Here is a 49,070-nt window from a genome sequence, read left to right as displayed (position 1 = left end):
CCGCAGTATCGACCGGAGGCAGGGGCGCGGCGGGGCCCGTGCGGAAAAGCTCCTGCGGGACACCGTAATAGTTGGGTTCGGAGATCGCCCGGGCCAGACGCGGTTCGCCGCCTGGAAACGGCGGGGTTACCTGCATGGTCGCCGGTATACGAAGCATTCGCCTGAGCACGCTTTCCATGGTCGGCGCATCGTTGTCGAAGCCGCCGTGGGTCCGCGACGTGGAAGCGCTGTCCAGCGGCGCCGAGGGTTCCGTTGGCGAGAGGAAGATATATTTGCCGAATGCTTTCTCTACTTTTGCATCGCCGCGCTGGAAGTCCTCCATGCCAAGGATCGGTGTATCGACTTTTTCCTCGAAGGCGCGGGATACCAGGTAGAGCAGCGACTTGTGGTAGACTCCGGCGCAGTTGTCCGCGCGTTCGGCCTCGCGTGAGAGGCCGAACATCAGGGCTTCCTCAATTCTGCTGCCGATCAGCGGCGCCAACTGTGCGTCGAACAGAGCGTTGGTCACTGCCGGGGCCAGGAAATGAAGCTGTTTCACCGGAAGTTTCTTCGCGCAGAGCAGTGGGAGAAGATGGGCGTGGAAGATCGAGCCGGCGCTGTGGCCGATGGCGAATATCTCACCCGGCTGGGTCCACTTCGCGGCCAGCTTCTCGACGAACAGGTGGGCGCCGCCGTTCGCATCGCTGGCGCGCTCGGCGCTGTCCTTCATCGCGCGCCAGAGCAGGCTGCCGACTTTGGCACCCAGCCGTTCGACCACAAGGTCGGCGGTATGATCCCAGATATCGCGCGACATCGCCCGGCCGCGCTGCTGGTCGCTGTCGAGGATCTGCCAGAAGGTTTCCAGTCCGCCCGTCTCCCACACGAAGAACAGCGGATAGACGCCGTGGGCCGGCCACCAGCGATGATAGGCCCAGGCCATCGCCAGGCCGTAGCGTTCGTTCGTCAGCCCGCCGTGGGCATAGAGCATCAGCCTGTAGCCTCCGACCTTGCACTTTTCGGCAATGCTGGCGACGATGCGGTCGAGGTCGGCCGGGGAGGTGGTCGCGATGCCGTCGTCAGACAGGCGCCCCTTGCGCAAGTTAATGATATGCGGCGCCAGCGCGCGCAGTTGCTCGGGCGAGCCGCTGAACGGCCCCGGATCGAGGTAGGGCGGCCATGACGGTGCCGGCGGCGGCGGCGGGGCCTGCCGCGGCACGGTACGACGGGTGTCGGCGGGTCGGTAGCGACTGGGACTGCCTTCCACCGCCTTCAGAAAGGGGGGCAGCGGGGCGGCGGCATCCTTGTTCCAGGCACCGAGGAAGCTGTCGAGGTCGCCGAGGACCTTGTGCTGCGCGGGGTTCAGTTCCTCTCCCGCGCCGGCATCCAGCAACGCCAGCAATTCGACGGGTTCCTTGCCGGTGATCGCGCGCCGGCTGGCGATCAGTGTACCGTCGCCGGTAAGCAGATAGTGGCTGAGCGAGTGGCCCGCATTCGAAGCCGCATCCGCATCCGGAGCTGCTTCCGATGCGTCGTTCTGCCCGCGATAGAGGTCGATGAATTCGGCGGCGGGGATGTTGCCCTGCACCTTCTTCACGGTGATCCACTTCGCGCCATCGGTGGCTTTCATCGACATGGCATTCTCCTATGCAGTGGCCGGCTGCTGCCGGTTGAGGCGTGACAAGAGCAGGGGCATGGTGGCGGCCGCGCCGGGGATCAGGGTGAGGATCGACGCGGAAGTGTCGTGGTTGAGGTAAGTAATCAGCAGCGACCCCGCCGCGACCAGCAGCAGCAGCGGCAGGCGAAGAAGGCTCCATGTGCCGCCCGCCTCCGCTTCTCGGCGGAACTGGTCGAACCAGTCCGGGTGCTCCAGCGTGCGGACCCAGTGGCCGAAGCTTTCGTTCATGAGCTGGAAGTTCGGGTCGGTCCGCACCAGGCGCCGGGCGAGCAGTCCATTGATGACGGAAAAGTTGCTGGTGTTGATGAACTTATCGTGGGCCAGATGGTACATCACCAGATGTTCCTGCTTGGAACATCGCACCCACTGGCCCTGGTAATAGTCGCCCAGGAAATTCGCCATGTATTCATGGATCTGCTCGACATAAACGCACGACAGACTGGTGGCGGTCTGGTTCGCGGTGAAGCTGAACGATTTGATCTGGTCCTGAATGCGGTCGGAAGGGATGCGGATCATCTCGTCCGCGATCACCTGGGCGACGCCGGGATTGGCGCCCGCCCACTTTCTGACGTTGGCCGCCACATCGCCCGAGCCGATCTGCGCGAGCAGGCGGTCGAGGTTGCTGTCGCCTTCGCTCCGGCTTTGCACCGGGGCGGCCATGTTCTCGTTCCAGGTATAGGTGATGAATTCGGAGAACAGCTCCGCCCAGCGGTAGGACTCGCTCTCGTTCATCACGCCTGCCAACCCTGCCGCCTCGGCCTCGCGCTTTTCGCGTTCTCGGGTCTGGCGCAGGCGTACCAGTGGCAGGGTCTGGGCGAAGAAGAAGATGTTCGCCTCCGGCCGGGCGGTGAGCTGTTCCAGCAGACTCAGCGTCTTCAGCCTTAGCTGGCGGTTGGCGACGATGCTTTCGAACCCGGTGACGACCCAGGATTTGACGGTGAGGAGTGCCATCGTCTTGTCGCCCAGTCGGTCGCGTTCGATGGCCAGGTCGAACAACTCGAAGCCGCGGCCTCGCGAAAGCTCTGTCTGCAGGTCGGTGAACTGGCGATAGGGGTAATCGATGAAGACCGCCTTGACCGGTTCGGTGGCGCTGTTGCTTGTCCACATCTCGCGGATCTGGCTGGGCGAATGCGGCGGGTGCAAGGCGCGGAAGGCGAAATGCTGCAACCCGAACAGACTGTTGGCAAGCAGGAGCAGCAGCCGGTAGACGGCGTAGACCGCCGCAACTGCCGCAGCCAGAACGAAAAGGATGTCGCCGATAAGGATCGCCAGCCTTCCCGGCAGGTTGGGCGGGAATTCCTCGCCGGTTTCCTGCGCAGCTGCCCGGACATTGCTCAGCGAGGCTGCGGCAGCGGCTTCCGGTTCCCTGACCGAACCCAGGCTGTCCTGCTGGCGCGGGCTCCACAGATAGAGGATCGGTGCGGCCAAAGGCGATAGTGCGCCAAGATCGTGCCGGTAGCGTTCCAGCAGCGTCGCTTCGACGAACAGGTGCGGGGCGAAGCGCGCAGGGGCCGGGCCACATGGCGCGGCGGCGGTGCCGTTTTCACGCGGGGCGCATGGATAGAGGCTGCGTTGGAGCGCGCTTATCGCCTTGTTGCCCGCCTCTCTGGCATCGTCCAGACGCAGCATGTTCTGCGGGGCGCGGTCGGCCCGCACCACTCCCGCACCGGCGCAGTAGGCGGCTATCGGGGGGATCACCGCCAGAAGGTACAGCGTGATCGCCTGCAGGCGCAGGACGCGGCGCAGCCGGTGCGTGACGGATGCCAACCGGTTGCCCTTGCGGTGCCGGGGCCCGGCCGAGTGCCGGTTCACCGCGGCTTCGAGCAGCGCCTGAACATAGTAGCGCCGGCGCCAGCCGTCGGTCGCGAGCAAGGCGATGGCGACCAGAAGTAGCCCGTGGAGCACGATCCGCCACGGCGGCTGCCCGGCCGTGAGCATGCAGGCGGCGGCGACCAGTGCGATGCAGGCGAACCCGGCCAGAGCTGCGCCGGCCAGACGCCGCATCCCGCGATGCCAACCCCCATTGGCCTGCGGCTTGGCGAACAGCATGGTCAGCACAAAGCTGCCAAGCAACCCGTGCAGCAGCATGGCATCGCCCGATGCCGTGAACAGCCCCGCCAGCATGAGCAGGCCAAGCAGGATATGCGGCAGCATTGTCCGGTCCAGCCATTGCTTGCGGGCGGCATCCAGCGCAGGATCGGGGTCGGGCCAGAGCCGTCGGACGAGCGCGGCGCGGTCCACCATCGCCGCCAGCGTCATAGCGATGGCCAGCAGTATCCCCACCGCGAGCATCATCGTCCCGGCCAGATAAGCGGGTGCCAAGGCGAGGTTCTCCAGTCTCGTCTTGTCGTACCACACCGCGACCAGCCAGCGCGGCGAACAGGCCGCGCCGAAGGTCATCCGTACTTTTCGGCCCCCATACAGGGCGCTGAAGGCAAGGGTCGGGGCCGGTGACGGCGCGCCCATCGCGGCGGCATCGCAGCGTGCGCCCAGTGCCTGCGCGGCGCGTTTCAACTCGGTCACCGTGTCTAGTTGCTGGTCGAAACTCTCGCTATGTTCGCGGGTGGGGTCGGAGTGGTGCAGGACTTCGAGGCTGACGGGGTCGATCACCGCAAACCCGAAATCGGCGGGCATCGGCACGTCCATCGTAGAGGCCAGCGGCTTGCCTGCCATGAGGAAGCCACCGCGCGAAAGAGGGTCCGCCAGCAGTGCGACCATGCGCGAGTTGCCGTTGTTGGCGGCGGGAACCTGGTCGATGACGTAGGTCCAGCCCGAATCGCAGTGGGGCTTCCTGATGATGGCTGGAAGGCCCGAAGGCGGCTTCGCCGTTGGTGTAAGAACCGGCAGGTCCGCCGCAGCCTTCGGATCGCAGGGCAGGGTATCGCCGCTGCGCAGACGGACGAAATAGCGCCGCTTGCTGATGTCGGCCTGCGGCGGATGGTTGCTGGCCCCTGCCGCGTTGAGAACCTGCCCGTCCTCTGCTTGTCGCAGTTGCACGATCAGCAGCGGCAGCGGTCCCGGTTCGCGCAGGGCAGCCTGGTCCTTTCCGGCGGGCGGCGGCTTGCCGGCTTTCGCGGCATCGAGCAACGGCGAGGGCGGGGGGTAGGGGGCATCGCGTCCGGCTCCCAGTTCTCCGGCGTGGCTTTGCAAGGCCTTCAGGCTGTCATCGATTTCCCGGTCCAGGTCGCGGGCCGTCGCTACCGAAAGTGTGCGCGCCATCACGTCGCTGTCTCGCCGCAGGTCGGTCCAGGCCAGCACCACCATGCAGGCGGTCACCAGCGTCGCGACGATCAGAGGGACGGCAGCCATGACGCCGATGACGTCGACCCAGCTCAGCGAGCCATTGGGGTCGATCGAGGCCAGCTTGATAAGCGGCACCAGCAAAAGCAGCAGGACGACGGCAAAGCCGAACACCGCCTTGGTGAACGGGCTGAGACTGCCCAGCGCCGCATTCACGCTGGGCGGTTCACCTAATGCGTCGATGCGGCACTGGCGGGGCAGGCAAACGACGTCGGGCTGGCCTTCGCGGGTGATGGTGACCGGGCGACCGAGGTCCAGTGGCCATGCGTAGAGCAACCTTTCGATACCCGCGAATACGATCGGAATGGCGCCATCCCGCTTGGCCGCATCGGCCAGCTTTACCCCGCCTTCGTCCTTTGCACTTGCGCTTCCGGATGCGACCAAGGCCGCCGCCAAAGGCTTGTCCGGCCAGTCGCCATCCCCGCGCAGGACCATCAGGACAGTGCCGTCCGGCCCTTCGATGGCCAGATCGCGCGGGCCGTCGTCCCGGGACTTGTCTCCCAGTAGCGTGCCAAACGACGCGCGGGCGCAGAGCGGAGTGCCCTTGCTTACCGCCATGATCCGCAGCTTGCGATCACGTGCCTGGGTGCCCTCTGCGCCGAGGCGAAGCGGGGATGCTGTCGTCATCGCGCTCGCACACCAGTCGGCGGCGGGATCGGTGGGCTTGGCAACTTCGATCTGGAACCGCTCGGTTCGGCTTTCGCCGATGTCCTGCCTGCCTTCGGGCGAAACCCTTTCAGTGACCACGTCGCCAAGATCGTGAAGCTGATGCGCGATCCGCTGCACCGCGCCAAAATCCGCCTGCTGGCGCCGGAGCGTGAGGTCGGAGCGGGCCTGCACGAACAGCAGTCCGAAAAGCAGGACGACGACGAGGCAGGTCGAGATGAGCAAAGCCACCGTTCGGGTCGCAGGTGCGGAGGAGATCTTCTCCAGCATCGTGTCAGCCCCTGATGTGCATCACAGGAACTCTCGCAAGTAGCGGGCCCAGCCGGTTGTTCGGTCGAAGTAGAGTGCGGAATAGGTGGCGGACGTGTTGAACCATTCGCCCCGCGACGAGGGAAACCAGAAGGCCAGCCCCTGAGACCGGGTGACACTTGGCCCTAGCGCGCAGTGGGCGATGCGTGCGGCGGTGGTGGCCTGTTCCAGCACCCCTGCTGCGCCGCGAAGGACTGGATCTTGCCCGATAACCGTCAGGTTCTGGGCAAAGTCGATGAGGTCGTAGCTGTCCTTGATGTCGAAGGACTGGCTGCGGCGACGCGCGGTATCGAGGGAGATGAAACCGGCTTCCCCCAGCGGCTGCGCGGCGGCAATCAGTGCCTTGAAGGCGGCGACGATAGCGCCCGAGGCGGTGAAGGCGCCCAGCGTGCAGGGAAACAGTTCGGGCCGCGAAAGGTAGGATTGCTCGAAGGCAGCGACAGCGCTTTGCGCCAGTCGTTGCCCGTCCACCGGGCCGCTTGCCAATCCGCCCAGCCAGCGATGATAATCCCAGCCATCCCCCGGCTCCAGGTCTTCCGAAGCGGTGACGACCCGGGCTACCGTGTCGAATTCCGCCAGCACCTCGACCATGCCGTTGAGGCAGGTGTCGGAGAAGATCATTTCCACTTTGCTTCGACCGGCGGCGGCGAGGCTGCCTGACAGCACCTTGCCGGCTTCCAGGGTAGTTAGCAGGCCGCCGTTCGTATCGTCGTGCAGCATCGCGCGGATCTGCTGATCGGCAGGACGGCTCCCCCAGAACAGGCGGCGGCGGGGACGCTGGCGTAGGGCGCGGCGGCGGGGCGTTACCGCGCGTCCGCGTGCCACGATGTCGGCGCCGGGATCGGCCTCGTCGAAGACGCCGGAGCCGTGGTCCCAGAAACCGATCGCCACCGGGACATCGGCAGGGACGCTGGCGAGCGCGCGGGTCAGAAACTTGGTTAGGATGACGGGATCGCCGGTGTCGATCTCGTCCCAGTCCTCAAGCGTGCGCAGCCGCCCATGCGAAAGTTCGAGGACTTTGGCCGCGCTGCCGAAATGGTCGGTCAGAGCGATGACCAGACCGTCGCCGGGCAAGCCGTCCAGCATCTCGTTGAGATCGGTGTCGACGTAACTCGACAGGTTGTTGTCCCCGCCGAACAGTTCGATGATGGCGAAACGGGGGGATTTCATCTGGATCGCAAAGGGTTGCACTGACATGTCTACCTGCCGGTTGGAGGATAGTTCATTCGGTGCGACCCGGGTATTCTTGGGAACGGTACGCGGTTACGGCCCGGCGCCCGCCCATTGCTGTGCTTCCTTGCGGCCCCGCCCGTAATCGATGATGCAGCGCATGTAGCGCGGGAAGAACTGGACCGGGTTGAGCAACCGCCGGTCCTCGCGCCGCCAGTCGGCGCAGGTCATCGTGCCCTTGCCCAGGGCGGCGTCGTCCAGGGTGAATTCGTGGGTCTGGGCATCGGGGAGGATGCGCACGAGGTTGAAGCAGCCTTCACAGTCGCCCGCTTTCGTCTCGATGCGCTGGGCGGAAAAGCGATAGACCTGGTTGGCGAGGATTTCCTCCGAGCGCAGGGCAAGTGCGATGAAGGTCCAGGGATCGTGCGCCCCTTCGAGGCCGCCGGTGGGTTGGGCGGCGCTGCACAGGCTGTCATCGGTTTTCGGGCAGGTATCGGGTTTTGACACCTCCAGCGTGCCATTGATGATCGCATACGTGACAGGCACCGAGACGGCGCCTCCGGTCAGAGCCGAGCGTTTGCGGCGGTCGTCGATCACAGCGCCGATTTCGGCACCGAACAGGCCGAAGCGCGCGCCGCCATCTACGTACATGCGGTTGTCGAGGAACACGGGGGCCGCTGCGATCGGGGCCGAGGATGAGGCTATGATCGCGGAAATGTAGCAGTCCTTCAGGAAAGCCGCGTCCTTCGATTCCGGCTGCTGCGGCGTGGGCGGCAGAGGCTGCGCGGCGATGTAGCGGTTCGCCATATCGACCATGTCGAAGGCGACGGCATCGCCCGTGTCCACATCGACAGCGCCAACCCATAGCGTGCGCCCCTGCCGCCGCCCGTCGGCCACTGCGGCCATCGTGCGGTAGGTCAGGTATTTGCCAAGGTGCTCCCGAAGCGGCTCAAGATCGGCGACGGCGCCGTGCTTGGCCAGCGCGATGCCCGCGTTGAGGCCGAGGCCGCCTGATGCGGATGGCTTGAGATAGGGGCGCAGCAGGGCGCTTTCGTCGACGATGCTGTATCCGGCCACCGCATCTTCGGTCTGTCCGGTAAAGGCAAAAGTGGCAAGAATGGAGCCGGTGCTGATCCCGGTCACCATCGTAAACTGCGGAAAACCCTTGCCGCTGCGCTCACGCGCCTGACGCCATGCGTCGAGGAAACCGGCCCCGAAGGCACCGTGAAGGCTCCCGCCGGAGAGGAACAGGAATGCTGGAGCTTCCCCGGCAGGGCCGCGCCCGCCGCCTGGCAGGCGGTTGAGCGATGCGTCCAGCTGCGCCCCGAAGCTGCCCGCCGGCAGAGTGCTGGCCAAAGTCTCGGCGGGGCCACGTGCGCCGGGTGCGCGCGGATTGGCGGGAGTGGAAGCAAATGCGGCATCCTCTTGTGCAGAGGGCAGGTCCACCGTCAGCGTATGCCGCACGAAACCGCACATATGCGCCTGCGGAGTGAAGATGGCATCCTGTGCACATCCCGGGAGTGCCGCAAGCAGCATTGCCATGGCGACGTGGACGCCGCCGCGCACGGATATTGTCGCATCTTTCAACCGGCCCACGGTTCGCATGAGTCTGGTCGCGAAAAGAAAGAGATAGTTGTTATTTCTTGGGTAATTGCCCGATATGGATTCCATGACAAATATCGCCACAGGATCTCTCCCCCTTGTTTAATGACAAGGTAAACAAAGCATCAAATAAGTTTTTGACTTTAGCTTCGATAAACAAAGACATCTGTCGATATTGAATGTCAATAATTTTCGATCTTGCTTGACGTTTGATAAGAAATTTCGTTCTATTGGCACTGCCTCCGTCGGTCGTGATTGCGAAGGCCGTGGCAGCGTCGCCAAAACCATAACAGATTGTTTCCGCAGGGATCTGACCGGGCTGGCCGGTCGAGGGAGGATGTCATGGCGCTTGGGAAAGGAATTTCCGCGGGGCTCGCGCTCCTCGCCATGGGTGGCTGCCACGGTGCGAGGGGGGAAAAGGACGAAGCCGTTCAGGCCGGCCTGTCCGACGATCACTTCGTCCAGGCGGGCGAGGACTATTTCAGGGACATGGACAACGGTGTGCGGCTGACACCTGCCGAGGTGCGCGGCCGCAACATGTGGCTCGTCTGGAGCGGGGGCAACGACCGGTTCTGGGATGGTATGTCGAAGCCGACATTGGGCGGATTCGACCTGCTCAAGATCGTCGCGCCCGATCCGCGCACGCCCAACCGCAGGGGTAACCGCTGGTATCAGCTCGGCCTGGTGAACGAACCCTGCTTCAAGCCTCCCGCGAAGGCCGATAATTACGGCCTGTGGCGCGATGAGCGCGATCCAGCCTGCCCGCCCGATCCTTTCGCCGATGCCGCGCGCTATCCGGGTGTGGCAATCGGCGCGCGGGGTAAGACCGTTCCGGTGGGTTCGTATTACGGTGAGCCGAGTGGCATCCTTGGCCTGCGGCTGTTTCCCAATCCCGATTTCGACGAGAAGGCGAAGGCCCGCTGGAGCGCCGCGCGTTATTATGCAGATCCGCGCTATTATAACGACCCGAAGCTGGTCAGGCCTTACCGGGTGGGCATGAGCTGCGGCTTCTGCCACGTCGGTCCAAGCCCGGTGCATCCACCCAAGGACCCCGAGAACCCGACGTTCGCTGATCTCAATTCCACCGTCGGCGCGCAGTACATGTGGGTGGACCGGCTGTTCTTCTGGAACCCGAACGAGCGCAACTACATGTACCAGCTGGTAAAGACCTTTCGCCCGGGCGCCATGGATACTTCGCTGGTGTCGACCGACAACATCAACAACCCCCGGACGATGAACGCGGTCTACAGCCTGGGTGACAGGCTGACAGCAGCCCGCCAGCTCGGCCACGAGGCGCTGAAGGGGGGCGAGCGGGACAATATGCAGTTCAACATGTTCACGAACAGCACTGCGTTGACCCGCTACTTCGAGGCGCCGGATCAGGTCTGGACGCCGCACGTCCTCAAGGACGGCTCGGATGCGGTGGGCGCGCTGGGTGCGCTGAACCGGGTATACCTTAACATCGGCCTCTACAGCGAGGAATGGCTGACCCATTTCAACCCGGTGGTGGGCGGCAAACCGATCACGCCGATCCGCATTGCGGTGGCGCGCAAGAACTCCGCCTATTGGCGCGCGACGGAAAAGGGTACGATCGACACCGCGCTGTTCTTCCTCAAGGCCGCGCGGCCGGATCGACTGGCCGATGCGCCGGGCGGCACGGCTTATCTCGGCACGCCTGAGGCGGTCGCGCGCGGGCGAGACGTTTTCGCGGTGACCTGCGCGCGCTGCCATTCCAGCAAGCAGCCGCAGGCCCCTGCGGACGTCAGCCTCGCGGGCAGTGCCGGGCCGGGATATATGACGCGTTTCAAGGTTTGGTGGAAATGGACGCAGAGCCCCGATTTCCAGCAGAAGATGAAGACGCTGGCGGCGCGCCCGGACTTCGCGAGCGGTAATTACTTCAGCACCGACGTGCGTATCCCCGTCACGCTGCTGCGCACGAACTTGTGCAGTCCGCTGGCGACCAATGCCCTGGCGGGTAACATCTGGGACAATTTCTCGTCGAGTTCGTACAAGGCGCTGCCCTCCGTCGGCCGCTCCAGCTACCGTGACCCCTTTACCGGGGCGGCGCTCAGTTATGCGATGCCGGCAGGCGGGCGGGGTTATACGCGGGTGCCGTCGCTGATCTCGTTGTGGTCCACGGCGCCGTTCCTGCTCAACAATTCGGTGGGTCCGTTCAACGGCGATCCTTCGGTGAGTGGGCGAATGGCGGTATTCGACGGCTCGATCGAGGCGATGCTCTGGCCAGAGAAGCGGCCGCGCGATGAAGTTTTGCCCAATGCCGGCGGTGTGATCGACCGGACGACCGCGCGCAGTTACCTGTTCGTGCCGTCCAGCTTCCTGCCCAAGCTGCCGGGCAAGCTGGACGCCGAGGCGCAAAAGGCGCTGGCGCAGCTGACCAACAGCAACGGCGACATCGAAGTGGGGCCGATCCCCGCGGGGATGCCGGTGAACCTGCTCGCTTCGCTGCAGCCGCTCGCCGAAAGCCGTTCTCCGGCCGAGGTCACCCGGCACTACGGGCGGGTCCTGATCCTGCTGGCAAAGCTGAAGGCCGCGATCCTCTCGGTGCCGAAAGGGGCGGACGATGCGGCTCTGCGCGTTCACTTTTCAGATTTGCGCGGGGATTTGATGGCGCTGAACAAGTGCCCCGACTTCGTCGTCAACCGGGGGCATTATTTCGGCACGGCGACCTTCAACGACCAGCAGGGTCTGACTGCCGATGAGCGCGCTTTTGGCCCTGAGCCGGTGCTGGGAGACGAAGACAAGCGGGCTTTGATCTCCTATCTGAAATCGCTTTAGGCCGCGCCCGGTGGAGGCCACTTACGACTATGTAGTGGTTGGCTCTGGCGCGGGCGGGGGCACGGTCGCGGCCCGGCTGGCGGAAGCGGGTATGCGGGTACTGGTGCTGGAAGCGGGACCCGATCCGGGGGGCGAGGCGAACTACGAGGTTCCCGCCTTCCACCCGCTGGCAAGCGAGGATCCGCAGTTCTCCTGGGCTCAGAAGGTCCGGCATTTCGATGCCCCGCAAGAGGCGGGCCTCGACGACAAGGCCGATGCCGATGGCAATATCCTCTATCCGCGCGCGGGTGCATTGGGCGGGTGTACCGCTCACAACGCGATGATCTTCCTGCCGCCGCCCGATGAGGACTGGGACTGGCTGGCCCGTCAAACCGGAGACGAGGGCTGGTCTGCCGCCGCGATGCGCGGGCATCGCCGCAATGTGGAACAGTGCCGCCATCGCCCCTTGTGGCGCCTTCTCGCCCTGCTGGGTATCGACCCGACCGGGCATGGTTGGCGGGGTTGGCTGCCGGTCGAAAAGGCATTGCCGCTGCGGGCCATTGTCGACGCAGGCATGATCCGCGCGATATTCCTTGCCGCTCTGGTCGAACTGGGCAGGGGGAAGGGGCTGAGGGCCAGACTGCGCGCGTTCTGGCAGAACTGGGGTGATCCCAACGACGTCCGCCGGGGCGGCAGCGAACAACTTTGCTACCTGCCGCTCTCGACCGACCGCCATGCCCGGACCGGCGCGCGCGAACGCCTGAACAGCGTTGCCGCGCGTCATCCCGAGCGCCTTGATATCCAGACCGACGCGCTGGCGACGCGGATCATTCTTGACGACGCGGGCAGGGCATTGGGGGTGGATTGGACCAAGGGGCGTCATCTGTACCGCGCCTGTCCCGAACCTTCCGAAGAAGACGGCAGGCCGATGACGGCATTCGCCTCGCATGAAGTCATCATTGCGGCGGGGGCATTCGCCACGCCGCAACTGCTGATGCTCTCGGGCGTCGGCGACCCAGACCGGATGGCCGCGCATGCTATCGCCCCCCGGATCAGCCTGCCCGAGGTTGGCCGTAACTTGCAGGATCGGTACGAGATATCCATCGTCAATCGCATGGCGAGTCCCTGGAAGTCGATGCGGGGCGCGGACTTTTCACGCGGCGACAAGCCCTACCGGCGCTGGCGGTACTGGCGCCTTGGCATGTACGTTTCCAACGGCGCCGCGATCACGGCCCTGCGCCGGTCGTCGCGGGCGCAGGGCCGTGATCCCGACCTCGTGCTGATGGGGCTGATCGGGCGCTTCCGGGGCTATTACGCCCGCTATGCGCAGGACACCTGGCCCGGGCATGACGGCTTTTCATGGGCAGTGCTCAAGGGACAGACGGGCAACCGGGCGGGATCGGTCGATCTGGCTTCCGCCGACCCTCGCGATCCACCCCTGGTCAGGTTTCGCAACTTCGCCGAGCACGGAGACGCCGACCTCGATGCGCTGGTCGAAGGGCTGGAGATGGCGCGCGAATTGACCCGGCCGCTGGTGGACTGCGGCGCCATCGCCGAGGAGGAAGTGCCCGGCCGGCATATCGAAGGGCAGGCCCTGCGGGAATGGGTGCGCGCCCGCGCATGGGGTCATCATGCCTGCGGCACGGCGGCCATCGGCCCGGTACTGGACGCACGCGGAAGGGTCCACGGCACCAGCCGCCTGCGCGTGGTTGATGCCTCGATCTTTCCGCGCATACCGGGGCTGTTCCTGGTCGCTGCGATCTACCTTGCCGCGGAAAAGCTCGCTGCGGACATCCTGGCGGATGCCGCGGCGGGGAAAGGCTGAACTATGCTCACGCCGCTTCACCGCCTGCTCGAAGCCGGCCTTCATGCCGAGCGGCGGATCGACCCGTTCGTTCGCCCGGCGCTCGACGCGGTGCTGCGCTGGCCGCTGACGCGCTTTTTCAACTGGACCATCAACCTCACCCGCAGCCGCGACGTGCCGCCGCTCGCGATGGAGTGCCTCTGGCCGGACGAGGAGCAGAGCCTGGACACGATGGTGGCGGAAATGCAGCGCCAGCTCGATATAGACTTCACGCCCGGCAACTACGAACGTGCGGGCAATACCAAGACGCACGGCCTCGTCCATGGCGAACTGACCGTGCTGCCGAATCTGCCCGAGCATCTACGCCGCGGCATCTTCGCCGCCGAGCGGAGTTATCCTGCATGGGTCCGATTTTCCAACCCGGGTCCGCATGTCGAGCCGGACATCGACGACGTTGGTTTTGGCAGCATCGGGCTGAAGCTGATGGATGTGCCCGGGCCCAAACTGATGGACGACGAGCTGCACACCCAGGACTTCACCGCCGTCACCACCGTGACGTTCGTCACGCCGAACTCACGGGAGAATGCCTTTCTTCAGTACTGGAGCAGGCGCCATCTTCCCATCTGGTACTTCCTCAACCCGAAGCGGACGCATATCCGCGATTTTCTGATGCAGGCGCTGTGGAACCGCACGCTCGCCAATCCACTGGCGAACGAATACTTCAGCTGCGTTCCCTATCTTCTGGGGCCGGGCCAGGCGATGCAATACAGTTTTCACCCGCTGACGCCGGTATCGACGCATATCCCCCGGCTGCCGCTGCGCCCGCCCGACAATTACATTCGCGACAATCTGGCGGAAGGGTTGCGTGCCGGCGAGGCCCGTTTCGAGATGCGCGTCATCCTGCAGAACGATCCGTTTCTGATGCCGATCGAGCAGAACGGCGTACTATGGGACCCACGCCGTTCACCGCGTATTCCGGTTGCGACGCTCACCATTCCGAAGCAGGAATTTCAGTCGCCCGAGCAATTCGCTTTCGCGCGCCGCTTGACCATCAACCCGTGGCACTGCCTCGCCGATCATCGCCCTCTGGGAAATCAGAACCGGGCCCGCAAGCGCATGTATTACGAGATGTCGCGTTATCGTCAGGCCAAGAACGGCGAAACCCACATCGAGCCGACCGGGGCAGAGAGGTTCTAGCAGCTTTGCTCCTCAACCGGAAAGTATGGCGGCGAGCCCTTTCAACCCCGGCAGGAAGAAATACGCGCCGCCCTTGACCGTGACGAACCGGGGCACGCCGCCCAGCAGGCGCGGGCAGCCGTGCCTGTCCACATGGCTGAAAGCATCGGTTGCCAGGCTACCGTCGGCCGGTCCACGATGACCGAGCAGAGGGTCGGATTCTCCGCTTAGTCCAGCGAAACTGGGGCTGGCGATCCATGCCCCCTGCACGAATTCGAATTGCCGCGCGAGGTTCGCATTGAGGCAGATGAAATGGATGCCGCTGGGCAGAAGGGGGGCACCTTCAGCGGCCGTGATAGCCTCGGCGGGCGAGATTGCGGGTCCATAGGGTCGTCCCCGCCGCACGATACGGTGAAAGCGCGCGGCGGCGACTGCATCGTGGATCGCCGTGCCCTTGAGCCCGAGCGATGAAAGCAAGTCGCGTACAAAGCCCCGCCGGCCCTGAGGATCGTCGCTGCTGCGCGGGTTCGCGCGGCGGATGTGCGCACCGATGGGGCAGGCGATGCCGTCAGGATCGGCGGCGAAGGTGAAGCTGTTGTCGCGGTCCTGGGTTCCCTCGACCGGCGTCACGGGCAGGTCGTCAAGCGGAGCGCCGTCCATGGTACGGCCGACCATGCGCGCCGCCAAATCTCCCGCGCCGCCGGGGCCGGCTACCTGAGCCAGCCATTGCCAGAACCCCCGAACGTCCTGTTCCAGCTGGCGATAGACGAGGTAGCTGCCGTTGCGGCCGACCCCGGCTTTGGTGGGATGGTCGGCGACGAAGCCATATTCGTTGGGATAGCCCAGCAATACCTCTCCCATGGCCAGGCGATTGCGGTAGACCCGGTCACGCACCCCTCCGGGCCGCAGCGTACCCTCCCAGTCCAGCACCGGCTGCGATACCCCATCGGCGAAACCGAAAGGCTCGTGGCCAACATGGGCGTTGCTGCGATTGAGGGCGAGCAGGGTGCAGCCGGCCGAGGGCAGGGCGTTGACGATCTGTGCTTCCCGGGTCGCTATCGCCTCTTCGGTGGATAACAGGATCAGCAGAACGTGAGGCTCTTTTGCACCTGCGCCCCAGTTCCAATATTGCGGCGCGTTTTCTCCTGCGTCCCCCAGGCGGTGCGAGCGGCGTTCGTCTCCGGCCATACCGTCCAGAAATTCCGGGGCGAAACCGGGGATGTCGTCCGGTGCGAAGCCCAGCGCGCGCAGACCCGCTGCGGTAAACGCAATCTGGTCGACGCACGATACCCGGTGTGACTTGGCTTCTGCCAGCGAGGTCACGGTCAGGCTCCGCAGCCATGCGCGCGCAGCGGCGGGATCAATCACGCGCAGCAGCAGGTAACGCGCCGCCCGCAGTGATCCGAAGCCACGATCAACGATGGCCTGGATGTCGCCTGTTTCGGTGGCGGCGGCGCTCATATCTCGGCGATCCAGCGGCGCAGCGCGGCCCCGGACGGCGGGCTCTCGAAACCGTGCCTGATGCGGGTATTGCGCGCCATGTCGTATGTGCTGAGGCCGGGCATCGCCTTGTACCAGACCTGCGTGGGTATCTGGTGGTGGAACAGGTAGCGCTTGAAATCCTGCTCGTGGCGTGCCCCGCCCAGTATCAGCCAGCGGGTGCGGGGATAGCCAAGGCCGTTGGAGAACGAGAGATTCAGTCCGAACGCGACTTTGTTGATGAAATCGTCGTTATAGGCCTCGCGGCTGCCGTCGTAGTTGCTGGCGAAAAACACCCGTCGTCCTTCGTCGAGGAAGGTCCACGAGGCGAAGTGGATCGTGTTCACGCGCGCCAGGCGCCCCTTGCCAAAGATATGCCGCGCGCCCCAGCCGATGACCCATAGGATGGCGATGGTCAGCCAGCGCCGGAACAGTCCCGGCTTGAGCGATCCGATGGCGCTGTACTGGTTGGTGATGTCGTGATCCTCCAGCGCCGACAGAGTGCGATTGCGCTCCCTCGACGGAGGGGGCGCGATCACCGGATCGCGGGTTTCGCGCCAGCGCAGAAGGATTGCCAGAAAGGGAACCAACGGCAGCAGCACGGGGGCGAGGATGAGTGCGATAGCGGGTAGCAGCAGGAAATGGGCGGTCTCGCCTATGCGCCACGTTAATGGCGGCGCGGGGACAGGGCTGAGTGTCATGGCTGCCCCCGCCTCATGAAGGATGGGTAGCAACTGTTCCGGCGATGCGCGGGGGTGGGCGAGCCGTGCAGTGCGTAGCACTTCGTGGAGCGCCGCTTCCTCGCGCACCTGTGCCGTGCTTCTGCCCCGCCAGTTGACGTAAGTGGCGGCGGAGCGAACCCGATGCGCGCGCAGCCATTGCAGCAGATCGGTCTCATCGCCGAAATCGTTGCAATGGCCAAAAATGCGCCGCAGTCCGGGCGCCGTGATTGCTATGAGATCGGCGATCAGGGCATCCGGTGTACCGTCGAAGTCGGCGATGAAGGCAAGCCTTGTCGGCTCTTGGACGGGAAGGGTCGGGGCGATCAGCCGGTCGGGCAGCGACGGGTCCTCCAACACGACGAAACGCGCGACGTGCAGCGAGGGGATCCGGCCGAACGGCACCAGCGAATTGGCGGGGTCAGCCTGCCCCGGCGCGGCGTTCATCGTTGCAAGCAGCGCGGAAAGTCCGGGTATGGCGCCGTGTCGCAGTACCCCCGCTATGAACAGCTGGGCCTGCCCCGTCACTTGCCCCGTGGCTTGTGGCATCACTGTTGATTGCCGAACTCCAGGGCGAAATCGATCAGCCGCCTCTCGCCCCAGTACACTTTGCCGAGGTAGATGCCGGGTTCGATCATGCGAATTTCGTCCCGTACCCGCGACGCCAGGAGTGAGGTGTCCGAATAGTCGAGGACGATGCATTCCTTGGTGTCGAGCCAGCTTTCCCCTTTGTAGACCTTGGCGACGATGGCCTTCAGTCCCAGTGGCAGGATATGATTGCGCAGGAAGCCGTGCCTGGCGTCGAATACTTTACCCTGCCAGGCGAAGAAGTTGATGATCGCTGCGATCTCGTCGGAAAAGCTGGTTCCCGGGGCGATGATGGCGGTGCCTTTGGCTTCTCCGTCGGGGATCGGTCCTGCCTCATGGGAAGAGAACAGCGCGTCCAGATCTGCCTGCGACATCTTGAGCCACTGCGAAACGACGGTGCCCGTCATAGTGCCCTCCCGGTCTGTGCGCCGCCTGGGTCGAATCGCCGGACAGTTGCCGGTGAAATTTATTGTGCGGCTATATTGGTAGGGTTGTCACACCATCAGGGAAGCAAGACAACACTATTGATGCATGTTCCTGTTTTGCGCCAGCCGCGCTATTCCGTCGTTGCCGGAAGCATGAGGACAACGAGCAGGCCGGGGCCGTCCTGCCTGTTCTCAAGCCGTATCGTTCCGCCGGACAGGGTCATGGCCTTGGTGGCGATCGACAGGCCGAGGCCGCTGCCGGATGCCTTTGAGGGGCCGCGTTCGAAACGGCGCAGCAGGCGCTCGCGGTCGGTCAGCTCGACGCCGCTCCCCCGGTCGCCGATGGAGATGGCGAGATGGGCGGAACTGCGTACGATCGCGATGTCGATCCGTCCGCCGGAGAGGGCATGGCGCGTGGCATTGTCGATCACCGCCGACAGGGCGATCTGCAGTGCGGCGGGGTCGCATCGCCAGCGTACGACATGATCGGGCGTGACGGTGAATTCCATCGCGTCCGCAGGAAGCTGCCCGGCGGCCTGCGCTACCACGTCACCCACCAGCGCATGGATGTCGGCGGAGCGGTTGGAAACCGGCGTGGCATTTAGCCGGGCCAGTGTGAGCATGCCGTCGATCAGCCCGTTGGCGCGATCGACCATGCCGATCAGCCTGCCTACATCGTCCGAGAGCAGCGCGGGGCTGGTCTTGCGCAGCAATTGCGCCTGCGTGCGGATCGCTGCGAGCGGAGTACGCAGTTCGTGCGCGACATCGTCGGTGAAGGCCTGTTCCAGCTCGTATGCCTGCCCCAGACGCGCGAACAGCTTGTTCAGCGCGACGATCAGCGGCCCCAGATCGCGGGACCATTCGCCCGGCTCGAGATGGGTGAGATCGGCCAGCGAGCGGGCATTGAGCGTGGATGCCAGCCGTTCGACCTCCGACAGGCTGGTACGCAGCGTCAGCCAAAGCACCACCATCCCGACAGCGAGTAGAAGGAGCATCGGCAGCGCCAGCTTGCGCAGGACGGGCAGGACGGTGAATTCGCGCATGGCGTCACGCTCGGCCACCACGATCAGCAGACGGGGATCGCGGCCCAGCAGGCCGTAACTGCGCCAGCGGTCGCTTACGGCGGTAAAATCGTGCAGTCCAGGCTGGCGGGGCACGAGGCTTACCGGCGCGCCCCAGCCGGACTGGGCGACAGGCTTGCCTTCCCAGAACACCGCGAACATGCACCAGTCATACGATGCGTTGAACGCCTTCTTCTCCTCGGAGGTGAGGAGGGGATCGTCGGCGCTCCGAAGGGCCACGCCGCGCGATTTCAGCACGGTGGGGGTCAGTTCGTCCTGCATCATCATGTAAAGCAGGCGCGAGGCATTCACGAGCTGCGCATCGGAGGCGCGCCCGATCTCCCGGCTGGCGACCGTGTACAGAATGGCGCCCATAGCCAGCCCGGTCAGCGACAGCAGGATCAGCAACCGCCGATAGAGCCGCGTCGAGAGTGAGGAGCGCCTCATGACTCCTGGCACCCTACCATATAGCCCAGGCCCCGCGCGGTGCGGATGAAGTCGCGCCCGAACTTGCGCCGGAGGGCCGAGATGGCGACTTCGACGGTGTTGGATTCCACCCATTGGTCCTGATCGTAGAGTTCGCCTTCGAGGTCCGCCTTGGAAACGAAGCGGCGGCTGCGCCGCATCAGCAGAGCCAGCACGCGGAATTCCTTGGCGGTCAGCGCAACGGGTTCACCGTCCAGAGCCGCGATGTGGCCGGCGAAGTCCAGCGTGACGGCGCCCACGCTCACGCTGTCGTCCTGCCGGCGATCCTTCCGGCGCAGCTGCGAGCGGATGCGCGCGGCCAGTTCCTCAAGGTCCACCGGCTTGACCACATAATCGTCTGCCCCGGCATCGAGACCGGCCACGCGGTGGGGCGTGCGATCGAAAGCGGTGATGATGATGACCGGCGTTGCGTCCTTTGCCGAGCGCAGTTCGCGCAGCACTTCGAGGCCGGACATGTGGGGCAAACCGAGGTCGAGCAGGATCACGTCGTAGCTGGCGACGCGGGTGGCGGCGAGCACGTCGTCGCCGCGGGTGAAAAGGTCGGCGACGTAGCCATCCAGTTCGAGCGCCCGCTTCATCGCGGGGCCGAGATCGGCATCGTCTTCCGCAACCAGCAGGCGGGGCAAGGCATGGCTCCAAGCGTGGTTGAAAGGTCACGTAAGCAACCGGGGTACGCCACCTCCGGAGGGGCGTCAAACCGCTCGAAAATGTTTTTCGCTCATCAGCTTCGCATCAGCTTCGCAGGTTAGAGGCTGCGCCCGGACCTGCATGCAGGCGCCCTTCGGCAGCGTGGCCGCTGCGAAGGGATATAGAAAATGGCTAACGAAAACATGACGATGCATAACCCGCCGCGCAAGATTGCCTATTCCTCGGGCACCGTCGCCGCCGCTTTGCCTTCCGTGCCGGCGCGTTCGCGGGCGGGACTGGCTCCTTGCGTGGCGCTGGTCGGCTGCGACGGATCGGGCAAGTCCACCCTGGCGCGCGATCTTGTCAGCTTGCTGGACCGGCAGGCGCCGACAAAATCGATGTACCTGGGACTTGGCACCGGAGACCTCGGGCGCCGGATCGGTGAACTTCCGCTGATCGGCGGAATCGTCGAACGCTATTTGTCGGGCAAGGCGCGCAAGGCGCATGACGGGCCGGAAAAACGCCTGCCGGGACTGGTCACGGCATTGGCGATGTACAGCCTGTCGCTTGCGCGCCTTCGCCGGTTCAACAAGGTGCTCGATTACCGCCGCCACGGCGTTCAGGTGATTACCGACCGCTACCCGCAGGCCGAAGTGCCGGGCAGCTTCGACGGACCGGGCCTCTCCTGGACCCGCCAGGGTTCGGCACTGGTCGAACGGCTAGCCTCGCGCGAGCGTGCGCTTTACGCCGAGATGTCGGCATGGCGCCCGACCTTGGTGATCCGCCTCAACGTCGATGTCGATACGGCACTGGCGCGCAAGTCGGACCACCAGCGGGACATGCTCGAAAAGAAGATCGCCGTGGTCCCGACACTTGGTTTCGCAGGCGCGCATATCGTCGATGTCGACGCTACCCGGCCCTATCGCGAAGTCCTCGAAACCGTTCTTGCCGTGCTGCGCCGCCACGGCCTGAACGCCTGACCTGCTCCCCCTAACTCACTGAACTGCTTCTGCCATCACGATGAACACTACTTCTCTTCCCCCCCTGATCGCGGTCATCGGCTGCGACGGCTCCGGTAAATCGACCGTCACCGAGGCGCTCCAGCAATGGATGGATGCGCGCGTGCCGACGAAAATCTGCCATCTCGGCAAGCAATCTGGCAATATCGGGCGCTGGATAGCCCGATTGCCGCTGCTCGGCGGAAAGCTGGACAAGTCGATCCATGCCAAAGCCCAGCGGGCGCAGACCGACAAGGGCCCCGGCCTGCTGGCAGCGCTGGTCATCTTCGTATTTTCGATGCGGCGGGTGCGCCGTTTTCGCCGGATGATGCGGCTGCGCCGTGCCGGTAACGCGATCATCGCGGACCGCTTCCCGCAGCTTGGTGCGCCCGGCCCGATGGACGGGCTGGGCCTGGCCCAGGCGCGCCGATCAGGCATGGTCGGGCTGCTGGCGCGGTCGGAGCGGCGGCAATACGAGAGCATGGTGGCCAACAGCCCGGACCTCGTGCTGCGGCTCAACGTTTCGCTGGACGTTGCTGTGGCCCGCAAGCCGGATCACCGCTTCTCCTCGCTCGCCCGCAAGATCGCCGACGTGCCGCGCCTGACCTTTGAAGGTGCCCCGATTGTCGAGATCGACGCGGAGCAGCCGCTCGAACAGGTGCTTGCGCAGGCAAGGACCGCGATTGACGAGCGTCTGGCGGCGTGCACGGCAGCCCGCGTGAAAAGTGCCGCGCGATGAAGGCCCTAAACGTGAAGCACTGGTTCGCCGACGGAGTGTTCCGCACGATCCTGCGCAATGCGTCCTATCTGGGGTCCAGCAAGCTGCTGGGTGCCTTGCTGGGCCTTATCGCCCTCGCATGCGCAGGGCGCGGAATGACGCCGGCGCTGTTCGGCACGCTGGTCCTGATCCATTCTTATGCCAATGGCGTGGGTGCGGTGGTCAAGTTCCAGACCTGGCAGTTCATCGTGCGCTACGGCGCGCCTGCGCTGGGGCGGGGGGACCTGGACGAACTGCGCGACGTGACTGGCTTTGCTTTCGGACTTGACCTTGCCAGCGGGCTGCTAGGGCTGGCCGGGGGGCTGTTGCTGTTGCCGTTCCTGGCCGAAAGGTTCGGCATCGGGGCGCAGGATGTGGGCATCGCGATGCTTTATTGCACCCTGATCCCGACCATGACCGCCGCCACGCCCACCGGCATCCTGCGCGTTCTGGACCGGTTCGACCAGCTAGCCGTGCAGCAGCTTGTCACCCCGCTGCTGCGCGCGATCGGGGGCGCAGTCTCGTACTTCGGGAACTTCGGTTTCACCGGCTTCGTGATCACCTGGTTCGTCGCCGACCTTGCCGGCGACTTGTGCCTGTGGATCATGGCCGCCGCCGAACTGCGCCGCAAGGGCATTCGCGGGGCACTGCGCCCCGGTCTCATAGGACCGGGGCGGCGACTGGCGAACGCATGGGACTTCGTGTGGACGACCAACATCGCCCATTCGATCTGGGCCGCCTGGGGGCCGATCAGCAACCTGATCGTCGGCGCCCTGCTGGGCCCGACCAGCGCGGGCCTGTTCAAGATCGCATCGACCTTCTTCGATTCCGCCAGCAAACCCGCCGATCTGCTGTCCCGCAGCTTCTATCCCGAGATCATGCGGCTCGATCCCACCAGCCGCCACCCGTGGCAGCTCGCGATCCGCAGCGCGCTGATCTCCGGCGCGATCGGCTTTGTGATCCTGCTGCTGGTTATGCTGGGCGGCGAACCGGTTATCGGCGCGGTCTTCGGCAAACGCTACGTCGAGGCTTACGATCTCCTGAAGCTCATGACCGCATCGCTGATCGTGACGATGGCAAGCTTCCCGCTCGAATCCCTGCTCTACATGGCCGGGCGGCAGCGTGCGGCGCTGGTCGCGGAAGGCGCGGCGGCGCTGGGCTATGCCGGTCTGATCTTCATGCTGATCCACCTGTTCGGCATCGAGGGTGCGGGGCTGGCCTATGTCGCGGGCGTCTGTCTGAAAGCGGTGTTCATGCTGCTGCCCACGCTCTGGGCCTATCGTGACCGGAGCAGCCTTTCGCATATCATGTCGCAGGGGGCTCGGGCATGAGCGCGCGCAGCACTTACTCACCGGCCGTTCTTGATGCGATGTTCGAAGCGGTCGAAATGGACGATGTTGTCGATCCCGTGGTCAGTCTGCCGGACCCGATTCCGGTCGCATGCACGCAGGAGGAGATGCGCCGCTGCCTTTCTTTGTGCGTGCAGTTCTGGCGCGCCGGCGCCATTCGAGCGGACTTGCGGGAACTGACGGCAACGCTGCTGCTTACCGGCGATCTGCCGCAGGACGCGCGCCTGCGCTACAAACACATTCGCGCCCGCTACAAGCACTTGCGTTTCGCGCTGGTGCTCTACGGCGCGCGGCACAAGGCGCCGCTGCTGTTCCGTTCGACCGTCGTGGTCATGGGGCACCTTCAGGATGCGTTTCGCAACAGACGGCGGGCAGCGGTGCTGGGCTATGCGCTGCTGCTGCGCGCTCTGCTGACCTGGCCGGTATGGACAACGATCCAGCGCGAGGTGGACGCCGTGCGTCTCGACGACGCTGCGGGGTTCCTCGCCTTTCGCCGGAGCGAATTTGCGCGCCTGAAGTCGTGGGTACAAGGCAAGGCGCTAACCGGGCACCGCTTCCATGCGATGCGCAAGGTCGTCAGTCGGCAGGTCTCGTTCTACGACACAATGCGCACGCTGGAGCCCGACGATCAGGCCTACCGGATGTCCCGCTTCCTCAGTGCCATCAACGGCTTGATGGGCAGTCTGCACGACGATCTCGTCGAACAGGCATCGGCCGGGCACCGAAACTATCACAAGGATGATTTCCCCCTGCCCGACGACATCCGTTGCCGTCTGGAGGCTCTGACCGCGCGGTATCCCGTTACTGCGACAGACCGAAGCGCGCCGGCTTTTTAAGGCCGGTCACGCTTCTGGTCTCGGGCTCAGCGGCACTTTATGGGCAGCTCGGCCATCACTTGCCGGCGGGGAATGCCTTGACGAGGGTGTCGTATTGCACCTTGCTGATCTCGATCATCGAGCCATGGCGCAGCCCGGCGGGCATTTCGAAGCGGTTCCATTCAGGCACGCCCGAATTGCCCGATACCTGATACCACGGGCCTGACAGGCGCGGCGCCTTGGACAGGCCGTAACTGGTTCCGGCATACTGCTCGTAATACATCAGCCAGTCCTCGCCGCCCGGTGCACGGATCAGCGTGGGCGCCTCGCGGAAATTGGGGCTGACCGGGGCGCCCGGCTGGGGGTAAGGGCCAAGCAGTTCCCTGGCGCAGGAGATGCGCACCGTCTTGCCGGTCGTCCAGTTGTAGCTGGGATAGCGCTCGTCCTTGATTACCGCGCAGTAACCGCTGCCGTCCGCCTCGGGCTGGATGAAGGTGTCGATCGTCGCCATGTCCCAGTCGAACAGCCGCCTGGGAGCCTTCGCAAACGCCTTGAGGTCGGGTGACTGGACGTAGAGCGTGCGCTGGCTGGCCCAGTAGCGTTCCGGGTCTTCAGGCACACCGGGAACGGTGGCGGTGTGCCAGGTCAGCAGGAACTGGTTCGAGGCCTTGTCGAAGAACAGCTTGGGCGCCCCGATGCGCTGCAAGGCGTGGGGCAGGCCAGGCACGTTCTTCACGTCGGGCCTGTAGGTGCCGTAGGGCTTCCAGCTGACGAGATCGTCGGAAACCCAGAAGCGGATAAAGGGATCCTCGTCGCTTTTGTTGCCGACGAGGAAATAGCGCCCGTCCGCGCCGCGCGCGATCGAGGGGTGGCCGTGATAGTCTTCGGACACCGGCTTGCCGCCGTTGATCTGCTGCCAGTGCAGGCCGTCCCGGCTGACCGTGTAGTAGAGCACGCCGTAGCGTTCCTTGGTCATGTGCGCGAAGAGATAGGCCTTGTCCGGGTTGACGTACGGCGTCTCGGGCGCGCCGGGAATGACTTCAGCGGAAGGCTTCACTTCGGTAGTCGCCGGCATCGCAGTCTGCGCGGCGAGGGGCGTTTGTGCCGTCAGGGTGGTGATGGCCGCCAACCCTGCTGCGGTCAGGCTCAGGCGAGCGGCTATGCGCGGAATGCCCCGTTCCAAATTCTCTCTCCCATGTTTCTACGTCACGCCAAAAAGCCGCCTTCTCCAGGCATTGTCAAGATTCATCTTATAAATACGGTTTTAGTCGTTATGGAGGGTGTCGCGGCCGGATCGGCTGATTCGATGTGCTTGCTGGATCGCCTGCGAGCGCGACGGGTCGATGGCCGGAAGACCTATCATTGCGAAGCAAGATATCCGGGGAGACGAGATGGGACTGGCAACGATCGATATCGCCGTAGTGGTGATCTACGCGATCGGCATATTCGGGCTGGCCCAATGGGTCAGCCGGGACAAGCCGGGGGCAGGGCCGAAGGGTTCTGCTGATTACTTCCTCGCCTCCAAGAACCTGCCCTGGTGGGCCATCGGCGCCTCGCTGATCGCGGCGAACATCTCGGCGGAGCAGATCGTCGGCATGTCCGGTTCCGGCTATGCGATCGGCCTTGCCATCGCCTCCTACGAGTGGATGGCGGCGGCGACGCTGCTGATCGTCGGCAAGTTCTTCCTGCCGATCTTCCTGCGCAATGAAATCTACACGATGCCGCAGTTCCTCGAACGGCGGTACGGACCCGGCATCCGCACGCTGATGGCGGTGTTCTGGCTGGTCCTCTACGTCTTCGTGAACCTCACCAGCATCATCTGGCTCGGCTCGATCGCGGTGACGCAGGTGGCGGGCGTCAACCAGGACGTGGCGCTGGTGGTGCTGGGCGTCTTCGCGCTGCTCTACCAGCTGCGCGGCGGCCTGAAGGCAGTGGCGCTGACCGACATCGTGCAGGTCACCCTGCTGGTGATGGGCGGCCTCATCATCGCGTACCTGACGCTGGGAAAAATCGGCGGCGCTGAGGGTGTTATCGGCGGTTTCTTACACCTCGTCGAAGTTACGCCGGATCATTTCAAGATGATCCTGCACCCCGACAATCCGCACTACATGGACCTGCCGGGCCTTTCGGTCCTGATCGGCGGCATGTGGATCGCGAACCTGTCCTACTGGGGCTTCAACCAGTACATCATCCAGCGCGCGCTGGCTGCCAAGTCCATCGACGAGGCACAGCGCGGCATGCTGTTCGCGGCCTTCATCAAGCTCTTCATGCCGATCATCATCGTGCTTCCGGGCATCGCCGCCGTCATCCTCGCGCCTGACCTCACCAAGGCGGACGAGGCCTATCCGACGATGATGCGACTGCTGCCGCCGGGTCTGCTGGGGCTGGTCTTCGCGGCTCTGGTGGCGGCGATCATCGCTTCCACCGCTTCGAAGATCAATTCCATTGCAACCATCTTCACCCTTGACGTCTGGGCGAAATTTCGCGGCGCCCCGGCTGACGGCGATGCCGTCGCCGCTGACCGGAAGCTGGTGCGGGTGGGGCGGATCGTGGCGGTCGTCGCCATCGTCATCGCCATTTTGACCGCGCGTCCGCTGGTGGGTTCCAGCGAGCAGGCTTTCCAGTTCATCCAGGAATTCACCGGCTTCTTCACGCCGGGCATCACCGTGATCTTCCTGCTTGGCCTGTTCTGGCGCCGCGCCAACGAACCGGGCGCGATCAGCGCGGCGGTGGCTTCGGTGCTGCTGTCCTGGGGACTGAAGGTCTGGACGCCGGGCGTTCCGTTCATGGACCGCATGGGGATCGTCTTTCTCGCGGCGCTTGTCCTGGCAGTAGCCGTTTCGCTGCTCACCCCCGCGCGGCCCGACAGGCACACCATCTCGACCGGCGACGTGAAGTATGCAACGTCGACCGGCTTCAATGCAGGAGCGATTGCCGTGTTTCTCGTCCTATGTGTCCTCTACGCGGTGTTCTGGTGAGCGCAGCCGCCCCCTTCATCGCGGTCGACTGGGGCACCACCAACCGCCGAGCCTACCGGATCGAGAACGGCGAAGTCGTCGCGACCGAGCGTGATGACCGGGGCATCCTTGCCGTTCCCGCCGGTGGCTTCCCCGCACTGGTCGCCGAATTGCGCGTCCGTTTCGATGGGTTGCCGGTAGTCATGGCAGGCATGGTCGGTTCGAACCGGGGCTGGCACGACGCCGGCTACGTGGCCTGCGCCGCCACGATCGAGGCGCTCGCGGCGGGCGTCGTCACGCCGGAGGAAGGCGTCGCCATCGTCCCCGGCGTCTGCGTCGATACCAAAAGCCGCGCCGATGTGATGCGCGGCGAGGAAGTGCAGCTTCTGGGCGCCGTCGCGGCGGGGCTTGCGCCTGCCGATGCGCTGCTGTGTCAGCCGGGCACGCATAACAAGTGGGCGGTCATGAAGCATGGCGCCATCGCCGGCTTCACCACCGCCATGACCGGCGAGATGTTCGCGCTGCTGAAAGCCCACGCCCTGATCGGCAGCGAGATGGCGGGCGAAGTCGATGCCGGAGCCGATTTCCGGCAGGGCGTGGAAGCCTGCGCCGATACCGACCTGCTCGCCGCGCTCTTCGGCGTGCGGGCCGCCTCGGTCCTTGGCCACCGCGCGCCCGGTGCTGCGGCGGCCTATGTCAGCGGCCTGCTTATCGGCAGCGATTGCCGGGCGCGGATCGCGCCGGGCCAGCAGGTTCACCTGCTTGCCGACGGACTGCTGGCCGATCTCTATTCCGCCGCCATCACCATCGCCGGGGGTGAGGCCGTTGTCGTCGACAGCAAGGCCTCGTTCGTCGCCGGTATCACCCGTATCAGGAGCCTCCTCCCATGACCGATTTCGCTTCCGCTCTGACTGCCCTGCCACTGATCGCCATCCTGCGCGGCATCCGTCCCGACGAGGTAGAGGCTGCCGGCGAGGCGCTGGTCGAGGCGGGCTTCCGTCTGATCGAAGTGCCGCTGAATTCGCCCGACCCGATGGTCAGCATCGAAAAGCTGGCCCGCCGTCTTGGAGGCGCTGCCATCGTCGGCGCCGGCACCGTGCTGACACCTGCGCAAGTCGCGCAGGTGCAGGACGCAGGCGGCACCATGATCGTCTCGCCCAACACCGACGTGGCCGTGATCGCCGAGAGCGCGAAGCGGGGCATGGTCTCGCTGCCCGGCTTTTTTACGCCGAGCGAGGCCTTCGCGGCGCTCGCGGCGGGCGCCAGCGGCCTCAAGCTCTTCCCGGCGGAGGCGGCCAGCCCGGCGGTTATCAAAGCACAGCGCGCGGTGCTGCCCAGGGAGACACCGCTGTTCGCCGTGGGCGGCATCGGCCCCGATACCATGCAGCCCTGGCTCGCGGCGGGGGCGAACGGCTTCGGCCTCGGCTCGGCGCTCTACAAGGCGGGCCTGACCACGCAGGAGATCGCCGCCAATGCGCGTGCTTTTGCCAAGGCCTGGGCCGAACTGGAGAACCGGGCGTGATCCGCGGCATCGTCCCCATCGCACTGGGAATGGCACTGGCGCTGGGTGGCTGCGCAGCCACCACCGCAGGTTCGCCGGTCGCCGCTACGCTGACCAACCCGCTGCTCGCAAGCGGTCCCGATCCGTGGATCGTCCACCACGGATCGACCTTCTACTTCATGGGCACCAAGGGCGACCGGCTGGCGATCCGTCAGACCGATGACCTTTCGAAACTGGCAGATGCGCCCGAGCATGTGATCTGGACGCCGCCCGCCACGGGCCTGAACGCCATCTCGATCTGGGCGCCCGAACTGCACCGCATCGACGGCAAGTGGTACGTTTACTACACCGCTGCCGAGGCCGGGCACGACGATGACGCGCACCGGGGCGTCTTCGTGCTGGAGAACGCCAGCGCCGATCCGCTGACCGGCGAATGGATCGACCGTGGCCGTATCGTTACCGGCATGACCGGGCTTGACGGCACCGTGTTCGAGCATGGCGGCAAGCGTTATTTCGTTTACTCCGCCTATGACGGCCCGGACAGCGTGCTGGCCATCGCGCCGATGACCAACCCCTGGACGCTTGGCCCCGGCGAAACGGTGATCGCGCGCCCGGACCTTCCTTTCGAGCGGCAGGGTGGGCGCCAAATTCTTGAAGGGCCGGAATTTCTGGCCGGGCCGAAGGGCGATCTGTTCCTGACCTATTCGGCGAGCGCCTGCTGGTCGGACGATTATGCGCTGGGGCTGCTTCACGCCAAGCCGGGCAGCGATCCGTTGCGTGCGGCAAGCTGGGTCAAATCACCGCGTCCGGTGCTGGCCAAGGCGCCGCAGAACAACGTTTACGGGACGGGGCATAACGGCTTCTTCACCACCGACGGCGGCAAGCAGACGTGGATCGTCTACCACGGCAACGACGGGGCTGGCATGAAGTGCACCGAAACCCGCTCGCCGCGCGTGCAGCGCATGGAATGGAGCAAGGACGGGATGCCGGTATTCCCGGTGCCTTCCCGCGCAGGCGATCCGGTGCCAGCGCCGATGCCATAGTTCCTCCCGGAACAGGGAGGGGGACCCCGCTTCGCATTGTCCCCCTCCCCCGGTGGAGAGGAAGGGCTGCTATCACCCCTTGGGCGTCAGCAGCGCCAGATTTACCGCGTCGCCCATTGCCTTCAACCCGGCATCGTTGGGATGCAAGTGATCGCCGGGATCGAACTCGGGCCGCAGGTCCGCTGGCGCGGCGGGATTGCGCACCGCCGCGTCGAAATCGACGACGCCGTCGAACAGCTTGCCCGTGCGGATCGCGGTGTTCACGGCCTGGCGCGTCTGTTCCTTGGCGGGCGACATGTACCCGGCCTTGAGCGCGGGAGTGATGGTGCCGCCGATCACGTTGATCCCCAGCGCATGAGCGCGGGCAACGAACTGGCGGTAGCCGGTCAGCAGGTCCTCGGCCGAAACCGCATCGGCGCCCGCGCCGCCGTTGCCGATGTCGTTGATCCCTTCCAGGAAAATGACGTGGGTCACGTTGGGTACGCTGGCCACGTCGCGCCAGAAGCGCTCCAGCGCGGAAGTGGCGCGGCCCGCGCGAAGCACGCGGTTGCCGCTGATGCCCATGTTGACTACACCGCAGCGGCGGGCGGCGGGAAGCTGCGCCATGCGCTCGGCAAGGCGGCCGGGCCAGCCGCGCGTCTGGGCGGACAGGCCGAGATAGCCATCGGTGATCGAGTCCCCGAAGGCCACGACGGTGCAGGGCGCTGCGGGCGCACGCACCGAGACCAGCGAGAGATAGGGGCGGGCCTTGATCGGCGTGAAGGCGGCCTGGGGTGAGGCCGGCGCAAAGGCCATTTCCATGCCCAGGTTGGTGCGTCCTGGCCGGGTCGGCGTGGAAAACGTGACACTTATGATCACGTCTTGCCCATTCATCAACGGCAGGACCAACGGGTCGCTGATGGCGGATCGGCCCTTGGGCAGGGCGATGCCGGACTTGCCGCCGAAGACGATGGGATGGACGGTATTGCCGAGCAGTTCCGTGCCCGCCGTGCCGACCGGGCTGGCGACGGTCACATGCGAAATCGCCAGCGGCGCATCGCCCTCGGCATTGCTGAAGGTCATCTGCATCGCATTCCCCGCCTGGCTGAGGCGCACGCGATAGCGATAGGTTCCGACGGGCTGCACGGGTTCGCCTGCGCCGCTGTCTGCAGGTGCATAGCCCCATGCCCCGGCCCAGACGGACGAACTTTGCGCGGCGGCGGGAACGGTGGGAAAGGCGAGACCGCAAGCGGCCAGGATCATCGGAATACGCATGGTGTTTTCCATCCCGGCCGCCCCGTCAAATGTCCAGCCTTACTTGGCCGCTGTCGTCTTCTTCGGCGCTGGAACCACACCCTTGGGTGCTGCCGAGAGGCTGCGGATCAGGTCGACTTCGGCCTGGCGATAGGGCGTGCCGTCGGTGTGGAACACTTCATGGAACCAGATCGTGGGTTCTTCCATCGTGTAGGGCTTCTTCCACGAGTCCCATGGCAAGCGGGTCTGCGTCTTGCCGTCGACGAAGCCCCAGTTCATCATAGCCACGTTCTCGCGCTTGCCGATGGGCAGCGAGCCGTCGAAAGTTGAGCCGTTGCCGCGCGCCATGTATTCGGTGCACAGGATCGGGCGGCCATAGCCCTTGAGCTGGTTCACCCGGTCCTGGAACTTCTCGGGCCAGTTATAGTCGTGGAACGAGATCACGTCCGACTGGGTCAGTTGCAACTGCTCCATCGGGGTGAGCGCGGACGGCGTCTTCCAGTCGTCATGCTGCCACACGCCCGAGGTGAGCGGCTGCGAAGGCTCCGCCTCGCGTGCCCAGCCATACACCTTGGTGAGCAGGCCGAGGACCAGTTCCTGCTTGCCTTCCTGGCCCTTGTACTGGTCGGCGCCGTTATCCGGCTCGTTCCACAGGTCCCAGCCCAGCACACGATCGTCCTTGGCGAAGGTGCCGATCACGCCCTGCACATAGGCCTTGAAACGCCCTTCCTGCGAAGGGTCGCGCATCGCGGGCAGGCCCGGGCCTTGCACCCAGCCGGAGTTATGGACGCCGGGGATCGGCGGATGCTGCGGTCCAAGCACAGGAACCGGGTCCCAGCAGCTGTCGAACAGCACGAACAGCGGCTTGATCTTGTGCTTCGCGGCGATCGTCAGAAATTCTTCGATGCGCTTCTTGAAGCCTTCCGGGTCCTGCTGCCACAGCTGGTCATGCAGGAACACGCGCATGGTGTTCATGCCGATGCCCTCGGCCAATCCCAGCTCGTAGTCGATCCGCTTGGGGTCCCAGGTCGCGGCCTGCCACATCTCGAGCTGGTTGATGGCATTGGCGGGGGCGAAGTTGGAGCCGACCAGCCAGGGCTGCCTGGCGTACCAGGTCTTGGCTTCGGCGGGCGTCCACTGCGGGCGGGCCTCGGCGGGCAGGGCGACGAGGGCCGCCACGGTCGCCAGCAGGCAGGTTGCGAGTGTTTTCACAGGTAATCCCCTCTTATCGCGTAAAGAACTTGTAGGTCATGACATTCCTGTAGGTCTTGCCCGGATCGAGTCGGACCGACGGAAACTGCGGCTGATTGGGCGTATCCGGGAACAGCTGCGGTTCGAAGACGAGGCTGTCGCCCTCGCGGTAGATCTGGCCGGACTTGCCGGTGATCGTGCCGTCCAGGAAGTTGCCGGAATAGAACTGCAGGCCCGGCTGGTTCGACCATAGCTCGAAACCCCGCCCTGAGGTGGGTTCGACGACGCGGGCCATCAGGTGCTCGTCCTTCGTCACACCTTCGCCCACCACCCAGTTGTGGTCGTAGCCGCGCGCGTAGCGGACCTGCTCGTCCCGGCCATCGCGCACGCGGGCGCCGACCGGGGTTGGCTTGCGGAAATCGAACACGGTGCCCGCTACGCTCTTGTGCTCGCCCAGGGGGATCGAGCCGGAGTCGGTGGGGGTGTAGCGCTCTGCCGGGATCGTCAGCACGTGGTCCATCGCCGTGGCGCCCGGCCCCGCGAGGTTCCAGTACGTGTGGTTGGACAGGTTCACTACCGTCGGCCGGTCGGTGGTGGCGGTATAAGTGATCGTCAGCTGGTCCTGCTCATCGAGAGCATACGTCGCGTCGGTGGTCAGCGTGCCCGGATAGCCCATGTCGCCGTCCGGGCTGACATAGCGCATGGTGACGCTGGCTTTCGCGCCCTTCTTCATCTCGCGGATGGTCCAGATGACCTTGTCGAAACCCTTGGTGCCGCCGTGGAGCGAGTTGGCGCCGTTGTTGACGGGGACGGTGTAGTCCTTGCCGTCGAAGGTGAACTTGCCTTTGGCGATGCGGTTGGCGACGCGGCCCACGGTGGCGCCGAAGAATTGCCCGTCCCTGGCGTAGCCGTCGAGGCTGTCATACCCTACGGCGACGTCCACCGCCTTGCCGTCCTTGCCGGGCAGCATGACCGACTGGATCGAAGCGCCCAGCGTCATCACCCGTACCGACATGCCCTTGGCATTGGTGAGCGTCACCGCTTCCACGCTGGTGCCGTTCGGCATCTGGCCGAAGGTTTCGCGCCTGGCCTCGGCACATAGCGCGGGGGTCGAAACCGCGCACAGCAGCGCGGCGGTCGGCATAATCCGAAGCATTGTCTCTCCTCCTAGTCCCGTAGTCTTGTTTAGTCGCGGTAGAGGCAGGGCGGCAGGCCCTTACATCCCGGATCGAGTTCGAACAGCGCGCCGCCCAGTTCCTCGTCGACGCCGTTTGCGGCGCTGGTGACGTAGAGCCGGTCCAGCCCTTCGCCGCCGAAGGTGCAGTTGGTGATCTGGGTGGCGGGCAAGGCGATGCGCCGGTCCACCGTGCCATCGGGCGCGAAGCGGGTCACGCATGATGCGCCCCAGCAGGCGACCCACAGGTACCCCTCGGCGTCGAAGGTCATGCCATCGGGGGAACCCCAGCCGTCTTCGAACGTGATGAACGGTTCGCGCATGCCCAGTACGCCGTCTTCCAGCGGATAGCGGAAGATCACGCCCAGCGCGCTGTCGGTGTGCAGGACGAAGCGGCCCTCGGGGTCGATCGCCGGGCCGTTGGGGATGGTATAGGCATCCGGCGCGGCGCGGGTGAGGGCGCCCTTCTCGAAGCGGTAGAAACTGCCCACCGGCTCGTCGCAGGAGAACGGCATGGTGCCCAGCCAGAGGCGGCCCTGCGTATCGGCGACCGCATCGTTGACGCGGTTGGTTTCCGGCTCGCCGGGGATTTCAGCCACGGCCACGAACGTGGGAGGATCGAGCGTAACCCTGGTGATCGAGCGGCCGATGCCGGCCATGAAACCTCCGCTCGTCCGGCCGATAATCCAGCCGGCGGCACCGCCTGCTCCCCAGCTCTCAACCCGCCCGGTCGCGGGGTACAGGCGGTTGATACGCTGGCCAATGATGTCCGTCCACAGCAGCGCGCTGTCCGCTGCCGACCAGAACAGGCCCTCGCCGAGCATGTCGACGCGGTCGCGTTCGATGATGCGCACTGTGGTCACTGTTACTCTCCCTAGTGACTGTCTCGCGGCAGGCCCTTCGTCTGGGCGATGCGCTGGTACTTCACGGCGGATTCGATCACTGCGCCGGTCGCGAACTGGCCCACGAGGTCCCGCTGGATTTCCTGCCACGGCGTTTGCGATTCTGGCGTGATGCTGTTTTCCAGGCTGGCGAGATCGGCGCGGCGGCGCTCAAGCTCGGCCTCCTCGACCAGCATGTTCGCGCTGCGCGCCTTGAGGTCGATCCGCACCCGGTCGCCGGTGCGCAGCAGGGCGAGACCGCCGCCGACCGCCGCCTCGGGCGAGGCGTTGAGGATCGAGGGGCTGCCCGAGGTCCCGGACTGGCGCCCGTCGCCGATGCAGGGCAGGGCGTGAACGCCTGCGCGGATCAGCGCGGCGGGAGGGCGCATGTTCACCACTTCGGCGCCGCCGGGATAACCGACCGGCCCCGCGCCCCGGATCACCAGAATGGAGTTTTCGTCGATACCCAGGTTCGGCTCGTCGATGCGGTGGTGGTAGTCCTCCGGCCCGTCGAACACCACGACATTGCCTTCGAAGGCATCGGGGTTGGCGGGATCGGACAGGTAACGGCCCCGGAACTCGTCAGAGATGACCGAGAGCTTCATCACCGCGCCTTCGAACAGGTTGCCGCTCAGCACGGTAAGGCCTGCCGCTTCCTTGAGCGGGCGGTCGATCGGGCGGATCACCTTGTCGTCATGAATGCGCACGCCGACGAGGTTCTCGGCTACGGTGCGTCCGTTCGCTGTCAGCACGGCGCCGTCGATCAGGCCCGCCTTGGACAACTCGCCCATCACGGCGGGAACGCCGCCGGCGCGGTAGTAGTCCTCGCCCAGATATTCGCCTGCGGGCTGAAGGTTGACCAGCAGCGGCACGTCTGCGCCGTTAGTCTCCCAGTCTTCCAGCGTCAGTTCCACGCCGATGTGGCGGGCGATGGCGTTGAGGTGGATCGGCGCATTGGTGGACCCCCCTATGGCCGAATTCACCCGAATCGCGTTGAGGAATGCCTCGCGCGTCAGGATATCGGAAGGCTTGCGGTCCGCCTTCACCATTTCGACGATGGCGCGCCCGGTTTCCCAGGCGCATTCCTGCCGGTCCCGGTAGGGCGCGGGGATCGCGGCGGAACCGGGCAGCGACATGCCCAGCGCCTCGGCCAGCGAATTCATCGTCGTCGCCGTGCCCATGGTGTTGCAATAGCCGGTCGACGGCGATCCCGAAGCGACCAGCTTGAGGAAGCCGGCATAGTCGAGTTCGCCCTTGGCCAGCATCTGGCGGGCTTTCCACACGATGGTGCCGGCGCCGGTGCGCTCGCCCTCATGCCAGCCGTTCAGCATCGGGCCGACCGACAGCGCGATGGCCGGGATATTGACGGTAGCCGCCGCCATCAGTGCGGACGGGGTCGTCTTGTCGCAGCCTATGGTCAGCACCACGCCGTCCAGCGGATAGCCGTACAGCACCTCGACAAGGCTGATATAGGCAAGGTTGCGGTCCAGCCCGGCGGTGGGGCGCTTGCCGGTTTCCTGCAGCGGATGGGTGGGAAATTCGATCGGAATGCCGCCCGCGTCGCGGATGCCTTCCTTGACGCGTTCCGCCAGGACAAGGTGATGGCGGTTGCAGGGCACCAGATCGCTGCCGGACTGGGCGATACCGATGATCGGGCGATCCGACTGCATCTCCTCGATCGACAGGCCGTAGTTCAGATAGCGCTCCAGATAGAGCGCCGTCATGTCGGGGTTGGCCGGGTTGTTGAACCAGGAGCGCGACCGCAGGCTGGACCCTGCAGCGATGGTGCTGTCGTCAGCGGAAGAAATGTCGGCCTCCCTTAAACCCGCTCGTTCGTCATGGGCGCGTTGCCGCGAGAGCGTTGAAAAAGCGGCTACCATCGCGATTTTATCATGGCAACTCATTTATCAGACAAATATGTCTTGTCGGACTAGAATGTGAAAGCTATGAGCCGGGACAAGGCCCCGACAGGGGGCCGATTTGGTTTCTGGAGGGAGGCACATGAAAAGCATCACACATTCGCTCGTCCTGACATCTTCGGTGTTGGCCATGATGGCCTGCGCCCCTGCCGCTTTTGCGCAGGATGTCGCTGAAGACGCAGCAGCGCCGTCAGTTGCCGAGGGCAACGAGATCGTCGTCACCGGCCAGCGCGCCAGCCTTGAGGCCGCGCGCAACGTCAAGAAGAACTCCGACCTCGTCGTCGATTCGATCGTCGCCGAAGACATCGGCAAGCTGCCCGATACCTCGGTCGCCTCCGCGCTGCAGCGCGTTGCCGGCGTCCAGGTCGTCAACGGCTTCAACAACGAAATCCAGAGCCCGATTGTGCGCGGCCTGGGCGACATTCTGACGACGCTTGACGGGCGTGAAATCTTCACCGGCGTGGGCCGCGGCTTCTCGTTCCAGGATCTGCCCGCAGAGGCGATCGGCGGGATCGACGTTTATAAATCGAATTCGGCCAACCTCGTCGAAGGCGGCGTTGCCGGCGTCATCGACATGAAGCTGCAGAAGCCCTTCAACTTCGACAAGGGCCTGACCATCGCCGCGAACGGGCGCGTCTACAACGGCCGTGTTTCGGACAAGACCAGCTACACCGCCGGCCTGCTCATCGCCAACACCTGGGATGTGGGCGAGGGCCGTCTGGGCGCGCTGATCGACGTGTCCTATGCGCGCAACAACTTCAGCCGCCCGGTATCCTTCAACTGCGATCCGCGTTCGAGCAACAACGGCCCCGCAGGCGCGCCGGGCCTGGTCCTGCCAACGTGTGTGGGCGGCACCACCGACACCGGGCACAACACCCGTCCGCAGGTTAACGCCGCGCTGCAGTGGGAAGTGACCCCGGAACTCGAACTCTACCTCGACGGCGTCTACACGGGTTATCGTTCGACTTTCGCCACCAACTTCATCTTCGCAGACCTGTTCGCGGGTAGCAGCATCACGAACGGCGTCGCCGGTGACGATTGCTTCTCTGCTCCGGTGGATGGTGCCGGCTTCCTGGGCGGCGCCGGCGATGCGCCGCAGAACCTGTGCATCGCCAAGTCGGCCACGTTCAACGGGGTGGACGCGCTGACCAGTACTCAGGCGAAAAGGCAGCGCACCGATCAGTACGTGCTGGGCGGCGGCGCGAAGTGGAACACCGACACCGTCCACGTCGTATTCGATGCCAGCTACATCCAGTCGAAGAATTCGAACCGCGCCATCATCGTCGACGTCGCCAAGCACAACACGGCGGTTGACGTGGTAGTGGACGACAACGGCCACGGCACCTCGGTGATGCAGGGCAATCCGCTGGGAACCTCGGACGGCTTCGTCTTCGCCAACACGCTGTTCCAGGACCTCAACAAGTCCAACAGCCGCCAGTATGCTTTCAAGCTCGACACTGCGTTCGATATCGACAGCAGCTTCCTGCGCCAGATGCAGTTCGGCGCGCGCTATAGCGACCGTCAGGGTTCATTCCGCGCCGTTGCCGGCGGTCCTTCGTTCCCGGGCCCGAACCGCGGTACGCTGGTGGACTCGGTCGGCTTGCCATCTGACTTCATGGTCCGCTCGCCGGATTCGATCCCCTACATCAACGGCGGTAAGCACTGGTACACGCCTAATGCCAGCTACCTGCTGAACAATACCGATGATCTTCGCGCGCTTTACGGCGCTCCGGCCGGTGACCCCGACTGGGATCCAACCCGCAACTACGACGCGGCGGAGAAGACCTTTGCGGCCTATGCCCAGGGCAAGTACCAGCTCGATATCGGCAACGTCTCGTCGATCGACGGCCTGTTCGGCGTGCGCGTGGTCAGCACCAACCGCACCATCGACGGCACTTCGCGCGTGATCGGCGGCGGGGCTGGGGGCAGTGACCTGTTCGTGCCGATCAATCGCGACACCAGCGACATCTACGTCCTGCCCAACGCCAGCATGCGCTTTAAGGCGACCGATCAACTGCAGTTCCGCGCGACTTATGCAAAGACCGTGTCACGTCCAACCTTCGGCGATCTCAATCCCGGCCTGTCGCTGGCGGCTCCGGGCGGCAATCCGAACGTCATCCTGGCCGGCGCAGGGGGCAACCCGGACCTTAAGGCACAGCAGTCGAACAATTTCGACGTGACCGCCGAATACTACTTCGGCCGTTCCAGCTACGTCTCGCTGGCAGGTTACATGCGCAAACTGAAGGACCGCGTTGCGCCGGATACCTCGATCCAGGTGATCGACGGCCAGACCTACCAGATCACCCAGCCGCGCAACCTCGGTTCGTCGGAACTGAAGGGCATCGAGGCCGCAGGCCAGTTCTTCTTCGACTTCCTGCCCGAAGGCTTCGACGGCTTCGGCCTCATGGGCACGTTCACTTATGCGGACAGCAAGGTGACGACCAAGGGCGATCTGCTGGAGGGCCAGCAGCTGCTGGGCGTCTCCAAGTACAGCTACACCGCCGGCGCGCTTTATGAAAAGTACGGGATCACCGCGCGCGTGGTCTACACCTGGCGTTCGGGCTACAACGAGACCGCCTTCGGTGCCGGCACGCTGACGGGTTCGCAGGACTCGGTCCAGTTCAACAAGGTGAAGGCCAATGGCCGCCTCGACTTCTCGGTCGGCTATGACGTGACGCCGAACATCACGGTCACCGTAGACGGCGTGAACGTCAACGGCGGCAAGTACTACAGCTACTTCGACACCCCCGCCTTCCCGCACGACATCCGTATCGACGACAAGTTCTACGGCATGAGCGTGCGCGTGAAGTACTGACGAGATCCGGGAGCGGGGCCGAGCGCAAGCGGCCTCCCCTCCAATCGCTCCCGGTATGGGCGGGGCGGCAGCGATGCCGTCCCGCCTTTTCGTTAGGAAATCAGGCGCGGCACCGACATCGCGCGCAGGCTGAAGCGCGCATCGGGATGTTCCTTCCCTTCACGATGTTCGGCGCGGTGCTGGACTACCCCGTTCTTGCCGAAGCCGGGGACCACCGGGCGGTCGGTCCTGCTCGACAGCCACAGGCGCAGCAGGTGGCGCTTGCGCTGCGGTTCGGGCCAGTCGCTGAACTCGGTGCGGGAATGGAGCGCGGCGTAGTTCGACAGCCACTGGATGTCGCCGGGGCGGAAATCCATGGCGATGGCCATGCCGGGCTCATAAGTGATCTCGTCGAAGAGGCGCAGCACTTCGATCTGGTCCTCGGTCAGCTTGGGCACGCCGGGATATTCCTGCGCAGTGAGGATATAAAGCGAACCCGCGTACATCGAGAACACGCCTTCCTCTACGCTCACGACCGGCGAGGTATAGGTATCGGCCGGGGCATTGTGGTCCTGCCGGCGCCAGTCCCAGTTGAAGGGCTGGAGCAGCAGGTGCGCCAGGTCCGGGCGTCGGCGCAGGATCTCGTTGTAGATCTCCGCGCCCGAGACGAGGCACGAAAGGCCTCCTTCCTTGGCGCCGCGCAGGCACATCAGGGCGACGATGTCGGAACTGTCCGAGTGATAGACCAGCTTGTCGCGTACCTTGGAGGACAGCGCGGTGGGATCGTCCATCGTCTTGTCGGAGGTGGCGTAGACGTGGTCGAGCAGGTCGCCCATCTCGTTCTGGCGGATGGGATCGCCCATGTGCAGGCCCAACACGTAGTAGATCGCGCTGGAAAGGGCATCGGAATAGAGGTCCGAACGAAGGCCCCGCACCAGCACGAAGCCGCGCCCGAAATCCACATCATGGCGCCAGGACTTCAGACCCTCGGCGCAGGCGACCAGCGGGTATTCGTCGGCCTGGACGAAGCGAAGGTCGGGATCGGCTTCAAGGAAGCGCTTGCCCAGTTCCTCCAGCTCGACGACCTGCGCTGCGCTCAGTTCATAGATCCAGTCCTGGCCTTCCATCAGCCGGTCCCCGCGCCAGGCGGCCTCGGTCTGTACGGGGGACGGGATTTCGGCGACGCTCATGCTGGATCTCCTTGGGCACTTGGCCCTCACCCTAGCCGCGCTGATGGCCTGCGTCTTGATGCTGAACGCACGGGAATGTGCGAAGTCGGCCCCTTGCGCTCAATGCGCGGCTGCGAATTCACGCGGGTAGCGGCCCAGCGTGAAGATCATAGCTACCGCTACCAGCAGCAACACGATGGATAGCTGCACGGTGGGATCGTAGCTGCCCAGCCGATCGTGAAGAGCGCCATAGGCGGCCGGGGCGGACCCTGCGCCGATCCCGAAGGCGGCATACTGGATGCCGTAAAGCTCGCTGAAATGGCGCTGCCCGAAATAGCGCGCGGTCATGAAGGCGACGAGATCGAACTCCGCCCCTGCGACGAGGCCCAGCGTCACCACCGCGCCGATCACCACGCCGCCCCCGAGGCCCGGCGTTACCAGCAGGACCAGCGCGGCCACTGCCGGCAGGACCAGCACGGCGCAGACGATCGGCGCCCAGAGCCTGTCGAGCAGGAACCCGGACAGCACGCGGCCTGTCGTGACACTGATCGCCAGCGCCGCCAGTGCGCTCGCAGCAGTGGTTTCGGGAATGCCCCGCTCCAGCAGCAGCGAGAACAGGTTGGGCACCAGACCGCTGACTCCGAAGGCCAGCACCAGCGCCGCAAAGGCGAGCGCCCAGAAGCGATAGCCGCGCAGAGCCTCGCGCACGGTGACGCCGCTGACCTGCAGGTGGCCCTCGGCGCCGGGCGCGATCTGCGGCGCCTCGCGCAGCCATGCCAGCAGCACCGGCACTGCGATTCCCAGCGGCAGGACGGCAAGGGCAAGGTAGCCGCCGCGCCAGCCCATAGCGTGGACCGCAGCGGTCATCATGAACGGCATGACGACGCCCGCCAGGCCCGTCGCCGCCAGCGCAAGGCCCAGCGCAAGGCCGCGCGCACGGTCGAACCAGCCGTTGAGCAGCTTGGCATAGGTCATCGGCAGGGTGCCGATGGAAAGGAGTGCCAGCACGCCCCAGGCCAAATAATAGCCGGGCAGCGTCGATCCGATAGCGGCGACCAGCAGCTCTGCGAGGCCCAGGCCGATTGTCGAGACGATCGCCACCTTGCGCGGCCCCACCCTGTCGATCAGGCGGCCGACGTGCCGTCCCAGCAGCACCAGTACGATGGGCGCCAGCATCAGCACGGCAAGGATATCGGCCCGGGCCCAGCCCAGTTCCTTCTGCATGGCGCTGGCAAGGATGCCCGAAGCATAAGGCGCGATCGGCGAAAGCCCGAAGGCCAGCCCCACCCCACAGGCGACCAGCGCCCGCCAGCCCTGGCGGAACTCCCCAGCGCTGCTGATGGCTGGAATAGGGGCAGGGGTGTGTGCGGTCATGCGCAGCTGTTCCATGTCAATGCGGACGGGGCTTCTTCCGGATGTGCCTGACGCCGACCCTAGCGACTGGTGCGCCCAGTGCGAACGCGCCGCACGATCTTTCCACCTGACGGAGGTCGTCATCCCGAATTTGTATGCTAAATATTCGAGATGAAAAAATTTGATGCCAAAAAATTAGTCATTCGGGGAAAATTCATGCCTAATTTGTATGCATATTCACACCGTGAAAACTTTCTGCAACACTTCTCCTTGCGGTGCGGGATGTGTGTCAGCCTTCGGGCCATGACGAATTGCAACACCAGCTTCCACCCTGTTCTCGAATCCTCCCATGACTGAGGCAGCGGCGATCCCGGCCGGGGAACAGACCTGCGCCAGCTATCTGGCGGATGCCATCGTCGGTACGGGCTGCGGCACCGTCTTCGCGCTGGCCGGGGCGACCCATGCGCCGCTGCTGTTCGCTCTGGAGGACCGGGGCGTCGCCATCGTCGGTGGGCGCCATGAAAGCGGCACGGTCGGCGCTGCGGATGGTTATGCCCGCCGCACCGGGCGCACCGGCTTCGCGCTCATCGTTGCGGAGCAGGGGTTGGCCAATGCCATGACCGCGCTGATGACCGCCGCGCAGGCGGAAACGCCGTTGGTGGTCATCGCAACGCGCTTCCCCGATAGCTGGGTGGAACCGGCGATCCAGTACGATGTCGACCGGCACGAGATGACCGGGCCGTTCCTCAAGTACAGCCGGACCGTCTCTTCGCCAGACCGTCTCGGCGATTACATGCACGCCGCGATCAAGGCGGCGAATGAGGGCGTTCCCGGCCCGGCGCTGCTGGTCCTGCCGCTCGATTTCCTGAACAAGACTTGCGCCAGCCGCCCGCGCGCGCCGTTCGTGCCCGCCCCGCTGCCCTGCGCGGACGAAGCCGGCATCGACAGCGCACTGGCCCTGATCGGCGCAGCGCAGCGCCCGATCGTGGTGACCGACAACCGCGCCGCGCTGTCCGACACCGCCGGTCCGCTGACCGCGCTGGCGGCAATGGGCGTACCCGTTCTCGGCAACGGTCTAGGCCGCGGCCTTGCTCCCGAAGTGGCGCCCACCGGCTACCCCTGGCCTTACGCGCAGCGCGCCGCCCACCAGGCGGACCTCGTGATCGTGGTCGGGGCGCGGATGAACATGTGGTTCGGCTACGGCCTTGCCCCGCGCTTTGGCGCCGAGGCCCGCTTCATCCATATCGACAGCAGCGCCGAGGCCATCGGCCGCAACACCGCCGTCGATCTGGCGCTGGTCGCCGATCCGGGACGCACGCTGGCCGCGCTGGTCGAAGGACTGGACGCCGCGCAGTTCCGCCGTGATCCTAATTGGATCGCCGAGGCGCTGGCCCCGCGTGCCGAGTGCGTCGACGCGCTGCTCGAAACCTACGGCGAGGGCCTGCACTCCGCCTCCATCGGCACTGCGCTCGACGCCATCCTGCCCGAAGACCGCGTGCTGGTGTGCGACGGCGCGGACTCGATGAACTTCACGTATGCCAAGATGCGGGTCCACCGTCCGCGCTCCTATTCCAACCTGCTGCCATTCGGCGCGATGGGCGCGGGCTTCCCGCTCGCAGTCGGCATGGCCGCCGCCGAGGCCGAAACCGCCCGGCTTGAGGGCCGCGCCGCCAAGCCGGTCGCCTTCGTCACCGGGGACGGCTCGCTGGGCTTCTTCCTTGCGGAGATCGACACGCTGGCGCGCTCGGCCCTGCCGCTGACCGTGCTTGTCGCCAGCGACGGCAAGTGGGGCACGGAATATCACGGCCAGCAGCTGGTCTACGGCCGCACCTCCAACACCGATCTGAACGGCGTCGATTATGCCGCGATCGCCGCCGGTTTCGGCTGCCCTGCAAAGGTGGCGACGACGCGCGGTGAACTCGATGCCGCCATCGCCACCGCCCAGGCCTCTGCCGGCCCGATGCTGATCGACGTACGCGTCGACCCCGATAGCGGCCGCATCCGCAAGGCCGAACCGCTGCTGGCGATGATCCTGTTCGAGGACATTCCGCACTCCTGATCCGATCACCACCACAATCATAATAACAATGTTTTTAAAGGGATAAGCGAACCATGACCAAGTTTTCGGCGATGCTTCTCGCCACTACCGCACTGCTCTGCGCCGCCCCGGCCTTTGCCCAGGACGCCGCGCCTGCGCCTGAAGGCGGCTACGGCAGCGACATCGTCGTCACCGCCGAGCGCCGCGAGGGCACGCTGCAGAAGACGCCGATCTCGGTCACCGCGATGGACGCCACCGCGCTCAAGGATCTGCAGATCAACCGCACCGCCGACCTGCAGCGCTTCACCCCCAGCCTCAACGTGGCGCAGGGCACCGTCGATCCCACCACGCTGACCGTGTTCATGCGCGGCGCGGGCCAGAACGCGGGCACCTGGGTGGGCTACGAATCCGCCGTCGGCCTCTACATCGACGACCTCTATTTCGCGAGCCTCACCGGCGCCAACCTCGACCTCGCCGACCTTGAGCGCATCGAAGTGCTGCGCGGTCCGCAAGGCACGCTCTATGGCCGCAACACCCTGACCGGCGCGATCAAGTACGTCACCAAGAAGCCCGGCGACAAGCCCTTCGGCGACTTCGAGGCCGAGTACGGCAGCTACGACATGAAGCGCCTGAAGGGCACCGTGTCGACCCCGCTGTCGGACAACTGGTCGGTCCTCGTCAGCGGCAACTATTACGAGCGCGACGGCTACTTCAACGCCCCGGCGCTGGGCAAGGATGACTATGGTTTCGCCAAGGAATACGGCGCCCGCGCCGCGGTCAAGTATATCGGCGCCGGTCCCTTCGGCCTTACGGCTTCGGCGTTCTATTCGCGTGCGAAGAACGACGGCTCGATCGGTCTGGCTACCAGCGCCGCGCTCGTCCCGGCGGCGTCCAACCCCTATACCTACCTCAGCCCGATCGACGGCTACGGCGATGCCGAGACCTACGGCGGCGACCTGACGCTCAGCTACGACATCGGCGGCGCCACGCTGAAATCGATCACCGGCGTGATCCACACCACCGAGGACTTCCTGGCCGACACCAGCGCCGGACGCCCTACCAACACTGTCGACGGCCCCTATGCGCTCGGCTTCGACCGTCTGGAATCGCAGGCCGCCCGCACCGAGATCACACAGGAACTGCAGATCCTGGGCGACACCATGGGCGACAAGCTGCACTACATCGGCGGCCTCTACTACTTCCGCGAAAAGGGTCATCAGGGCCGTCAGGACATCCTGCTGGGGGTCTATGACCTGCTTCCGCAGCTGGTGAACATGAAGACCGAAAGCTACGCCGCCTATGGCCAGCTGACTTACGACTTCACCCCCAGCCTCTCGGTCGTCGGCGGCCTGCGCTATACGCATGAGGAAAAGTCGGTGGTGGGGCGCCAGCAGAACAACCTGACCACGGTTCTTGCCAACCGCACCTACGGTGCCATCGATGCCACCCGCAAGGCGGAAGCCTGGACCCCCAAGTTCGGCATCAACTGGCAGGCCACCGACGACGTCCTCGTCTACGCCAGTGTCTCGCGCGGCTTCCAGGCGGGCGGCTTCAACTACCTCGCGCTGGCCAACCCGACCAACTACCAGAACGGCTTCGATCCGCAGACCGTGTGGGCTTACGAGCTGGGCATCAAGACCCAGTTCCTGAACCGCAAGGCGCGCCTGAATCTGGCTCTGTACCGCAACGACTTCTCGGACATCCAGACTAACGTCGTCGTCAACGGCTCGGCGCTGACCCAGAACGCGGGCACCGCGCGTGTCCAGGGCGTCGAGGGCGAATTCTCGTACACTCCGGTCAAGGGCTTCACCCTGTTCGCAACCGGCGCTTATGGCGATGACAAGTACCTCAAGATCGATCCGGCCAGTTCGGCCGCCACATCGGGCGCGGATCGCCTGCCCAACGTGCCGCACTGGCAGGGCGCGGCTGGCTTCTCGGGCCGCTTCCCCTCCAGCCACGGCGACCTGCTGATGGGGGCGGACTATTCCTACCAGGGCGGCAAATTCCTGGGCGGCACCAACGCGCCGATCACTTACATGCCCGCGTATGAACTGGTGAACGCACACGTGGGTTGGGCGCCTCCGGGCATTGACAACCTGGAAGCGCGCTTCTCGGTATCGAACCTGCTCAAGGAAAACTATTACGTCTACGGCAACATCCTGGGCACTTTCGGCCTGCGCAGCCCCGGCGAGCCGCGCACCTGGAAAATCTCGCTGAGCTACTCCTACTGAGGATTCGCATGAGCAAGTACCTCCTTTTAATAGACTTCATCTCCGATCTCGTCAGCCATGAGCCCATGGCCGGCGAGATCGCCCGGCGCGGCGTTCTCGCAAACGCCGGCATCGCTCTGGAAAAGGCGCGCGTCGCCGGAGTGCCGGTGGGCCACGTCCGCGTGGCCTTCAGCGCGCCCGATCTGCCCGAGGCACCGGCCCGTTCGCCGCTGTTCGGCCAGTTCAAGGGACTCGGCGTGCTGCAACTGGGTTCGCCCGGTGTGGAGTTCGCGGGCGAAGTCGCACCGCTTGAGGGCGAGGCGATTATCCTCAAGCATCAGGTCAGCCCGTTCTGGAAGACCATCCTCGACGCCGAACTGGAAAAACACGGTGTTACCGAGCTTTATCTCGCGGGCGTCTCCACCACGCTGGCGATCAGCGCGGCGGTGCGCGAAGGCCATGATCGCGGCCTTGCGGTTACAGTGATCGCGGACGCCTGCGCCGCGCACTCGCTGGCGGCGCATGAGGCGGAACTGGAGGCTTTCGGTGTCCTGTGCAGCGTCAGAGGCGCGGCAGAGATCGACTTCACCGCCTGAACTCGGCGCGGGTTGAAACGAGAAGGTCGCCGCAGCGATGCGGCGACCTTTCTTGTGTTCCTTGTCGTCGTCCGTCAGCCTTTCGCTGCCGCCCCGAACTGCGGCAGAGCCACGTCCCGCAGCGGAATGCTGGTGGTCTTCAGTTCCGTGAAGAAATCTGCGCTGCTGGTCGCTCCGTCGCGTCCGGTGCCGCTGTCCTTGAAGCCGCCGAACGGCGCGCGCAGTTCGCGCATCATCGGGGTGTTGAGCCAGATCGTTCCGGCGCGGATTTCGCGGCTGCACCGCATCGCCGTCCCCAGATCCGAAGTCCAGGCATAGGCCACCAGCCCGAAGTCCGAGGCATTGGCGATCTCGATCGCCTGATCCAGCGTGTCGAAGATCAGGAAGCTGGCGAACGGCCCGAAGATCTCGTCCTGGCACACCCGGCTGGCGTTGTCGTTGGCCAGAACCGCGATCGGCTCCATGTACCAGCCTTTGTCCAGCCCCTCGGGACGGCCGCCGCCGCACAGCACTTCCGCGCCGTCGGACGATGCCACATCGAGGTACGACAGCACGCGGTCATGGTGCGCCTTGAAGGCCAGCGGTCCCATTTCGGTGGTGGGATCGACCGGGCTGCCGATCCGCATAGCCTTGGTGCGGCGCACGAATTCGGCGATGAAGCGGTCGGCGATGCGGCGGTCGACAAGGAGGCGCGAGCCACCCAGGCACTGCTGCCCGTTGCTGGCATAGATGCCCGCCAGAGTACCGTCGAGCGCGCGCTCGAAATCGGCGTCGGCGCAGACGATCGCGGCCGATTTTCCGCCCAGTTCCATGATCGAGGGCTTCAGGCGCCGGCCTGCCGCCGCCATGATATGCCGCCCGGTGGCGGTGCCCCCCGTGAAGCCGACCATGTCGATCTCTGCGTGGTCCACCAGCGCCGCGCCGGTCACCGCGCCGCGCCCGTTGACGACGTTGACGACGCCCTCGGGCAAGCCCGCCTCATACATCAGTTCCACCATGCGCAGCACCGATTGCGGCGTATATTCGGACGGCTTGAGCACGCAGGTATTGCCGAAGGCGATGCACGTCGCGATCCGCATGGATGACAGCGCCAGCGGCGCATTCCACGGCGAGATCAGCGCGGCCACGCCCTTCGGTTCGCGCGTCACATACGTCAGATAGTCCGGGTTCTGGCTGTAGCTTTCGCCCGATAGCGTACTGGCCACTTCGGCGAAGCTGCGGAAGTTGATCGCCGCTCGGCGCACCAGTCCTGCCAGCGTGCGGATCGGCAGGCCGGTGGTGCGGGCCTCAAGCTCGGCCAGCGGCTCGGCCTCGGCGATGAGGCGGTCGTGGATGGCGTAGAGGATGTCGTTACGCTGGTCGGTGGCCATGCGCGACCAGCCCGAAAAGGCGCGCCGGGCCGAAAGCACCGCGCGGTCGACAGCGGGGGCATCGGCTTCTTCCAGTTCGCAAAGCGGCAGTTCGGTTGCGGGGTCGATCACTTCGAGCCGGTGACCGTCCTGCGAGCGGTCGGGGGCGCCGTCGATCAGGCTGGTGGCGAGGGGGAGGTCCATGCGGTCCTTTCGGGGGAATGCTGCGAATTTGTCCTGTACACCAAGCACCACGCGCCGGGCTTCAGCGCAACCGCGAAGCGATGCGATTTCCGCGACGTGGAGGTCGCCGGGCGCAAGCTGGGGTGGCGATTGCCATGCTGTCATTTGCATACAAGCACGGATTTCAGCGGGTGACGCCATTTCGTTCGGTATCGCGCGGCAATGCGGCTAGGCAGCGAAGATTTGTACGGGGCCATTTTCATGACCAGTTGACCTTCTTCAAATTTGTATACTAAAGGCGAGATATGGCAATGGGCGCGATGTAATCGGGATTCGGCTGCATCGCTCGCTGCAAGCCTGCAGCATAAACGGGAGCCGGGACGGGCGATGAGTGATGCGTTGACACAAAACTACGCAGGCGCGTTCGGCGGCAAGGCCGGGTTCGGCACATCGCCCGCGCTGATCCTGATCGATTTCGTCGAGGCCTATTTCGCGCCCGAAAGCCCGCTCTATGCAGGCGTCGAGGATGCGCTGGCCTCGGCCCTGCGCGTGCGCGCTGCAGCGCGGGCCGCCGGCGTGCCGGTGATCCTGACCAATGTTATCTACCACCCCGGCGGCATCGACGGCGGGCGCTTCTTCGAAAAGGTGCCCGCCCTTCGCGCATTCGAGGCAGGCAGCGCGATGGGCGCGTGGCCCCGCGGCCTTGTGCCCCACGCGGACGAACTGGTGCTGACCAAGCAGTATCCCAGCGCCTTCTTCGGCACCTCACTGGCCTCAACCCTCATTGCGCGCGGGATCGATCAGGTGATCCTCACCGGCCTGTCGACTAGCGGCTGCGTGCGCGCCAGCTGCGTCGACGCCGTCTCGCACGGGTTCCGCACTGCCGTCGTCGCCGAGGGCTGCGGCGATCGCCACCCCGGCCCCCACGAAGCCAACCTGTTCGACATGAACGCCAAATACGCCGACGTCGTTTCGGAAGAAGCGATCATCACTTATCTGTCCATCCTGGAGCAGGCTGCATGATCGAAATCGTCGAGGTCGGCCCGCGCGACGGGCTGCAGAACGAGAAAGTCCTCGTCTCGCTGGAAGACAAGGCCGAGATGATCGCCCGCTCCATCGCTTTCGGCGCGCGCCGGATCGAGGTTGGCAGCTTCGTGAACCCCAAGAAGGTGCCGCAGATGGCGGGCACCGACGAACTGGTGGCGATGCTGCCGCGCCGCGATGACGTGACCTACATCGGCCTCGTCATGAACCAGCGCGGGCTGGACCGCGCGCTGGAAGCCGGGATCGACGAAGCCGGCGCCGTCTGCGTGGCAACCGATACCTTCGCCATGCGCAACCAGGGCCAGACCAGCGACCAGTCCGTCATGGTCGCCTCCGGCATCGTCCGTAACGCCATCGCGGCGGGCAAAGGCGGGCAGGTGACCATCGGCGCCGCCTTCGGGTGCCCGTTCGAGGGCGAGGTCGCGCATACCCATGTCGTCGCCATGGCCCGCAAGCTGGCCGAGGCTTCCCCGCGCGAGATTGCGCTGGCCGACACTATCGGCGTGGCTTCTCCCGGAGAAGTCGATGCGCTGGTACGGGCGGTAGTCGCCGCAGTTGGGCCGATCCCGGTGCGCGTTCATTTCCATAACACCCGCAATACCGGCCTTGCCAATGCGTGGATCGCGGTGGCGGCGGGCGCCCGCGTTGTCGATGCCTCGCTGGGCGGGCTGGGCG

The 49,070-nt window shown here is 65.2% G+C and carries 35 protein-coding genes; 17 read left to right on the top strand and 18 right to left on the bottom strand.

The annotated features are described in order from the left end of the window. The 4 genes from GVL61_RS20760 to GVL61_RS20745 all read right to left on the bottom strand — a co-directional run. A partial coding sequence (locus tag GVL61_RS20760; RefSeq protein WP_200845008.1) for a hypothetical protein occupies window positions 1-1,612 on the bottom strand: 1,612 nt, incomplete at its 3' end. Between the two features lie 9 nt (window positions 1,613-1,621). Continuing rightward, complete coding sequence (locus GVL61_RS20755; protein ID WP_159982559.1) at window positions 1,622-5,890, bottom strand: hypothetical protein; 4,269 nt, start codon at window positions 5,888-5,890, stop codon at window positions 1,622-1,624. 21 nt (window positions 5,891-5,911) lie between these two features. Next, window positions 5,912-7,126, bottom strand: coding sequence for a clostripain-related cysteine peptidase (locus tag GVL61_RS20750; protein ID WP_159982558.1), 1,215 nt, complete (start codon window positions 7,124-7,126; stop codon window positions 5,912-5,914). 66 nt (window positions 7,127-7,192) lie between these two features. Then, complete coding sequence (locus GVL61_RS20745) at window positions 7,193-8,665, bottom strand: patatin-like phospholipase family protein (protein ID WP_159982557.1); 1,473 nt, start codon at window positions 8,663-8,665, stop codon at window positions 7,193-7,195. 378 nt (window positions 8,666-9,043) lie between these two features. Between GVL61_RS20745 and GVL61_RS20740 the strand changes: the two genes are divergently transcribed. From GVL61_RS20740 to GVL61_RS20730, 3 genes are read left to right on the top strand one after another with little or no spacing between them, the layout of a single operon-like run. After that, complete coding sequence (locus tag GVL61_RS20740; protein WP_159982556.1) at window positions 9,044-11,497, top strand: hypothetical protein; 2,454 nt, start codon at window positions 9,044-9,046, stop codon at window positions 11,495-11,497. Between the two features lie 10 nt (window positions 11,498-11,507). Next, the gene (locus GVL61_RS20735) at window positions 11,508-13,301 is read left to right on the top strand and encodes a GMC family oxidoreductase (RefSeq protein WP_200844896.1); all 1,794 of its coding nucleotides are present in this window, start codon (window positions 11,508-11,510) and stop codon (window positions 13,299-13,301) included. Between the two features lie 3 nt (window positions 13,302-13,304). Next, window positions 13,305-14,477 carry a hypothetical protein gene (locus GVL61_RS20730; RefSeq protein WP_159982555.1) on the top strand — a complete coding sequence of 391 codons (1,173 nt, stop codon included), beginning with the start codon at window positions 13,305-13,307 and terminating at the stop codon, window positions 14,475-14,477. 12 nt (window positions 14,478-14,489) lie between these two features. Here the strand turns inward: GVL61_RS20730 and GVL61_RS20725 are convergent, their stop codons facing one another. From GVL61_RS20725 to GVL61_RS20705, 5 genes are all read right to left on the bottom strand, one after another. Further along, the gene (locus tag GVL61_RS20725) at window positions 14,490-15,917 is read right to left on the bottom strand and encodes a peroxidase (protein WP_159982554.1); all 1,428 of its coding nucleotides are present in this window, start codon (window positions 15,915-15,917) and stop codon (window positions 14,490-14,492) included. After that, entirely contained in the window at window positions 15,914-17,203 is a 1,290-nt protein-coding gene (locus tag GVL61_RS20720) for a hypothetical protein (protein WP_159982553.1), read from the bottom strand. Before GVL61_RS20720 ends, GVL61_RS20725 begins: the two co-directional genes overlap by 4 nt. Continuing rightward, window positions 17,203-17,649: a hypothetical protein gene (locus tag GVL61_RS20715; protein WP_043975130.1), complete on the bottom strand. Its 447-nt coding sequence runs from the start codon at window positions 17,647-17,649 to the stop codon at window positions 17,203-17,205. The genes GVL61_RS20720 and GVL61_RS20715 overlap by 1 nt, the downstream gene beginning before the upstream one ends. A 149-nt stretch (window positions 17,650-17,798) precedes the next feature. Next, window positions 17,799-19,175, bottom strand: a complete 1,377-nt coding sequence (locus GVL61_RS20710) for a HAMP domain-containing sensor histidine kinase (protein WP_159982552.1) — start codon at window positions 19,173-19,175, stop codon at window positions 17,799-17,801. Further along, on the bottom strand, window positions 19,172-19,840 hold the full coding sequence (locus tag GVL61_RS20705; protein ID WP_159982551.1) for a response regulator transcription factor: 669 nt from the start codon (window positions 19,838-19,840) through the stop codon (window positions 19,172-19,174). Before GVL61_RS20705 ends, GVL61_RS20710 begins: the two co-directional genes overlap by 4 nt. Before the next feature lie 189 nt (window positions 19,841-20,029). Between GVL61_RS20705 and GVL61_RS20700 the strand changes: the two genes are divergently transcribed. From GVL61_RS20700 to GVL61_RS20685, 4 genes are read left to right on the top strand one after another with little or no spacing between them, the layout of a single operon-like run. Continuing rightward, window positions 20,030-20,821, top strand: coding sequence for a hypothetical protein (locus GVL61_RS20700; protein ID WP_200844895.1), 792 nt, complete (start codon window positions 20,030-20,032; stop codon window positions 20,819-20,821). 40 nt (window positions 20,822-20,861) lie between these two features. After that, window positions 20,862-21,578, top strand: a complete 717-nt coding sequence (locus GVL61_RS20695) for a nucleoside triphosphate hydrolase (RefSeq protein ID WP_159982550.1) — start codon at window positions 20,862-20,864, stop codon at window positions 21,576-21,578. Beyond that, window positions 21,575-22,927 carry a lipopolysaccharide biosynthesis protein gene (locus tag GVL61_RS20690; protein WP_200844894.1) on the top strand — a complete coding sequence of 451 codons (1,353 nt, stop codon included), beginning with the start codon at window positions 21,575-21,577 and terminating at the stop codon, window positions 22,925-22,927. The genes GVL61_RS20695 and GVL61_RS20690 overlap by 4 nt, the downstream gene beginning before the upstream one ends. Beyond that, window positions 22,924-23,781, top strand: coding sequence for a hypothetical protein (locus GVL61_RS20685; protein ID WP_159982549.1), 858 nt, complete (start codon window positions 22,924-22,926; stop codon window positions 23,779-23,781). Before GVL61_RS20690 ends, GVL61_RS20685 begins: the two co-directional genes overlap by 4 nt. Window positions 23,782-23,836: 55 nt before the next feature. Here GVL61_RS20685 and GVL61_RS20680 read toward each other — a convergent pair whose 3' ends face one another. Next, window positions 23,837-24,943: a glycosyl hydrolase family 43 gene (locus tag GVL61_RS20680; protein WP_235037819.1), complete on the bottom strand. Its 1,107-nt coding sequence runs from the start codon at window positions 24,941-24,943 to the stop codon at window positions 23,837-23,839. A gap of 208 nt (window positions 24,944-25,151) precedes the next feature. Here GVL61_RS20680 and GVL61_RS20675 point away from each other — a divergent pair, with 208 nt between their 5' ends. Genes GVL61_RS20675 through GVL61_RS20660 form a run of 4 tightly spaced genes read left to right on the top strand, consistent with a single transcriptional unit; the run spans window position 25,152 to window position 29,261 of the window. Further along, entirely contained in the window at window positions 25,152-26,738 is a 1,587-nt protein-coding gene (locus GVL61_RS20675; protein ID WP_159982548.1) for a sodium/solute symporter, read from the top strand. Next, entirely contained in the window at window positions 26,711-27,607 is an 897-nt protein-coding gene (locus GVL61_RS20670) for a 2-dehydro-3-deoxygalactonokinase (protein ID WP_159982547.1), read from the top strand. The genes GVL61_RS20675 and GVL61_RS20670 overlap by 28 nt, the downstream gene beginning before the upstream one ends. After that, window positions 27,604-28,239, top strand: coding sequence for a 2-dehydro-3-deoxy-6-phosphogalactonate aldolase (locus tag GVL61_RS20665; protein ID WP_159982546.1), 636 nt, complete (start codon window positions 27,604-27,606; stop codon window positions 28,237-28,239). Before GVL61_RS20670 ends, GVL61_RS20665 begins: the two co-directional genes overlap by 4 nt. 29 nt (window positions 28,240-28,268) lie before the next feature. Beyond that, window positions 28,269-29,261 (top strand): family 43 glycosylhydrolase, encoded by a 993-nt coding sequence (locus GVL61_RS20660; RefSeq protein WP_159982561.1) that lies wholly within the window; start codon window positions 28,269-28,271, stop codon window positions 29,259-29,261. 72 nt (window positions 29,262-29,333) lie between these two features. On the opposite strand, the gene GVL61_RS20655 is transcribed toward GVL61_RS20660, so the two are convergent. From GVL61_RS20655 to GVL61_RS20635, 5 genes are read right to left on the bottom strand one after another with little or no spacing between them, the layout of a single operon-like run. Further along, the gene (locus GVL61_RS20655; protein WP_159982545.1) at window positions 29,334-30,515 is read right to left on the bottom strand and encodes an SGNH/GDSL hydrolase family protein; all 1,182 of its coding nucleotides are present in this window, start codon (window positions 30,513-30,515) and stop codon (window positions 29,334-29,336) included. Between the two features lie 39 nt (window positions 30,516-30,554). Continuing rightward, complete coding sequence (locus tag GVL61_RS20650) at window positions 30,555-31,706, bottom strand: cellulase family glycosylhydrolase (protein WP_159982544.1); 1,152 nt, start codon at window positions 31,704-31,706, stop codon at window positions 30,555-30,557. Window positions 31,707-31,719: 13 nt separating this feature from the next. After that, a complete protein-coding gene (locus GVL61_RS20645) occupies window positions 31,720-32,841 on the bottom strand; it encodes an aldose epimerase family protein (RefSeq protein ID WP_159982543.1) in 1,122 nt (373 codons plus the stop codon). Window positions 32,842-32,870: 29 nt separating this feature from the next. Then, the gene (locus GVL61_RS20640) at window positions 32,871-33,722 is read right to left on the bottom strand and encodes an SMP-30/gluconolactonase/LRE family protein (RefSeq protein WP_159982542.1); all 852 of its coding nucleotides are present in this window, start codon (window positions 33,720-33,722) and stop codon (window positions 32,871-32,873) included. Between the two features lie 11 nt (window positions 33,723-33,733). After that, window positions 33,734-35,620, bottom strand: a complete 1,887-nt coding sequence (locus GVL61_RS20635) for an IlvD/Edd family dehydratase (RefSeq protein ID WP_255456518.1) — start codon at window positions 35,618-35,620, stop codon at window positions 33,734-33,736. Between the two features lie 121 nt (window positions 35,621-35,741). Between GVL61_RS20635 and GVL61_RS20630 the strand changes: the two genes are divergently transcribed. Next, window positions 35,742-38,474: a TonB-dependent receptor gene (locus tag GVL61_RS20630; RefSeq protein WP_159982541.1), complete on the top strand. Its 2,733-nt coding sequence runs from the start codon at window positions 35,742-35,744 to the stop codon at window positions 38,472-38,474. A 92-nt stretch (window positions 38,475-38,566) separates the two neighbouring features. Here GVL61_RS20630 and GVL61_RS20625 read toward each other — a convergent pair whose 3' ends face one another. Both GVL61_RS20625 and GVL61_RS20620 read right to left on the bottom strand, forming a co-directional pair. After that, window positions 38,567-39,643: a TauD/TfdA family dioxygenase gene (locus GVL61_RS20625; protein ID WP_159982540.1), complete on the bottom strand. Its 1,077-nt coding sequence runs from the start codon at window positions 39,641-39,643 to the stop codon at window positions 38,567-38,569. Between the two features lie 99 nt (window positions 39,644-39,742). Next, the gene (locus tag GVL61_RS20620) at window positions 39,743-40,996 is read right to left on the bottom strand and encodes an MFS transporter (RefSeq protein ID WP_159982539.1); all 1,254 of its coding nucleotides are present in this window, start codon (window positions 40,994-40,996) and stop codon (window positions 39,743-39,745) included. Window positions 40,997-41,324: 328 nt separating this feature from the next. Between GVL61_RS20620 and GVL61_RS20615 the strand changes: the two genes are divergently transcribed. Genes GVL61_RS20615 through GVL61_RS20605 form a run of 3 tightly spaced genes read left to right on the top strand, consistent with a single transcriptional unit; the run spans window position 41,325 to window position 45,819 of the window. Continuing rightward, window positions 41,325-43,034: a thiamine pyrophosphate-binding protein gene (locus GVL61_RS20615; protein ID WP_159982538.1), complete on the top strand. Its 1,710-nt coding sequence runs from the start codon at window positions 41,325-41,327 to the stop codon at window positions 43,032-43,034. 53 nt (window positions 43,035-43,087) lie between these two features. Further along, window positions 43,088-45,244: a TonB-dependent receptor gene (locus GVL61_RS20610; RefSeq protein WP_159982537.1), complete on the top strand. Its 2,157-nt coding sequence runs from the start codon at window positions 43,088-43,090 to the stop codon at window positions 45,242-45,244. Between the two features lie 8 nt (window positions 45,245-45,252). Next, window positions 45,253-45,819, top strand: coding sequence for a cysteine hydrolase family protein (locus GVL61_RS20605; protein WP_159982536.1), 567 nt, complete (start codon window positions 45,253-45,255; stop codon window positions 45,817-45,819). A gap of 74 nt (window positions 45,820-45,893) precedes the next feature. Here the strand turns inward: GVL61_RS20605 and GVL61_RS20600 are convergent, their stop codons facing one another. Then, window positions 45,894-47,372 (bottom strand): aldehyde dehydrogenase, encoded by a 1,479-nt coding sequence (locus tag GVL61_RS20600; RefSeq protein WP_159982535.1) that lies wholly within the window; start codon window positions 47,370-47,372, stop codon window positions 45,894-45,896. A gap of 366 nt (window positions 47,373-47,738) precedes the next feature. On the opposite strand from GVL61_RS20600, the gene GVL61_RS20595 reads away from it, so the two are divergent. Both GVL61_RS20595 and GVL61_RS20590 read left to right on the top strand, forming a co-directional pair. After that, the gene (locus GVL61_RS20595) at window positions 47,739-48,374 is read left to right on the top strand and encodes an isochorismatase family protein (protein WP_159982534.1); all 636 of its coding nucleotides are present in this window, start codon (window positions 47,739-47,741) and stop codon (window positions 48,372-48,374) included. Then, window positions 48,371-49,070, top strand: a 700-nt coding sequence (locus tag GVL61_RS20590; RefSeq protein ID WP_159982533.1) for a hydroxymethylglutaryl-CoA lyase, incomplete at its 3' end; no start/stop codon positions are given. The genes GVL61_RS20595 and GVL61_RS20590, both read left to right, overlap by 4 nt.

The organism is Novosphingobium sp. 18050, from assembly GCF_902706195.1.
In the GTDB taxonomy this organism is placed as follows: domain Bacteria; phylum Pseudomonadota; class Alphaproteobacteria; order Sphingomonadales; family Sphingomonadaceae; genus Novosphingobium.
The sequence above is the reverse complement of the archived record's forward strand: the minus strand, read 5'-3'. Positions and strand labels throughout refer to the sequence as shown.

Excerpts from the sequence above, each read along its gene's own strand:
- GVL61_RS20755 (WP_159982559.1), bottom strand. The coding sequence starts at position 5,890 with ATGCTGGAGAAGATCTCCTCCGCACCTGCGACCCGAACGGTGGCTTTG.
- GVL61_RS20750 (WP_159982558.1), bottom strand. The coding sequence starts at position 7,126 with ATGTCAGTGCAACCCTTTGCGATCCAGATGAAATCCCCCCGTTTCGCC.
- GVL61_RS20740 (WP_159982556.1), top strand. The coding sequence starts at position 9,044 with ATGGCGCTTGGGAAAGGAATTTCCGCGGGGCTCGCGCTCCTCGCCATG.
- GVL61_RS20730 (WP_159982555.1), top strand. The coding sequence starts at position 13,305 with ATGCTCACGCCGCTTCACCGCCTGCTCGAAGCCGGCCTTCATGCCGAG.
- GVL61_RS20725 (WP_159982554.1), bottom strand. The coding sequence starts at position 15,917 with ATGAGCGCCGCCGCCACCGAAACAGGCGACATCCAGGCCATCGTTGAT.
- GVL61_RS20720 (WP_159982553.1), bottom strand. The coding sequence starts at position 17,203 with ATGCCACAAGCCACGGGGCAAGTGACGGGGCAGGCCCAGCTGTTCATA.
- GVL61_RS20715 (WP_043975130.1), bottom strand. The coding sequence starts at position 17,649 with ATGACGGGCACCGTCGTTTCGCAGTGGCTCAAGATGTCGCAGGCAGAT.
- GVL61_RS20710 (WP_159982552.1), bottom strand. The coding sequence starts at position 19,175 with ATGAGGCGCTCCTCACTCTCGACGCGGCTCTATCGGCGGTTGCTGATC.
- GVL61_RS20700 (WP_200844895.1), top strand. The coding sequence starts at position 20,030 with ATGGCTAACGAAAACATGACGATGCATAACCCGCCGCGCAAGATTGCC.
- GVL61_RS20695 (WP_159982550.1), top strand. The coding sequence starts at position 20,862 with ATGAACACTACTTCTCTTCCCCCCCTGATCGCGGTCATCGGCTGCGAC.
- GVL61_RS20690 (WP_200844894.1), top strand. The coding sequence starts at position 21,575 with ATGAAGGCCCTAAACGTGAAGCACTGGTTCGCCGACGGAGTGTTCCGC.
- GVL61_RS20685 (WP_159982549.1), top strand. The coding sequence starts at position 22,924 with ATGAGCGCGCGCAGCACTTACTCACCGGCCGTTCTTGATGCGATGTTC.
- GVL61_RS20675 (WP_159982548.1), top strand. The coding sequence starts at position 25,152 with ATGGGACTGGCAACGATCGATATCGCCGTAGTGGTGATCTACGCGATC.
- GVL61_RS20670 (WP_159982547.1), top strand. The coding sequence starts at position 26,711 with ATGTGTCCTCTACGCGGTGTTCTGGTGAGCGCAGCCGCCCCCTTCATC.
- GVL61_RS20665 (WP_159982546.1), top strand. The coding sequence starts at position 27,604 with ATGACCGATTTCGCTTCCGCTCTGACTGCCCTGCCACTGATCGCCATC.
- GVL61_RS20660 (WP_159982561.1), top strand. The coding sequence starts at position 28,269 with ATGGCACTGGCGCTGGGTGGCTGCGCAGCCACCACCGCAGGTTCGCCG.
- GVL61_RS20655 (WP_159982545.1), bottom strand. The coding sequence starts at position 30,515 with ATGCGTATTCCGATGATCCTGGCCGCTTGCGGTCTCGCCTTTCCCACC.
- GVL61_RS20645 (WP_159982543.1), bottom strand. The coding sequence starts at position 32,841 with ATGCTTCGGATTATGCCGACCGCCGCGCTGCTGTGCGCGGTTTCGACC.
- GVL61_RS20635 (WP_255456518.1), bottom strand. The coding sequence starts at position 35,620 with ATGGTAGCCGCTTTTTCAACGCTCTCGCGGCAACGCGCCCATGACGAA.
- GVL61_RS20630 (WP_159982541.1), top strand. The coding sequence starts at position 35,742 with ATGAAAAGCATCACACATTCGCTCGTCCTGACATCTTCGGTGTTGGCC.
- GVL61_RS20625 (WP_159982540.1), bottom strand. The coding sequence starts at position 39,643 with ATGAGCGTCGCCGAAATCCCGTCCCCCGTACAGACCGAGGCCGCCTGG.
- GVL61_RS20620 (WP_159982539.1), bottom strand. The coding sequence starts at position 40,996 with ATGACCGCACACACCCCTGCCCCTATTCCAGCCATCAGCAGCGCTGGG.
- GVL61_RS20615 (WP_159982538.1), top strand. The coding sequence starts at position 41,325 with ATGACTGAGGCAGCGGCGATCCCGGCCGGGGAACAGACCTGCGCCAGC.
- GVL61_RS20610 (WP_159982537.1), top strand. The coding sequence starts at position 43,088 with ATGACCAAGTTTTCGGCGATGCTTCTCGCCACTACCGCACTGCTCTGC.
- GVL61_RS20605 (WP_159982536.1), top strand. The coding sequence starts at position 45,253 with ATGAGCAAGTACCTCCTTTTAATAGACTTCATCTCCGATCTCGTCAGC.
- GVL61_RS20600 (WP_159982535.1), bottom strand. The coding sequence starts at position 47,372 with ATGGACCTCCCCCTCGCCACCAGCCTGATCGACGGCGCCCCCGACCGC.
- GVL61_RS20595 (WP_159982534.1), top strand. The coding sequence starts at position 47,739 with ATGAGTGATGCGTTGACACAAAACTACGCAGGCGCGTTCGGCGGCAAG.